A 57,671-nucleotide genomic window follows, 5' to 3' on the forward strand; every position below is an offset into this window, starting at 1 on the left:
TAACGCACGGCGGTTGGTTCCCGCTGGGAATCGGATGACCTTGTGCGCAGGTCGGAGCCGATCTTGTCAGCCCCTCGAGCGGGTGGTTCGGGCCCGTCAGGATTCGGCTTCGAGGTGATCCACCGCGCCACGGCGGTACCTCACCCAATAGAGAAGCGCCCCCAGGGAAACCCGGGGGCGCTTCTCGTGCGAAAGAACCGTCAGTTCGAGGTCGCCTTGACTTCGAGGCGGACGTCGACCTTCACGTCGGGGTGGAGGCGGGCGTTGACGGAGTGCTTGCCGACCGTCTTGATGTGGTCGCGCAGGTCCAGGACGCGCTTGTCGAGCAGCGGGCCACCCTGGGCCTTGATCGCGTCGACGATCTCGGCGGCCGTGATGGAGCCGAAGAGCTTCTTCGAGCCCTCCGCGGCCTTGCCGGCGAGCTGGATCGGGCCGAGACCCTCGAGCGTCGCCTTGATCTCCTTGGCGTGGTCGAGGTCGCGGATGCGGCGGGACTCCTGCGCGCGCTGGATGGTGCGCACGTTCTTCTCCGCACCCTTGCTGGCCACGATCGCGTAGCCGCGGGGCAGCAGGTAGTTGCGGGCGTAGCCGTCCTTGACCTCGACGATGTCGCCGGGGCCGCCGAGGTTCGCCACGTCGGTGGTGAGAATGATCTTCGCCATGACGAGCCTCCTCAGCGCGCAGTCGACGTGTAGGGCAGCAGCGCCATCTCGCGCGAGTTCTTCACCGCGATGGCGATGTCGCGCTGGTGCTGGCTGCAGTTGCCGGTGACCCGACGGGCACGGATCTTGCCGCGGTCGGAGATGTACTTCCGCAGCAGGTTCGTGTCCTTGTAGTCGATCAGCTCGGGACGGCCCTTCTTCTCGGCCTTGCAGAAAACGCAGACCTTCTTCTTGGGCTTACGAATGGGTGGCTTCGCCACTGTGTACTCCTGGAATCAAATCTTGAGGAAAAACGAAAGATCAGAACGGGGGCTCGTCGGAGAAGCCGCCGCCACCGCCGCCGGCCGGCGGGGCCGAGCCCCACGGGTCGTCGGCCGGCATGCCGCCACCGCCGCCGCGGTTGCCACCGCCACCGCCACCGCCGAAGTCACCGCCGCCGCCACCGCGGCTGACCTTGTTGACCTTCGCCGTCGCGTAGCGCAGCGAGGGCCCGATCTCGTCGACCTCGAGCTCGACGACGGTGCGCTTCTCGCCTTCCTTGGTCTCGAAGGACCGCTGCTTGAGCCGGCCCTGCACGACCACCCGGGCACCGCGCGTGAGCGATTCGGCGACGTTCTCCGCCGCCTGGCGCCAGATGTTGCAGCGAAGGAAGAGCGCCTCGCCGTCCTTCCACTCGCCGGTCTGCCGGTCGAGCGTGCGCGGGGTGGACGCGACGGTGAAGTTCGCGACCGCCGCACCCGACGGGGTGAAGCGCAGTTCGGGGTCGGAAGTCAGGTTTCCGACCACCGTGATGACGGTGTCTCCGGCCACGGGGACGTCCCTTCGGCTCAGGCCTTGGCGGCGACGGGCTTGGCCGCGGCGCGCTTGACCTCACGCCGCATGACCTTGGTGCGCAGCACGGTCTCCTGCAGAGACAGCTGCCGGTCGAGCTCCTTGACGGCGTCCGCGTCGGAGTTCAGGTCGAGCACCGCGTAGATGCCCTCGCCGTGCTTCTTGATCTCGTACGACAGGCGACGGCGGCCCCAGACGTCGACCTTCTCCACGCTTCCGCCGGAGTTGCGGATCACGTTGAGGAAGTTGTCCAGCGTGGGGGCGACCGTGCGCTCGTCGAGCGTGGGGTCCAGGATGACCATTACCTCGTAATGGCGTGACACAACCACTCACCTCCTATGGGCTCTGCGGCCACGGCGGATCCGTGGCAGGAGGGTTTGTCCAGGTAAGGATACCCGGCGGGGCCGACAGCCCCGGCAAGCGGGTCAGGACGCGCGGCGCAGCACCCACGTGCGGACCAGGCCGGCGGTCACACCGGCGAGCACGATCACCGCGAGCAGCATCGGCAGCTGCACGCTCGACGCGCTGTCCGCCGAAGCGAGCGACTCGGCGTCGCCGGCGTTGCGGATGTCCGGCCCCTGGCCCTGCGGGTTCTCGCCACCGGTCACCGGTGCGGCGGAGCCGGGCAGCGTGCCCGCGCCGTAGCGGGCGCCGGGCGCGACGGCGATGCCGGGCGTCGCGGCCGGGATGCCGTTGTAGCCGCGCCGCGGTGCGGTGCCGCCGGTGGAGCCCGGGACGAGGTTGGCGAGCGGACCTTCGCCGGAGCCGGACGACGACGGCGCGTGGGAGGACGCCGAGCTGGGCGCCGAGGACGACGTCGGAGCCGAGTAGTTCGTGGCGAGCGTGGTCAGCCCGCAGTTCGACGCGACGGAGGTGGTGATCGCGCCGAGGACCTGCTTCTTCGTGTCGGCGCTCCAGCCGAGTGCGGCGTTGCCCTGCAGCGCCTGCCCGACGGCGTCGCCGATGGCCTTGCCCTCGATCGTGCCGCCCGCGGAGCTGGGCACCTGGCCGACGGTGAGCGTCTTGGCGGCGAGCGCGTTCGCGAGCCCGTCGGGATCCACGCCGTTGAGCGGGATGAGCCCGAGCAACGACGCTCGTTTCGATTCCGCCGCCTGCTTCGCGATGGTGCTGACGGAAGAGCCCGGCAACGCGACCGTGTCGCCCATGCCGCCGCTCACCGAACCCGAGCACTGGTCGGCCAGAGTCGTCGCCGCCGACGCGCTGCCCGAGCCGAGGAACGCGCCGCCGGTCACGAGCGCGGCGAGCGCGGTGACGCTGAGTACGTGCCGGGTTCTCAGCCAGTGGGGGTTCTTCGGCACGAGCGCTGTCCTCCAAGGTCCGTGGGCTGGTCCAGGGCAGGGACCATCGCGACAGGTAAAACGAAAGGGACCTCGAAAAGATACTGGTGAGTCGGCCTAAGCCGCAGCGGCCATTCGGCGGAGCACCCACGTCCGGACCAGTCCGGCGCTGACTCCGGAGAGTGCGAGAACTGCCACCAGCACAGGCCAGTCCAACCCGTTCGAGTGGTCGTCGCCGCTCGACGGTAACGCCTGCGCCTCGCCCGCGTTCTGCACGCTCGGGTTGCCGGCCGACGCCTGACCCGGGTTCGAGATGCCGTACTGCGGCGCGTAACCCGGGATCTGGCTGCCGTAGCGCAGCGCGGGCGAGGGCGAGAACAGCCCGGCCATCGCCATCGGGATGTCGCCGTAGTCGCGCATCGGCGCGTACCCCGTGCTGAACGGCAGGTTCGAGAAGCCCGGGAAGAGCGATGCGAACGGACCGCCGCCGCCCGCGCCGGGCAGCAGCGGGCTGTTGGAGTCGGGGATCGGCGTCTGCCCGGATGGCGTGCCGCCCTGCGGCGCACCCGTCCCGTCCGACGGCGGCTGCTGTGGGCTGCCCGGGTTCTGCCGCGCGGGCGAGCCGCCGGCCAGCGCGCGCTGCGTGGTGTCCACACCCTGCTGCAGCGTGCCCGTGGCACCCGAGACGGTGTTGTTCAAAGCCCCCGCGGCGGGCGCGCCCACGACCGGCACCGGGGCGACGGCGGTGTTGACCACGTTCACGGTGACCTTGCAGACCGTGCCGAGCAGCGCGTTGACGGTCCCCGTCAGCACGCCGGACGCCTGGCCGACCACCCCGAGGTCGAGCGGGAGCCCGAGCAGCGGAGTCGTGCCCTTGACCCGGTCCCCGGGCTTCGCGGTGATCGTCGAGCCGCACGGGGCCGTGAGCGTGTCGGCCGACGCGGTACCCGGCGCGGCGAGCACGGCCGACCCGGCCAGCACGAAGGCCGCTGCGCCCACGGCGGTGGCCCTGCGTGTGCGGTGCTGCATGGCCGTCTGCTCCTTCGCGTGTCCCGGCGGACCCAGTCTCCCCTGGACAACGACGGTAACGGGAACGGGTGACGCCCGCTCAGCCACCGATGTCAGGCATTCGGGTGCAAGTGCGGGTCACGGCTCGTGAGCGTCAGGCGGGCTTGCGGCGCAGCCACGCCCGCACGAGCGCGGCCGCGACGATGGCCAGCGCCAGCACGGCGAGCAGCATCGGCAGCTTCGCCGGCGGCGTCACGGCGGGCAGCGCCTGGGCGGTGCCGGACTTCTTCGCGTCGACCGTCGGCACCTGGTCCGCGGGCAGCTGGCCGGGGATGACCTGCGTGATCACCGGCGGCGCCTGCACGAGGCCGGACGGCAGCATCGCCGCGTTGGTGAAGATGCCCGCGATGGAGTCGAGGTCGCCCAGCTGGTCGCCGGGGCCCGTGACGACTGGGTCGAGGCTGCTGCCTGGCGGCGTCTGGCCCGGCGGAGTCTGCCCGGGCGGGTTGCCGCCTGGCGGGTTGTCCCCGGGCGGGGTCTGGCCCGGAGGGTTCCCGGTCGCGCCGCCCACCAGGTTCTGCGTGGTGTCGCCGACGGCGTTCACGGTGTCCTGCGCGGCCGGGCAGACGCCGTCCGTCGCCAGCTCACCCACCGCCGGCGCGTCGCCGACGCCGAGTGTGCGCACGACGTCGCCCACCGGGAGCGTGAACAGCGGCTGCTGCCCGTCGGCTTGCTGGGCCTTCGAGTCGAGGCCGACAGTGAGCCGGTCGGGGGCGTTGAGCGGGGCGCCGGCGTCGACGGACAGGCCCTTTCCGGACTTGCCGTTCTGCAGCGTGGCCGCGCAGTCGCCGTCGATCGTCGGGCTCGGATTCGCGGAAGCCGTGGCGGGGAGCGTGAGCGCGGCCGAGAGAACCGGCACCGCGACGGCGAGCCCCAGGGTGGTGATCCGGCCGGCGTTCTTCCCCATGCAAACCCTCCGAGGTGGTTCACGGAACGCGCTCACGGTACTCGACGAGCGTGACCAACTGGGGCGTCAGGTGCGGATTCACCCGGGGTAGCGTGCTGTCATGCAGATTGGCGCCCATGTCCGCGACGACGATCCGCTGGCCGCCGTCGCCGAGCGAGAAGCCGACGTCGTCCAGTTCTTCCTGTCCGACCCGCAGGGGTGGAAGGCTCCGAAGCCGCACCCGCACGCCGACGCGATCAAGGAGTCGCCCGTCGAGGTGTTCATCCACGCGCCGTACCTGATCAACGTCGCGTCGCTCAACAACCGCATCCGGATCCCGTCGCGCAAGAACGTCACGCAGCACGCCGATGGCGCCGCCGCGATCGGCGCGAAGGGCCTGATCGTGCACGGCGGCCACGTGGGCGCCGGCGACGACGTGGCCCTGGGCCTGGCCAACTGGCGCAAGCTCTTCGAGCGCGAGGCCGAAAAGGGTGGCTTCGCCGTGCCGATCCTCATCGAGAACACCGCGGGCGGCGAGAACGCCATGACCCGCGAGCTCGACGTGATCGCGCGCCTGTGGGACGAGGTCGGCGAGTTCGGTGCCGGGTTCTGCCTCGACACCTGCCACGCCTACGCCGCGGGCTGGGAGCTGGCCGACGCCGTGGAGAAGGTCAAGGCCATCACGGGCCGCATCGACCTCGTCCACCTCAACAACTCGCGCGACGAGTTCGGCTCCAACCGCGACCGCCACGCCAACGTCGTCGGCGGCGACGGCACGATCGACGCCGAGCTGCTCGCCGAGGTCGCCCGCAAGGCCGGCGCCCCCATCGTCGTCGAAACGCCGAGCGAGGGCCAGGCCGCGGACATCGCCTACGTGCGCAAACGCCTCGGCTAAGACGTCCCGGGCACCGCCGGCGCGGACCGGCGGTGCCGGAACCCGGCGAACTTCACCCGGTCGCGGGAGCGCTGGAGCACACCGCCGGCGGGATCGTCGTCGCCGGCGAGGCGGACGAGGTCGGTGCGCGGGCGGTAGATCTCGCGGATCACCAGCACGCACAGGCCGACCACCGCGAGGTCACGCACCACGACCGTGCCCAGGAACCAGCCCTCCGGCAGTCCCTTGTGGTCGATGCCGAGGTAGTAGAACATTCGCGGCGCCCAGACCAGCGCGTCGATCACCATCCAGCCCAGCAGCAGGCGCCAGCGCGGGATGGCGAGCACCGCCAGCGGCACGAGCCACAGCGAGTACTGCGGGCTCCACACCTTGTTCGTCAGCAGGAACGCGGCCACCACGAGGAACGCGAGCTGGCCGAAGCGCGGGCGCCGCGGCGCGGTCAGGGCGACGTACGCGATGCCGGCGCAGCAGGCCAGGAACAGCACGGCGATCACGGTGTTGAGCACCGTCGGTGTCTGTCCTTTGTGGAGCGCGCCGTCGAAGCCGGTCCAGCCCGTGGCGTACGAGATCACGTTGTAGAGCGAGTCCGGGTCCATCGGGCGCAGCGTGTTGAGCCGGAAGAACTCCCACCAGCCGCGCGTGGCGACGAGGATGAACGGCACGTTCACCACGAGCCAGGCCAGCACGGCGAAGCCCGCCGTCCGGCCCCACGCGCGCAGCTTCCCGGCGCGCAGGCACAGCACGAACAGCACTCCGAGCAGCAGCAACGGGTACAGCTTGGCGGCGGCTCCCAGCCCGAGCAGCACGCCGGCGATCTCCGGTCGTCTGCGCGACCACGCGAGGATCCCGGCGGCGGTGCACGCGGTGGCGATCGCGTCGAAGTTCGTGAACGCCTGGACCAGCACCAGCGGCGAGATCGCGACCAGCACGGCGTCCCAGGGCCGGCGTTTCATCGTCCGCCCGGTCGCCCACACCGTGACGAGCCAGGCGAGTGCGAGCCAGAACGCGGAGATGTTGAAGTAGATCGCCACGGGCAGTGCGCCGGGTAGCCAGCCGGAGTCCGCGATGGCGAGCCAGCCGGCCGCGAGCTTCGCGTTGACCCACTGGAACAGCCCCGTGAGCACGGGGTACTCCATGTACCGGGTCTGGTCTTGCGCCGTCTGCGTGTCCTCATTCCAGGACGAGATGTACGGGAACGTGTGCGGATCGTTGAGCCGTTCCGAGCTGTAGAGCGGCACGATGTCCGAGTAGCACATCGCGACGAACGGGCGGCCCGCGCGCCAGTCGAGCTGGTTGACGCCCGCCGAGTCCGTGTACTGCTGGATGCAGGAGGCCTTGCCGAACCAGCACAGCACCAGTGCCAGCACCGCGAGGCCGAGGCCCACGCGCTGCGGCGACCAGAACCAGTGCCGCCCCACGGCGGCGTGTTCGCCCAGCGGGCCGCCGATCGGTCTCGTCGCCGCGGCGGCCAGCGGGTCGTTCCAGCTGGGCACGATCCGCTCCGCTGGGGTCAGCGTGCGGGGAGCCGCGTCCGGCTCTTCGGCGGTGGCTTGGTGGGGCACGTCGCGGATGCTATCTGCCCGCAGGTCAGGCGCCTGTCATTTCGGGTCTTCGTAGAACCGGGCAAGTACCTCGAACGCCCCACCGAGGGCCACGGCTTCCTCGCCGAGCGCGCTCAGCTCCACCTCGGTGCGCTGCCATTGCGGCACCGGCAGGAGGTCACGCAGCTGCGCCGCCACCGTGTCGCGGTAGACATCCGGCGCCGCGCGGATCGTGCGGCCGAACAGCACGACGCGCTCCAGGTCGAGGACCTGCACGAGGTCGGCGAGCCCGATCCCGAGCAGCCGTGCGGCCTCGGCCGGCGTGGCCGCCGAGCGGTGCATGATCTCGACGCAGCCGCGGCGGCCGCAGGCGCAGCGCGGACCGTCGTAGGCGATCGTGGTGTGGCCGAACTCACCCGCGTTGGTGTGCGGCCCGCGGTAGACGGTGCCGTCGACCAGCAGCCCGACGCCGATGCCCGTGCCCACGAGGACCACGGCCGTGGCCGTGTCCGGTGTGTCCGGCCACGTGTGGGCGACGGCGGCGGAGTTGGTGTTCTTGTCGAGCGTCACGGGCAGTCCGGTGCGCTCGGCGAGGAGGTCGCGAAGGGGCACGTCGTGCCAGCCCGGCATGTTCGTGGCGTCGCGGACGCGGCCCTCGCGGCGGTCGAGCGGGCCCACCGCGCCGACGCCGAGGCCCAGCACGCGCTCAGGGGCCACGCCGGCGAGCAGCTCGCGCGTTGCGCCGGCCACGGCGGTCACGGCTTGCTCGGGCGTGAAGCCGTCGGGCAGCGCGCCCTCGGCCGACGCCTCGACCGCACCGGACAAGCCGGTGCGCAGCACGAGGAAACCATCGCGGTCCAGCTGCGCGCCGAGGGCGCACCGGGCGTCCGGCCGGATGCGCAGCAGCGTGCGCGGCTTGCCGACGCCGGCCGAGGCTTGGCGCTCGACGTCGAGCAGCTGCGTCTCGAGCAGCTCGGCGACGATCTTGGACACGGCCTGCTGCGTCAGGCCCGTGCGCTCGGCCAGCTCGACGCGGCTGAGCCCGCCCGCGCGCAGGATGTGCCCGAGCAGCAGCGCCCGGTTGTGGCGGCGCAGCCCGCGCAGGTTGACCCCGGTCTCTGCCATCCGGTGATCCTCCCCAAGAACTGGCCAATTACGCAACACTGTTGTTTAATATGGCCCATGGCTGATGACTTGCGGGTGGGCATCCTCGGGTACGGCATCGGTGGCCGCGTCTTCCACGCGCCGCTGGTCGCGGCGACGCCGGGGCTCACCCCGGCGGTGATCGTGACGAAGAACCCGGAGCGATCTTCGCAGGCGCGCGCGGAGTACCCGGGCGCCGAGATCGTCCCGGACGCCGACGCGCTCTTCGCCCACGCGGGCGATCTCGACCTGGTCGTGGTGAGCACCCCGAACCGCACCCACGTGCCGCTCGCGCTGCAGGCGATCGAGCGGGGCCTGCCGGTGGTCGTCGACAAGCCGTTCGCACCGACCGCGGCCGAGGCCGAAAAGGTCGTCGCGGCCGCGAAGGCCAAGGGCGTCGGCCTCACCGTCTTCCAGAACCGCCGCTGGGACTCCGACTTCCTCACCGTCCGCAAGGTCATCGACTCCGGCCGGCTCGGCGACGTCTTCCGCTTCGAGTCCCGCTACGACCGCTGGGTGCCGCGGATCAAGGACAACTGGCGCGAATTCGGCGACCCGGCCGAAGCCGGCGGCCTGCTCTACGACCTCGGCGCGCACATCGTCGACCAGGCGCTGCAGCTGTTCGGCCCGGTCACCCAGGTCTACGCGGAGGTCGACCGACGCCGCCCCGGCGTGCAGGTCGACGACGACGTGTTCGTCGCGTTGCGGCACGCGAACGGTGTCCGCTCGCACCTGTGGAGCTCTGCTCTGGCCGCCACGCGCAACCCGCGCTTCCGGGTGCTCGGCGACCGCGCCGCGTTCACCAAGTACGGCCTCGACGTCCAGGAACCCCAGATCAAGGACGGCCTGCGGCCCGGCGACGAAGGCTGGGGTGTCGAACCCGAGGCCGACGCGGGCATCCTGGGTGTCGACGACGGCACCGACCACACCGAGGTCGTGCCGACCGAGGTCGGCCGCTACCAGGACTTTTACGCCCAGGTCCGCGACGCGCTGCGCGGCGAAGGGACGTTCCCCGTCGACCCGGCGGGGTCGGTCGCCGCGCTGCGCGTGATCGAAGCCGCGCACCGCTCCGGCGCGCAAGGCCGCGTCATCACGCTCGACTGACCTCGCCACCAGACCCGGCCGCCAACTCGGCGGCGACCCACAGCGTCGACCTTGCGGCCTCACGCTCCACTGGCGGGCGCGAAAAGAGGCGCCCCCACCCGGTTTCCCGGATGGGAGCGCTTCTTTCTGGTGCCACTCCCGGTCATGAGGTGGGTGTGCCGCCCGTATCCGTTGGCGTCGGGTCACCCGTGGGTGTGTGCTTCGGCGGCTTCGGGATGTGGGAGGGGAACGACGGGAAGTTGCCGCCGCTCGGCCCGTTCGGGTCACCCGGGTTCACAGGGTTGTTGCCGTCGCCGTTTCCCGCGTTGGGATCCGGCGTGTCGGTCGGGGTGATGCCCGTGGGCGGGACGTTGGTGTCGGTGGATTGGTCGGACGGCGGTGCCTCGTTGCCGATGAGCGCGACCTGGTCGAACTTCTCGGCCGGCTTGCCCGTGAGGTAGGTGTTCATGAACTTCTGCCACAGCGGGCCGGCGATCGTGGACCCGAAGATCGGGGAGCTGCCCTTGCCGTGCAGCGCCTGGTCGCCGTCGGCGCCGACCCACACCGCCACGGAAACCGACGGTGTGTAGCCGACCATCCACGTCTGCGCGTTGGCGTTGGCCGCCGAAGCCGGCTCGTCCGGGCGCCGGGTGTGCTGCTGCGTCCCCGTTTTGCCGGCGCACTCGTGACCGCTCGGGCACTTGAGCTTCGAGAACCCGATCACGGGCTCGAGCGTGTCGGTCACGTTGCCCGCGATCTGCTTGCTCAGCTCCGGATCACCGTCGGCGAACGCCGACTTGCCCGGCTGCGCCTCCGTTTCGTAGGCGACTTCGTTCTGCGAGTTCGTCACCTTCAGCACGAAGTGCCGGTCGCGCTGAAGGCCGCCCGAAGCGAAGGTGGCGTACGCCGAAGCCTGGTCGGCCGGCGTGATCTTGGTGTCGCCACCGCCGAGCGAGATGTTGTTGTTCGAGATGTCGATCTGCGAGTTGCCGCCGCCGTTGTCCTTGGTCTTCACGCCCGCTTCCTCGGCGGCCTGCTTGACCGGGCCCTGCTTGGTCTGGTTGAGGACCATGTCGTAGAACACCGTGTTCGCCGAGATCTTCATGGCCTCGGCGACGGTGCACTGCTCCGAGCAGCTGTCGCTGTCACCGGCGTTGCGGACGATGCGCCCGTCGAACTCGCGGTTGTTGCGGCCGTCGAAGGTCGAGTTGATGCCCTTGCCCATCTTGAGGAACGCCGTGAGGTCGTACGGCTTCATCGACGAACCGGGGTTCTGCGGTGTGTCGGCCCAGTCGCGCGCGGCCTGCTTCTGACCGTTCACATCGACGATCGTCGGGCCGCCGTAGTACGCGAGCACGCCGCCGGTCTTCGGGTCGACGGCCACCAGCGCGTCGAGCAGCCGGTTGTCCGACTGGTCCTTCAACGCGTCAGTGCTCAGCTTCTCGGCCGCTTGCTGCGCCTTCGGGTCGATCGTGGTCTGGATCGTGTAGCCGCCGGAGTAGTACTGGTCGTCCGAGATGCCGTGGGCCGCGAGCTCGGCCTTCACCTGGTCGGTGATGAAGGCGTACGGCGCACCCGAGTCGTCCTTGCTCTCCGACAGCGGGATCGGCGTGGGGAACTGCGCGGCCTTGCGGTCGGCCGCGGTGATGTAGTGGTTCTCCACCATGCGGTCGAGCGCGGTGTTCCACCGGTCGTGCGCGACCTTCGAGTTCTCCGACCGGCCCGGCTGCTGGATGAGGCCGGCGAGCAGCGCCGCTTCGGAGAAGGTGAGGTCCTTGACGTCCTTGTGGAAGTAGGCCTGCGACGCCGCGCCGACGCCGTATGCCCCGCGCCCGAAGTAGATGATGTTCAGGTACGCGGTGATGATGTCCTGCTTCGAGTACGTCTGGTTCATCTTGAAGGACTTGGCCAGCTCGGTCCACTTGCGGGTCAGCGTGGGAGCGTCGTTGTCCGTGGCCTTCTTGATGTACTGCTGCGAGATGGTCGAACCACCACCGGTGCCGCCGGTGACCTGGTTGTAGACCGCGCGCAGGATGCCCGTGACGTCGAAGCCCGAGTTGGTCTCGAACGACGAGTCCTCGGTCGCGATCGCGGCGTGCTTCATGACGTCGGGGATCTGGTCGGCGGTGAGGATCTGCCGGTTGCCGCCCGACGGCACGTCCTTGCCCATCGGGGTGCCGTCGGCGTAGAGGTACGTCACGGCCTGGCTCTGCCCCTGCGCGACGCTCTGCGGCGACGGCACGTCGACGCTGAAGTACGTGATCACGAACGCGATCGCGGGGATCACGATGAAGACGCCGACGAACGCATACGCGCACCGCCGGATGATCTTCCAGCGGCGCTTCTTGCGCTGCGCCGCCGTGAGGACGGGTCTGCCCTTCGCGTCGAGCGCCGGCTCGGCGGGGAAGACGTCGTCCGCGTCGAGGGGCCCGTCGTCGTAGCGGTCGTCGCCGTACTGGTTGTCCACGGTGCCGTTGTGCACGTGGTGCGTCATCAGTTCCGGCTCGCGGCGCGGCTGCTGAGGTCCCTGCCCGGGCCGGCGCGCGCCAGGCGGTTGCTGCCGGAACCCGGGCGGCGGTGTGCCGGGCCGGTTCGGCTGCACCCGCGGCCTCGGCGTGCCGGGCGGGGGCGTTCGCGGCGCACCGCCTTGCGGCTGGTTGCGGGCCCACGGCGGCGGGGCCTGGCCGCTCGGAGGGGGTGGTTGACGCCGCGGGTCGGGATCCCGGTCGGGCCAGGAGCGGGTGCGGTCGTCGTTCACGTGCGGATCCTCTTCTCGGACTCGGGCGTGCTGCGGGCGCAGAGCCCCTCTCCACAAGGGGACGCACCGAGGGTGGGGTGGGTTCACTCGACCGGTGGGATCTGTCTCTGCGTGACCACACCGGCACGGCGTGAACCGGACAAAAGTACGCCTACTGTACCGGCTGGGCGATGTCGTCTGCGTCACTCGCGGGCGGGCACCGACACGACGAGGGACTCCCCTCCGGCTGGAGAGGAGCCCCTCGCGTACGTCGGAACGGGCCGCTACCCGGTCGGTCTCGGCGGGTCGGCTCCCGCCTCGCCGCCTCCGCCGGTGATCGGACCACCGCCTTCGCCGGGACCGCCCGGACCGCCGCCGAAGATCCCGGTCGGGCGGGTACGCGAGGTGGTCGTCTCCGAGGTGGTCGTCTCGCTCGTCGTGGTGCTCGACGTGGTGGTCGGCGTCGACTGCGTCGTGGTCGGGGTGGACGTCGTGGTCACCTGGCTACTGGTGCGGCTCGTGGTGGTCACGGTGTCCGCGTCCTTGCCGATGGGCTGGACCTTCGGGAACTTCTCGGTGGGCTTGCCCTTGAGGTAGGTGGCCATGAAGTCCTGCCACGTCGGACCGGCGATCGTGGCACCGAAGATCGGCTGGTTGTTCTTGTCGTGCAACGGCTTGTTGCCGTCGCCGCCGATCCACACCGCTGCCGACACGGACGGCGTGTAGCCCACCATCCAGGTCTGGGCGTTGCGGTCGCCGTAGGACTTCGGGTCGCCCTTCTGCGGGTCGTACTGCTGCGTACCCGTCTTGCCCGCGCACTCGTGACCGGTGGGGCACTGCAGGTTCGAGTGCTTGATCACCGGCTCGAGGGCGTCGGTCACGTTGCCCGCGATCTGCTGGCTCTTCTGCTCGTCGGGGTCGAACGCGGGCTTGCCCTGCGCCTGGGTGTCGTCGAACTCCACTTCGTCCTGCGAGTTCGTGAGCTTCGAGACGAAGTGCTGCGCGCGGTAGATGCCGCCCGCCGCGAAGGTCGAGTAGCCCGCGGCCATGTCCTCCGGCGTCACGACGGTCGCACCACCACCGAGGGCGATGTTCGCGTCGGCGGTACCCAGCTTGGCCTTGCCCTGCGGCGCCGGCTGCACACCGGCTTCCTTCGCCGCTTCCGCGACGGGCGCGGGCTTCGTCACGTTCAGCACCATGTCGTAGAACACGGTGTTGGCCGAGACCTCCATGGCCTTCTTGACCGTGCACTCCTTGCCGCAGCTGGCGCTCTCACCCGCGTTGCGCACGATGCGGCCACCCAGCTCGCGGTTGTTGGTGCCGTCGAAGGTTTCGCCGAGACCCTTGCCCATCTTGAGGAACGCCGTGAGGTCGTAGGCCTTCATCGACGAACCGGGGTTTCTCGCCTGGTTCGCGCGGTCCTGCCCGAGCTGGGTCTTGCCGCTGTCGTCCTTGACCGTGTTCGGGCCACCGTAGTACGCGATGACCCCGCCGGTTCTCGGGTCGACGGCGACCAGCGCGCCCAGGATGTTCGGGTCGGTCTGGCCCTTCATGTTGTCCTGCACCGCCTGCACGGCGGCTTGCTGCGCGGCCGGGTCGATCGTGGTGTAGATCTTCGCGCCGGTGGAGTAGAGCTTGTCCTGGTCGTAGCCCTTGGCTTCGAGCTCGTCGAGGATCCGCTGCTGGATGAAGTAGTCCAGCGTGCCCGCGTCCTGCTTGCTCTGCGAACCCTTGGGCACCATCGTCGGGAACGTCGCCTTGGCGCGGTCGGCTGGGGAAAGCCAGCCGTTCGCGACCATCTGGTCCATGACGTAGCTCCACCGCTTCTGGGTGTACGACGGGTCCTCCGAGCGGCTCGGGCCCTGGATCAGACCGGCGAGCAGTGCGCTCTCCGACGCGGACAGCTGGTTCACGTCCTTGCCGAAGTAGGCCTTCGCCGCAGCCGCGACGCCGTTGGCGCCCCGGCCGAAGTAGACGATGTTCAGGTAGCCGGTGATGATGTCCGATTTGGACTCTTCGTTGTTGAGCTTGAACGACTTCGCGAGCTCGGTCCACTTGCGGGTCAGGGTCGGGGCGTCGTTTTCCGTCGCCTTCTTGATGTACTGCTGCGAGATGGTCGAACCACCACCGGTGCCACCGGTGACCTGGTTGTAGACCGCGCCCAGGATGCCCTTGATGTCGAAGCCCGAGTTGGTCTCGAACGTTTTGTCCTCCGCCGAGTACACGGCGTGCTTGACGACGTCGGGGATCTGGTTCGGCTGCAGCAGCTCGCGGTCGCCGCCGGGCGGGACGCTGCGGCCCATCACCTGGTTGTTGGCGTAGAAGAAGGTGATCGGCTGGCTCTGCAACGCTTTGACGTCCTGCGGGGAAGGAACCTTCACCAGGAAGTACGTGATGACGAAAGCGACGGCGGGCAGCACGATGAACAGACCCACGAACGCGTACGCGCAGCGCCGGATGATCTTCCAGCGGCGCTTCTTGCGCTGCTTCGGCGTGAGCGGCTGCTTCACCGGCTTGCCGTTCTCGTCGAGCTCGGGGCCCTCGTCCTCGAAGTCGTCCTCGTCCGAGTACTGCGCCGACGCGGTGTCGTCGCGGTCGTACTCGTCGTCGTAGCGGTCGTCGTACGGGTCGTGGCCGAAGCTGTCCATGCCGGTGTGCGCGGCGTGGGTGATCAGCTCCGGTTCGCGGTCCGGGTACGACGGTTGCGGGGGTGGCGGCGCTGGACGGCCCTGCGGCGGGCGGCGAACCGGTCCGGACCCGTTCGGGCGGCCTGGACCACCCGGGCCCGGCTGGCGGAACCCCTGCGCCGGGCTCGCGGGTCCGCCGTTCGGCCCCGGCGGGCGGTTGCCCGGGGGTGGCGGTGGTTGCCGGCGCGGCGGCATGCCGCCCTGGCCGGTGGGGCGTTGCGGACGCTGGGGTGCCTGCGGCCGCTGCGGCCGGCGGGGCGCGTCGTCGGACGAGGGCCACTGGGGGTTCTGCGCGTTCTGGGGTTTCGGCTCGTCGGAGCTCGGCCACGCCGGTCCGCCGGCGCCACCACCGCGGGCGGCGCGCTGCGGACGCGGTCCACCCCCGTTCGGGCCGCGGCGCGGCGGCGCTTGCCGTTGCGGGCGGCGCGGCGCGTCCTCACCCGGCCACGCGGGTCCCGGTTCTTCCTCCGGCCACTGGGCACGGCGAGGTGCATCGGGCTCCTGGCCGGGCCAGGAGCGGTTGCGGTCGTCGTTCACGAATGGGCCTCCCAGACCGGCGCCGGCGTTCGGGAAGAACCGGTGCGCGCCGCCCTGTGCTCTGCAGCGGTCGTGGTACTCGTCACTGGCCCGCTGTCCTCCGCGGCCGGGTGGGTTGCGGCTCGCCCGTGCCGAGGACGTAGGACAGGACCAGGTGGTTCCAGTGGCACGTCCGGCACACCTCTACGTCGTAGACGGTGAACTCGCCGAACAGCCCCGCCATGCGGGCCAGTTCGTCGGGTGTCCGCGCCGATCCCGAGACGTGCTTCAGCTCGTCCCCGTAGACCCACGACACCAGGGTCAGCGGGGACCGGCGGCACATCGGGCAGGCGCGGTCGTCCGGCCTCCCGTGGAACTTCGCCGCCCTGAGCAGGTAGGGGCTCGCGTCGCACACCTCATGGTCGCCGACGCGTCCGGAGCGGACGCCTGCCAGCAGCGCACGGCGCTGCAAGGCGTAGTCCACGACCTGCCGCTGGTTTAGCACGAGGAACAGAGTACGGGCTCTTTCTGTGCGCGCAGTGCCCCCCGCGAATCGGCACCCAGGGCGACCGGTCGGACACGCCGTTCCTTCGATAACTGTCTGGTGACATTTGCCCTGGTCTGATCACTGCCGGGGGTTACTTCCGCCACTTCGATGTATCGGCGCGATATGGTCGACGAGTAGGTTGACCGAGTCGTACGTCCTTCTGGCAACGGCGGCGGCCGCGGTTTGTTCCCGTGAGGAGGTGTCTTGTGCTCGAACTCGCGATCCTCGGGTTGCTCCACGAGGCGCCGATGCACGGGTACGTGCTGCGCAAGCGCTTGCACGAGACGCTCGGGATGTTCAGGGCGTTCTCGTACGGCTCGCTGTACCCGACGTTGCGCCGGTTGCTGCGGGCGGGCTACCTCGTCGAGGAGCTCGACGAGGCGGACGACCGGGCGTGGTCCCGGCGCGGCCGCCGCGTCTACAAGCTCACCGCCGAGGGCAAGGAGCGGTTCGCCGAACTGCTCGGTGACGCTGGTCCGCAGACCTGGGACGACGAGGGGTTCGGCGTCCACCTGGCGTTCTTCTCGCGGACACCGGCCGACGTCAGGATGCGGATTCTGGAGGGCCGGCGGCGTCGCGTGGAGGAGCGCCGCGAGGGCTTGCGCGAGGCGCTGGCCAGGGCCGAGGAGAAGATCGACCGCTACACCCGCGAGCTGCACCGGCTGGGGCTCGAGTCGAGCGAGCGGGAGGTGCGCTGGCTCAACGAGCTGATCGCGCACGAACAAGCCGAGCAGCGCGACCCGCAGGACTAGGGGTGCGCCGTTCGGGCCGCAACGTCGCGGCAGACCTGCAGATGAAGAAAACGGATTAAGGAGAAACCGGCATGGGCGAGAACCGCCGCGTTCGGGTGGCCATCGTGGGCGTCGGCAACTGCGCCTCCTCGCTGGTCCAGGGTGTGCAGTACTACCGCGACGCGGATCCCGGCACGCGCGTCCCCGGTTTGATGCACGTCCAGTTCGGGGACTACCACGTGCGCGACATCGAGTTCGTCGCCGCGTTCGACGTCGACGCCAAGAAGGTCGGCCGCGACCTCTCGGAGGCGATCTTCGCCAGCGAGAACAACACGATCAAGATCGCCGACGTGCCGCCGCTGGGCGTCACGGTGCAGCGCGGGCACACCTACGACGGCCTGGGGCGCTTCTACCGCGAGACCATCGCCGAGTCCGACGAGGCGCCGGTCGACATCGTCGGCGCGCTGCGCGACGCGAAGGTCGACGTGCTGGTCTCCTACCTCCCCGTCGGCTCCGACGAGGCCGACAAGTTCTACGCGCAGGCTGCGATCGACGCCGGCGTGGCGTTCGTGAACGCGCTGCCCGTGTTCATCGCGTCGGACCCGGAGTGGGCGAAGAAGTTCACCGACGCCGGCGTGCCGATCGTCGGTGACGACATCAAGTCGCAGGTCGGCGCCACGATCACGCACCGCGTGCTGGCGAAGCTCTTCGAGGACCGCGGCGTGCAGCTCGACCGCACGATGCAGCTCAACGTGGGCGGGAACATGGACTTCCTGAACATGAAGGAGCTCGAGCGCCTCGAGTCGAAGAAGATCTCGAAGACCCAGTCGGTGACCTCTCAGGTCGACCGCGAGCTCGGCAAGGGCAACGTCCACATCGGACCGTCGGACTACGTGCAGTGGCTCGACGACCGCAAGTGGGCCTACGTGCGCCTCGAGGGCCGCGCGTTCGGCGACGTGCCGCTGAACCTCGAGTACAAGCTCGAGGTGTGGGACTCCCCCAACTCCGCGGGCATCATCATCGACGCCGTGCGCGCCGCGAAGATCGCGAAGGACCGCGGTATCGGCGGTCCGATCCTGTCGGCGTCGTCCTACTTCATGAAGTCGCCGCCGGAGCAGTACGACGACTCCACCGCGCGCGACGCGGTCGACAAGTTCATCCGGGGCGAGCTCGAGCGCTGAGCGCCCGAAGGGGAAAGGCCCGCCGATCCGTCGGCGGGCCTTTCCCTTGTCAGCGGTTCAGTGCTTGGCCGAGAACAGTGCTTGGCCGAGAACCGTGCTTCTCAGAGACCCAGGGCGGCGGGGAGTTCGTTGATGTCGCGCACCACCGCGGTGGTCTGGGCCAGCACGTCCGGGTCCGGCGGGAAGTGCGGGTTCGGCACCGCGTATACGGCCATCTCCGCCGCGAGCGCCGCGCGCAGGCCGTTGGTCGAGTCCTCCACGGCGGCGCTGCGGCCGGCCGGGACGTTGAGCAGCGTCGCCGCGCGCAGGTAGACGTCGGGTGCGGGTTTGCCGGCGCCGACCTCCTCGCTCGACACCGCGACGGGCACCAGCGACGTGAGGTCGCAGGCGTGCAGGAACGCCTGGATCAGCGCCGGTGGCGACGAACTCGCGATCGCCACCGGGTACCGGCGGGAGACGGTCCGGACCACGTCCGGGGCGCCGTCGATCACGGGCGGGCCGGCTTCGTAGCGCTCGGCCATCCGGCTGACCACGACCTGGGCGATCTCGTCGGGCGTCAGCTGCGCGCCGAGCGTGTTCACCAGGTACGAAGCCCACTCCGGGGTGCTCATCCCTTGCTGTTTTCTGGTCGATTCGGGTAGCCAGGTACCGCCGTGTTCTGCGACGACGTCGCGGCGCACCTCATCCCACATCTTTTCCGAGTCCACCAGTACACCGTCGAGGTCGAAGATCACCGCGTCCACGCCTACAGCGTAGCGTGTGAGCCGAATTACTTCGCCACCCTAACTAAACTTGTTAGCATGGCTAAGTGACTTCCCCGATCGTCGACCTCGCGCACCGGCTCTGGCCGGTCGTCTTCCGGCTCTACTACCTGGTGCGCCGCGAGACCTCGCAGGCGTTGACGCCCACCCAGGGCTCGGTGCTGTCCGAGCTCGTGCGCGTCGGGCCCAGCCGCATGAGCCGCCTCGCTCAGCTCGAAGGCGTGCGCATGCCGTCGATGACCGACGTCGTCGGGCGCCTGGAGCGGCTCGGTCTTGTGACCCGCCGCCCCGACCCGGACGACGGGCGGGCCGTGCTCGTGGAAGCCACGGAAGAGGGTGAGCGCTTCTACGCCGAGCTGGTCGCGGCTCGGGAAGCGCAGATGCGCGAACGGCTGCTGGAGCTGGAGGACGAAGAGCGCGCTGCGATCGACGCCGCGTTGCCCGCGCTCGGCAAGCTGATCCGCGATTTCCACCTCGAACCCTCGAACCCGAAAGACACTGGAAAGTTGGAGGAGGAACTGATCAGCGATGAGCGCTGAGCACCACTCGAGCCTGCTGGACGCGGTCAAGGGCCAGCCCAAGCAGGTGTGGATCACGGCGTTCGCCGCGGTCATCGCGTTCATGGGCATCGGTTTGGTCGACCCGATCCTGCTGTCGATCGCCAAGGGCCTGAACGCGTCCCCGTCGCAGGTCACGCTGCTGTTCACGTCGTACCTCGGCGTGCAGGTGATCGCGATGCTGTTCACCGGCTCGATGTCCGCGCGCTTCGGCGCCAAGCGCACCGTGCTGGTCGGGCTGACGTTGATCGTCGCCGCGACCGCGCTGTGCGCGGCGGCCGGTTCGATCGAGCAACTCGTGGGCCTGCGGGCGCTGTGGGGGCTGGGCAACGCGTTTTTCATCGCCACCGCGCTGTCGGTGATCGTCGGCGCCGCCACGGGCGGGCAGTCCGGGGCGATCCTGTTGTACGAAGCCGCGCTGGGTGTCGGCCTGTCCGTGGGCCCGCTGCTGGGTGCGCTGCTCGGCACGATCTCGTGGCGCGGCCCGTTCCTGGGCACGGCCGTGCTGATGGCCGGCGCGCTGGTCCTGTGCACGGTGTTCCTGAAGAGCGATTCCCACGAGAAACGCACGCCGATCAAGCTGCTCGACCCGATCCGCGCGCTCAAGCACCCGGGCCTGCTGCGCACTTCGGTCGCTTCGGCGCTGTACACGGCCGCGTTCTTCGCGGTGCTGGCGTGGTCGCCGTTCGTGCTGGGCTGGAACGCGATCGCGGTCGGCCTGATCTTCTGCGGCTGGGGTCTGTGCGTCGCGGTCGCCGGGGTGGTGTTCGCGCCGAAGCTCGCCGCGCGGTTCGGCGAACGGCACGCGGCGGCGCTCGCCGTGGTCGGCTACACCGTGCTGATGTTGGTGCTGGCCGTGCCCAGCAAGACTGTCGTGGTCATCGGGATCGTGCTCTCCGGGCTCGTGTCGGGTCTGCTGAACACGCTGTTCACCGGCACCGCGATGTCGATCAGCGGTGCGCCGCGGCCGGTGGCGAGCGCGGGCTACAACTTCTGCCGGTGGCTGGGCGGTGCGGTGGCCGCGACGCTCGTCGGCCACGTCGCCGACTGGCTCGGCTGGGAGCAGGGCCCGTTCGTGATCGCGGCCGTGCTGTGCCTCGTCGCCGCGGTGCTGCTGTCGCTGCGCGAGAAGAAGGCCGACGCGCGTGAGCTGCCGAAGGAAGCCGCACTGGTGGGTGAGGAAGAGCTCTGACCCACGCTCCGCCGAAGCCCCCGGACGACCCGTCCGGGGGCTTCACGTAGTTGATGCCCAACGGTCTTAATACACCCGCTCTTCACCTTTTGGTCCGATGTGATCACGTTTGGCCGCATACGGTCGCGTTTGTTCCCCAACCGAAGCGACCTGGAGGCCCTGTGTCCCTGGAGCGCGGGCGACTGCTGCCCCTGTTCACCACCCACCCCGGCGGCCGATCTCGCCTCACGTGCGAGTACCGCTGCGGCAACGCGTGTTCACAGGAAGCCCCGAACCCCTCGGGCAACGAGTACTTCGGCGACGTCGCCAAGAGCGTCTCGCGCCGCGGTGTGTTCAAGGCCGGCGCGGTGATGGCCGCGGCCGCGGGCGGGTTCGCCGCGCTGTCGGGCACCGCCACCGCGGCGCCCGCGAAGGACGACGGCCACGGCGGCGGGCACCAGCGGCCGGTTCCCGGCACGGACTTCGACGCGGTGCCGCCGAACAAGCACGACCGCGTCAGCATCCCCGAAGGCTACGACCAGCACGTGGTGATCCGCTGGGGCGAGGCCGTGGTGCCGGGCGCGCCGAAGTTCGACTTCCACAAGCAGACGACGGCCGCGCAGGCCAAGCAGTTCGGCTACAACAACGACTTCGTCGGCCTGATCCCGCAGGACTCCCTCGGGCTGCGCAACTTGCTCGTCGTCAACCACGAGTACACGACCGAGGTCCACCTGTTCCCGGCCGAGCAGTACGACCCCGCGAACCCGACCGAGGAGCAGGTGAAGATCGCGTGGGCGGCCCACGGTCTGTCCGTGGTCCAGACCGCGCGCGACCCGATCGGCGGCGCACTGCGCACGGTGGCGAGTCCGCTCAACCGCCGCATCACGCTCGACACGATCTTGGAGGTGTGCGGGCCGGCGGCCGGCTCGAAGTACCTCAAGACGTCGGCCGACCCTTCGGGCACACGCGTGCGTGGCACGCAGAACAACTGCTCCGGCGGGGTCACGCCGTGGGGCACCGTGCTCTCGGGTGAGGAGAACTTCCACCAGTACTTCGCCAACGCCGACAAGTTGACGGACCCGGAGCAGGCCGCGCGGCTCAGGCGCTACGTGATCGGCACCGGCGAGAGCACGCGCAAGTGGGAGCGCTTCGACAAGCGCTGGGACGTCGCCGAGGAGCCCAACGAGCCCAACCGGTTCGGCTGGGTCGTGGAGATCGACCCGGACGACCCGCACTCCACGCCGATCAAGCACACCGCACTCGGCCGCTTCAAGCACGAGGCCGCGAACGTGAAGATCACCGCCGACGGCCGCGTCGCCGTGTACTCCGGCGACGACGAGCGGTTCGAGTACATCTACAAGTTCGTGTCGAAGGGCAAGTACAAGAAGGGCAACTCCGCCCAGGCTCGGCGCCACAACTCGGCGCTGCTCGACGACGGCACGCTGTACGTCGCGAAGTTCACCGGCGACAGCCCGGCCGCGGAGATCGGCGGCACCGGCAAGCTCCCGGCCGACGGCGAGTTCGACGGCGCCGGCGAGTGGCTCCCGTTGGCGAGCGGGAACAAGTCCTTTGTGGAGGGTTTCACCGCTGAGGAGGTGTACGTCTTCACGCGCCAGGCGGCCGACAAGGCGGGCGCCACCAAGATGGACCGGCCCGAGGACATCGAGCCCAACCCCGTCAACGGCCGGATCTACGCCGCGCTCAACAACAAAACCGACCGCGGCGCGGCGGGCAAGGCGGGCGTCGACGAAGCGAACCCGCGCGTGGGCAACAAAAACGGCCACGTGCTCGAGTGGGAAGAGGCTCGTGGCGACGCGGCGTCGACCCGGTTTTCCTGGCGGCTGCTGCTCGTCTGCGGTGACCCGGCCACGGCCGACACCTACTTCGGCGGTTTCCCGAAGAACCAGGTCAGCCCGATCTCGTGCCCGGACAACGTCGCGTTCGACCCGCACGGCAACCTGTGGCTCTCCACCGACGGCAACACGCTCGGCGCGAACGACGGCCTGTTCTCCGTGCCCGTCTCGGGCCCGGAACGCGGGCACGTGAAGCAGTTCCTGTCCGCGCCGGTGGGCGCGGAGACGTGCGGGCCGGTCGTCACCGACCACCGCGTGCTCGTCGCCGTGCAGCACCCGGGTGAGAACGCCGCGAGTTCCGCCAGTCCGTCGTCGCACTGGCCCGACGGTGGCACCACGCAGCCGCGGCCGTCGATCGTTTCGGTGTGGCGCAAGGGCCGCTTCGGTCTCGCCGGCCGCATCGGCGTGCGGTAACTCTTTGGGGTGTTTCCCGCTGCGCGGGCCCGGGGCGGGGCAATAGCGTCGGGCCCGTGAGGCGGGTTGGGAAAGTCGCGATCGGACGTTCGGCGGGCGCGTCGGCCTGTACCTTCGTGCTGGCGGGCGCGCTCGTCGTCGTCCTCCCCGGGGTCTTCTCCGGCAGCGCGGCACCGGTCGCTTCCGCGAACAGAGTCGCGCCCGCGTGCGGAGGCGTGGCCCCGAACCCGAGCGTCGAGCAGACGACCGAGGCCGGCGGCGCGCCGCAGGGGTACCTGTTCACCCCCGCCGCGCCCGTGCCGCGCAGCACGCCGCCGGACAAGGTGCCGAAGCTCGTCACCGACAGCGCGCACGCGACGGACGGCAAGCTGAACGCGCAGATCCAGACGCCCGACGGCCGCGTCAGCTCCGCGAGCCAGACGCTGCCCGCCGCGCCTGGCTCCGTCTTCACGCTCTCGGCGTACACGGGTTCCGTCGGCTCGGCCCTGTCCGAGCGCGGGAACGCGCAGTCGGCCGGCCTGCGCTTCACGGATGCCACGGGCCGGACGCTGCTGGAGAAGGCGCAGGACGTCACGCACGACGTGACCTCGGACGGCAAGCTGGCGCGCCAGGACTTCCCGGCGCAGACGGCGCCCGAGAAGACGGCGAACGTCACCTTCTTCGCCAGCACCAACCACAACTGGGTGCTGTGGGACTGCGTCGACCTGCAGGAAGCGGCGTACACGGTGAAGGAAGAGGTGCAGAACCCCATCACCGGCGAATGGGGTGCGTCCGCGACCATCCCGGCCGGCGAAACCGCGCACTACCGCACGACTGTGACGAACTCGGGCACGGCACCACTGACCGGCGTGCTCGTGAAGGACTCGTGGTGCACGGGCCTGCCGGGGGCGTTCGACCTGGCGCCCGGTGCGTCGCGACAGCTGCCGTGCGACCACCCGAACCTGGCCGAGAACGACACGGGCCACGTCAACAAGGTCACCGTCACCGGCGTCAAGGCGCCGAGCGGTCCGCTCACCGACCAGACGGCGACCGCGTCGATCACCGTGACTCCCCTGCCGCTGATCGACAAGGTCGGCGACCGCGCGTGGCGCGACGACAACCGCAACGGCTTGCAGGACGACGGCGAGCCGGGCGTGCCCGACATCCCCGTGACGCTGAAAGACGGCGCCGGCAGCACGCTCGCGGCCACGAAAACCGGCGCCGACGGCACGTACGCCTTCGACAAGCGCAAGGACGGCACGTACCAGGTGTGCTTCGACGTTTCGCACCTGCCGGACGGGCTGACCGTCACGAAGGCCGCGGCCGGTGACCCGGCCAAGGACTCGGACGCCGACACCACAACCGGCTGCACAGCGGCGTTCACGCTGGGCGGCGACCACCGCGAGAACCTCGACGAGGACCTCGGCCTGGCGCCGCCACCCCCGCCGCCTCCGGCGCCGGCCCCGAGTTCGACGACACCCCCGCCCCCGCCGACCCCCTGAACGGCTCTGCCCGTTCCACCGGCTGCCCGAGTGGGAGACTGGCGAGGCGAGGAGTCGGGGAGAGGGGCCATGACCACTGCTGCACCTGCCACCACTACCGGCGTGGCGCCTGCGAAGCCGTGGTTCAGACACCCCACCAGCTGGCTCATCGCCGCCACGCTGATCGTCTACGCGTACCTCGCGTGGCGGCGGCGCTGGATGTCGGACGACGGGCTGCTGGTGCTGCGCACCGTCCGGCAGATTCTGGCCGGGCACGGGCCGGTGTTCAACATCGGCGAGCGCGTCGAAGCCAGCACGAGCCCGCTGTGGACGTGGCTGCTGGCCGGGATCGGCACGATCCCGGGGCCGGCGCTGGAGTGGCTGTCGGTGGTCACCGGCTTGGTGTGCGCGGTCGCGGGACTCTTCTTCGCGATGGACGGCGCGCGCCGGCTCTACGGCGGCCCGGTCGTGCCGGCGGGCGCGCTGATCGTGTGCGCGCTGCCGCCGTTCCGCGACTTCGCGACGTCCGGCCTCGAAACGGGGCTGGCGATGCTGTGGCTCGGGCTCACGTGGTGGCTGCTCGTGCGCGGCAAGGCGGCGAAGACGACGGCGTTCGTGATCGGGCTGGGTGTGCTCGTGCGTCCGGACCTGGCGTTGTTCAGCATCGTCGCGTTCGCCGCGCTGGTGCTGCTGCGGCGGCCGTCGCTGCGGGCGGGGTTCGGCTGGCTCGGGGTCGGGCTCGCGTTGCCGGTCGCGTACCAGGTGTTCCGGATGGGCTACTACGGCCTGCTGGTGCCGAACACGGCGCTGGCCAAGGAAGCCGGCGAAGCCAACTGGCCGCGCGGCTTCGCGTATTTGCTGGACCTCATCGACCCGTACTACCTGTGGCTGTCGCTGCCGTTGCTGGCGGTCGCCGCGTACCTGAGCCGGAAGTCGCGGATCCTCACGCTCGCGCCGGTGGCCGGCGCGGTGCTATTGGCCGCGTACGTCGTGCGGGTCGGCGGGGATTTCATGCACGGCCGGATGCTGCTGCCCGCGTTGTTCACGCTGCTGCTGCCGGTGATGGCGCTGCCGTGGACGCGGCGGACTTTCGCGCTGCTGGCGGGGGTGGCCGTGTGGTCGGTGGCCGCGGCGGGGTGGTTGCGCGTGCCGTACGAGAACCTCCATTCGGCCGTCGGGGTCACGGACGAACGGGCGTACTGGTCGTGGGCGACGGGCAACGCGCACCCGGTACTGGCGGCGGACTTCATGGGTGAGCCGGTGATGCGCGCGGCCGTGGCGGCCACCGATGCGACGCACTCGCCGGCCGTGCTCGTGTACAGCTACGGGGAGAAGCGCTGGTACACGTTCCCGACGGACCGGCCGTACGTGACGCTCGCGGCCGACAGCATGGGCGCGATCAGCAACCTGGTGCCGCTCGACGTCCGCATCCACGACGGCTACGGCCTGGCCGGCGACCTCGGCTCGCACTCCACGTCGATCCCCGGCGGGCGGCCGGGCCACTCGAAGTGGCTCACGGCGGCGTGGGAGATCGCCGACGCGGGCCGCGGCGACGTCGCGGTCGACGGGCAGGTCCACGTGTACCCACCGTCGGAAATCGAAGCGGCGCGGCAGGCGTTGCGCTGCCAGGGCGAGCAGGACGTGCTGACGTCGACGCGCTCGCCGCTCACGTTCGGTCGCTTCGTCGACAACTTCGCCGGTTCGGTGAGCCGCACGGGCATCCGTTTCGACCGCGACCCCCGAGCGGCCGCCGCCTGCTGACGCCTACGGTGGATCGCATGACCGATCTTCCCCTCGCCCTGGTCACCGGTGCCTCCCGTGGCATCGGCGCCGCCGTCGCCCACCAGCTCGCCCCGACCCACCGGCTCCTGCTGGGCGGGCGCGATGAGGCCGCGCTCGGGAAGGTGGCCGCCGAACTGCCGGGCGCCGAGCCGTGGCGGGTCGACCTGACGGACACCGCGTCACTGGCGGAAGCCGCGGCGCGGATCGATCGCCTCGACGTGCTCGTCCACTCCGCGGGCGCCGCCGCGCTGAACCGCATCGCCGACGCGACCGCCGAAGACTGGCGCGTGAACTACGAGGTCAACGTGGTCGCCGTCGCCGAGCTGACGCGCCTGCTGCTGCCCGCCCTGCGCGCCGCCCGGGGCCACGTCGTCGTCATCAACTCCGGTTCCGGCCGCACCGCCCGCGCGGGCTGGGGTCCGTACGCCGCATCGAAGTTCGCCGTCCGCGCCTTCGCCGACGCCCTCCGCGAAGAGGAGGCGGATCTGCGCGTCACCACCGTCTACCCGGGCCGCACCGACACGGACATGCAGCGCTCCGTCATCGAGCACGAGGGCGGCGAGTACGACCCGAGCCGCTTCCTGCGCACGGATTCCGTCGCCACCGCTGTGCTGACGGCCGTGTCGGCCAGCCCGGAGGCCCACGTCACGGAGCTGATCCTCCGTCCGCGGTGACTCAGGCCCGCAGCCGCGCCGCGGTGTCGGCGGCCGAGGCCTGCACTTTCGCCCGGTCCACCCGCGTCGGCTCGGCGTCCACGACGACCTGCTCGCCGGCGACCCACACGTCGCGGACGCGACGGGAACCGGCGGCCCACACGAGGTTCGACAGCAGCTGCTCGTCGGGCACGTCCAAGCCCGCCGCGAAGGCCGGGTCGTCGAGGTCGACGTGGACGAGGTCGGCCCAGCGACCCGGTTCGAGGGCGCCCAGGTCGGGGCGGCCGAGGGCCTCGGCGCCGCCGCGGGTCGCCATCAGCAGCACGTCCGCGGCGGTGAGGACCGTGGAATCGTTGGTGGCCAGGCGGGCCAGCATGGCCGTGAGCTGCAGCTCTTCCCACAGGTCGAGGTCGTCGTTGGACGCGGGGCCGTCGGTGCCGAGGCCGATGGCCACCCCGGCGTCGCGGAGGTCCTTGATGCGCGCGATGCCGGACGCCAGCTTGGCGTTGGACCCCGGGCAGTGGGCCACGCCGACGCCACGCGCGGCGAACAGCGCGATGTCCTCGTCGGACAGGTGGATGGAATGCGCGGCGAGCGTCCGCCCGGCGAACACGCCCAGCGAGTCCAGCAGCCGGGGCACCGAGCCGTACTCCGCGCGCTGGGCGACGTCCTCGTTCGCGGCTTCGGCGACGTGGATCTGCACCAGCGCGCCGCGCGCGGCGGCCGACTCCGCGGTGGCGCGCAACCCGTCCGGCTTCAGCATGTACGCCGAGTGCGGGCCGTAACCCAGCTCAACGCGGTCACCCGGGCCGAAGCGCAAGCCGTCGGCGTCGATCCAGCGGTCGATCGCTGCCAGGGACGTCTTCCAGTCCATCCCCGGCAGCTCGAGCACCGGCGGCGCCACGAGCACGCGCCCGCCCGTCGTCAGCACGGCGTCCACGAGCTGCTCGCCCTCGAAGTACATCTCGGCGCTGGTCGTGACGCCGTGGCGCAGCATCTCGACGGAACCCAGCAGCATCCCCGCCCGGATGTCCTCCGGCCGCAACTTCGCCTCGGTCGGCCAGATGATCTCGCGCAGCCACCGCAACAGCGGCAGGTCGCCACCCATGCCGCGCAGCAGCGTCATCGGGCTGTGCGCGTGGGTGTTCACCAGTCCGGGCAGCAGGATCCCGCTGAGCCGCGTCTGCTCACCCGTGAACTCGGGCGCCTCCGCGGCCCGCCCCACGAACGCGATCCGCCCGGCATCGTCGACGTCCACGACGGCGTCGCGCAGCAGCGAGCAGGCGGGATCGGCGGGCAGGACCACAGGTGCGTGGAAGCGGTGTGACATGCCGAGATATTACGGGCGTCCCGGACACCCGCGCTCACGGCGTCTTCTTGATCAGCTTCCCGTCCGCGCCGACGACGAACCACAAGTTGTCCACGCCCTGGCCGTCGATGTCGCCCGGACCCTGGTCGCCGACGAAGTAGTACAGCGGCCACTTCCCGTACTTCGCCTGCTCGACACCCGGCGTTCGCTCGGTCGCCGCGAGCAGTTTCTGATCCGCGCCGTCGCCGGCCTTGAAATCCTTGCCGCCGGTGAGCGCGGGCCACGTTTCCAGGCACCCTTCCTTGCACGTGCTGATGCCCGAACTGTCATCCGCGAAGGCATAAAGGGTCCTTCCCGCGGAATCCGTGAGAATGGGCCCGACGCTGGACTGCCCGATGACCACATCCCCCGCCGGAGCGGGCGCCGAGCCCGCGGGTGCGGAAGCGGAACCGCTGGTCGTGGCCGTGCTGCACGCGGCGAGGGTGCCGAGCAGGGCAGCACCGGCCAGGACGATCGAGACACGCATGATGAACTCCTCCACCGATCACGTCGAATTCGCGACGACACACGGCAGTGGCGGCGAAACGGTTCAGCCGGATTTTCCGCTGAACCGCTGCGCGCCCGGGTGCGTGTCCGACTGCGAATCCGTCGTGAAAGGACGAACCCATGCGAGCACGAATCGCGATCGCGGCAGCGCTGACCGCCGGCCTCGGCCTCCTCGGTGCCGCCACGGCCACCGCCAGCCCGATGAGCACCGACCCGACTGCGCCGACCATGCCCGGCATGAGCATGGACATGCCGGGCATGAACATGCCGAGCCCGGGCACGCAGGCGAAAGCCAAACCCCCGGCCAGTCTCTCGGCCGCGATGCAGCGGTCGCAGCAGAAGCCGATCTTCTTGCAGGCCAAGCTGACCGGCGCCAACGAGGTGCCGGTGGCGGGTAAACCCGCCGTCGGCGACCCGAAGGGCAGCGCCACGGGCATCGTCGAGGTGCAGGGGAACAAGGTCACCTACGCGTTCTCGTGGAAGGGCATCAGCGCCCCCACGCTCGGCCACATCCACGAGGGCGTCGCCGGCGTGAACGGGGACGTGAAGGTGCCGCTGTTCGGCACCCCGATGCCCGACACCGTCAACGCCGCGGCCGGCACCGCGACGATCACCGACCAGGCCACCGCCGACGGCCTGCGCAAGAACCCGGCCGGCTTCTACCTCAACCTGCACACCAAGGAGTTCCCCGGCGGCGCCGTCCGTGGCCAGCTCAGCCCGCTGCGCTCCACGCCGGACATGCTGAAGCTGCTGCAGATCGGCGGCCTGCACGCGCTGATGTCGGGCTTCCAGGAGGTCAAGGCTGCCCCGGGCGAGCCGAAGGCCGGTGACCCGAAGGCCAACGCCGTCGCGTTCGTCCGCCCGAGCGGCACGCAGGTGTCGTTCTCCTTCGCGTGGTTCGGCTTCCAGCCCACCCTCGCGCACATCCACAAGGGCACCTTCGGCAAGAACGGCCCGGTCGTGGTGCCGCTGATCGGCACCACCGTGCCCGAGGGCGTCTTCGCCGTGTCCGGTACCGCGACCGGCCTCGACCGGGCGCTGGTGAGCGACATCGCCCGCCACCCGCTGTCGTACTACGCGAACCTGCACGACGCCGCCTTCCCCGGTGGCGCTGCGCGCGGCCAGCTCTTCTGACCCCGCGTAACGGCAAGGGGCCGGCACACCACGTGCCGGCCCCGTGTCGTTGTGAAGAGTGTCGTTGTGAAGTGTGTCGTTGTGGAGAAAGTGGTTGGGAAGAGTGCCGTCCGGAGACTCAGTCCACGACCCCGCTGCGCCACGCCCACGCGGCGATCTCCACGCGGTTGCGCGCGCCGACCTTGCCCTGCACCGAAGCCAGGTGCGTTTTCACCGTCGAGAGCGACAGGTACAGCTCCTGCCCGATCTCCGTGTTCGTCAGGCCGCGAGCGGCGGCCTTGACCACGTCGAGCTCACGCGCGGTGAGCGGTTCGGCCGGGGGCGGCACGTCCCGCCTGTGCCCGTTCGAGCCGTCGAAGTGCTTCAGCAGCCGCACGGTGATCTGCGGCGAGACGAGCGCGTCGCCGCGGTCGGCGGCGCGGATGGCCTCGATCAGCAGCGCCGGGCCCGCGTCCTTGAGCAGGAAGCCGCTCGCGCCGTTGCGCAGCGCGGTGTGCACGTATTCGTCGAGGTCGAACGTCGTGACCACCACGACCTTCAGCGGGTCGGTGACCTCCGGGCCCGCCAGCTGCCGCGTCACCTCCAGCCCGTCGAGACCGGGCATGCGGATGTCGAGCAGGCAGACGTCCGGGCGCAGCTCACGCGCCTTGGTGACGGCCGAGACGCCGTCGGCGACGTCGGCCACCACCTCGATGTCGTCCTGCGCGTCCAGGATCATGCGGAACCCCATCCGCACCATCTCCTGGTCGTCCGCGATCAGTACCCGGATCACTCGTCATCCCCGTTCGCCTCGAGTGGCAGCCACGCTTCCACGCGCCAGCCGCCGTCGGGCCCGCGCCCGGCCGTGAGCCGTCCGTGCAGCAGGGCGACGCGCTCGCGCATGCCGACCAGACCGTAGCCGCCCGACCCACCGGCCGGTCGGTGAGCCCGCTCGCGGCCGTTGTCGCGCACTTCGAGGTGCAGTTCGTTGCGGACGACTTCCGCGTGGACCAGCGCTTCCGTCGCGTCGGCGGCGTGCTTGCCCACGTTGGTGAGCGACTCCTGCACGAGCCGAAGGGCCGAGCGGCCGACCTCGTGGGGCAGGTGCGGCGGCAGGTTGAGCACCAGCGTCGTTTCGATGTTGTGGTTGGCGCCCTCGACGAGCTTGCGCAGGTCCGCGTCGAGGTCGGTGGTCGCCTGCTCGCTCAGCTCGCTGGCCCCCGCGGGCGCGTCTCCGCGCATGCTGCGCACGAGCCGGCGCATCGCCGCGAGCGCCTCCGTGCCCGCGTCCTCGATGCGGCCCATCGCCTCGAGCGCGAGCTGCGGGTTCTTCTCGCCCATCATCCGCGCGGCCTGCGCCTGCACGACGATGCCCGTGACGTGGTGCGCGACGACGTCGTGCAGCTCCCGGGCGAGCGCCATCCGCTCGGTGGTCTGCGCGTCGGTGACCGCCGCCTTCATCACCTGCGTGCGCTCGGAGTCGCGCGAGCGCAGGAAGAGCCCGACGGCCACGGAGATGCCGAGCACCAGACCGGCGGCCACCACGAGCGAGCCGAGTTCCTGCGGGTCGGTCATCAACCGGTAGGGCCCGGGGTGCGTGTTCAGGAAGGCGCCGATGGCCACCGGGATCGCCAGCACCGTGATGCGGGGCCACGCCTTCGCGAGCGGCACCGCGCGCACGAGGTTCACCACCACACCGATCCCGGCGACAATCTGCGTCGGCGAGGTCCCGGCCACGAGCGGGTAGTCGTAGCCGAGGTGCAGGAAGGGCGTCACCAGCGACGACAGCAGAAGCAACCCGGCCACGCCGAGGATCGCGTCGCCCGGCCGCCGCGGCGAGAGCACGGCGATCACGGCTGCGCCGATGGAGCAGAAGAGCACCGGGAATCCGCGCGTGCCGCTGTCGTAGCTGTAGCCGAACTCGAATAGCAGCGCTATCGCGAGCGCGGCGATGAGCGGCCACTGTCCCATCACCAGCGCGTTGACCCGCCGCAGGCGCCGCATCCGCTTCTCGCTCGGGCCGGTCCGCGTGCGGCCCGACACCCCGATCACCACGGCCGCTCCGAGCAGGAAGCTGCCGAACAGCAACGCCGACAGGATCGTCGAGTCCGAGATGTCCCCGTAGGTGTAGCGGCCGAACACCGCGATCAGCGCACCGACCACGAGCGAGGAGATCACCGCGAACGCCACGCCCGGGCGCACCCGGCGGGCGACGTAGTAGACCATTTCGGTCCCCGCCACGACGTCGGTGATCGACAGGTTCGCGAGCACGCTCGAATACGCCGGCGTGTGCAGGTAGCGCTGGAAGATCGTGAAGAACGCGAGCGCGAACGCCCCGACCATCGCCGCCACCGCGGCTCGCCGGCGTGCCCAGATCGCGCACCCGACCATGGCGACGATGCCGGGGAGCAACGCGAAGTCGACGAACCCGGGGCCGTGGTTGTCGAGCGCCGCGTCGGTGATGAAGACGAGGTCGAACAGCAGCGAAGCGAGCAGCACCACCACGGGCATGCCGAGGCGGCGCACGAGTTCGGCCACGCGCGCGGAAAAGGACTGGACAGGTGGGGCTTCGGGCACAACCGAACGGTAGAGGATCCGGGCCCGCGCGCACCTTGGCCAGGTGGTTCGAGCCGCATCGGCCGATCGGCCGATGCCGGTGATCGGCGGACTGGCCGTCTGCCCGAAGTGGACCCCGGGCCCGCTGGGCGAAGGTGGGTGCCAACGCAGACAAACGATCTACGACCAGGGGAGAGACTCCCGGATGAGCAATCCACAGTGGACTTCCGGCCCGGTGCTGTCGGGGCGGGGGCTGGTGAAGCGGTACGGCGGGCAGTACGCGCTGGCCGGCATCGACATCGACATCCAGCCGCGGGACGCGGTGGCCATCGTGGGCCCGTCCGGGTCGGGCAAGACGTCGCTGCTGCACGTGCTGGCCGGCATCCTGCGTGCCGACGGCGGCGAGATCCACCTCATGGGCCGGCGCATCGACAACCTGAACGAGAAGCGGCGCAGCGAACTGCGGCGCACGGAGTTCGGTTTCGTCTTCCAGTCCGGGATGCTCGTGTCGGAGCTGACGGCCGAGGAGAACGTGGCGCTGCCGTCGCTGCTCGCGGGCAAGACCCGGCGTGAGTCGGTGGCCGCGGGCCGCGAGTGGCTCGCGCGGCTCGGTCTCGGCGGCAAGGAAGGCCGGCGTCCGGGCGAGCTCTCCGGCGGTGAGGCGCAGCGCGTGGCGATCGCGCGGGCCCTCACCCACCGGCCGAAGGTGATCTTCGCCGACGAGCCCACCGGCGCCCTCGACAGTCGCACCGGCCGCGAGACCATGCAGGCGTTGCTCGGCGCGGCCCACGAGTCCGGCGCCGCCGTGCTCGTCGTGACCCACGACCGCGAGCTCGCCGAATCCATGCCCAAGACCGTGGCCATTCGCGACGGCCTCATCGCCACGAGGCTCGCCGCATGAACTCGCTCCAGCTCGCCTTGCGCGTGCTCCGCGTCGACCGGCGGACGCGCACCTCGGCGATCCTCACCGCGGTCGGCGTCGCGGTCGCGACCGGGCTCGTGCTGCTGCTCGCGTCGCTACCCTTCGCGACGCAGGTGCGCGAGCAGCGCGCCCTCTGGCAGGACGCCTACAACTACGACAGCCAGGGCACGCCCGCGCTGGCCGTGACCAACTCCAAGGACTACTTCGACGGCAAGGAGATCATCCGCGTCGACGTGGCGACCACGGGGAACTCGGCCGGCCTCGCGCTGCCGGCGGGCATCCCGAAGCTGCCCGGGCCGGGCGAGGCGATCGTGTCGCCCGCGCTGGGCCGCCTGCTGAACAACGCACCGGCCAACCAGCTCGGCGACCGCTTCGGCAAGCCCGTCGCCGCCCTCGGCGAGCAGGCGCTGCGGTACCCGGAGCAGCTCGTCGCGTTGGTCGGCCACAGCCGGCAGGAGCTCACCGGCACCACGGCTCAGCGCTCGACGGGCCACGAGGCGATGCCCGCGATCGGCTTCCCAACACAGCAGGCGAAGGCCGATCCGCTGCTCACCGTGCTCGCCTGGGTCGGCATCATCGTGCTGCTCGTGCCGAGCCTGGTGCTCGTCGCGTCGTCGGCGCGGCTGACCGCGGCCAGGCGCGAACGCCGGCTCGCCGCGATCCGCCTGGCCGGTGCGACACCGGGCCAGGTGACGTCGATGGTGGCCGGGGAGACGATCCTCTCGGCCGGCGTCGGGGCCCTGCTCGGCCTGGCGATCAGCCCGGCGCTGCACGGCCTGGCGACCTTCGTCCCGTGGGCCGGCGGCACGTGGCTGGCGCCGGACTTCACGCTGCCGGTCGGGCTGACGGTCTTCATCGTCATCGCGATCCCGGCCCTGGTCGTCCTCGCCGGCGTGCTCGGCCTGCGCCGCGTGCTGCGCAACCCGCTGTTCGCCACCGGCGGCCACACCAGGAAACCGCTGAGCTGGTGGCGCCTGCTGGCCCTGCCGGTCGCGGGCCTGTTCTTCTTCTACGCCGTGGCGACCTCGGGGGACGCCGGTGGTCCGGAGTCGGTGCTCGTCGGCCTGTTCCTGGTGATCGCGTCGGCGATCCTGGTCGGGCCGTGGGTGACCTCGGCGGTCGGCGGCACGTTCGTGCGGTCCTGGCGGCGGCCGTCCGCGCTGCTGGCCGGGCGCCGGCTGCGCGACGACCCGAAGGGCGCCTACCGCGCCACGGCGGGCATCGTGCTCGCGGTGTTCACCGGTTCGATGGCGCTCACGCTGCTGCCCTCGTTCGCCTCGCTCGCCGGCGGCGGGCGGACGTACTCCGACTCGGTGCTCTACGCGGACACCAGCCCGGACAAGGCCCCGGCGGTGGTGGACCGGGCGAACGCCGCGCTTGCCCGCTACGGCCAGCAGGAGCGCGCGATCTCCGTCGGCGAGGTCTACCTCGTGCAGGGCTCCGGCGACCAGCGGTCCTACCAGCGCGCGCTGGTCATGTCGTGCACCGACGCGGCCCGGCTCACGCGCCTCGGGATCACCGCGGCCGACTGCAAGCCTGGCGCCGGCCTGTACGCGCCGATTGAGCTGAACCCGGCCGAGTACCGCGTGGTCGGCGACCCGGAGCCGAACGACCCGGGCAAGCCGCTCGGCGCCGTGCCGGTGGGGACGTTCTCGATGGGGCACGACGTCAGCAGTTCGTACCTGCTCGACCCGTCGGCGCTGCCGCCCGGGGTGCAGGTGGGCGCGGCGACGGTGATCGCGCCGACGACGCCGCAGAACCGCGAGATCGTCCGCACCGCACTGGCCTCAGCCGCGGCGGGCGCGGAAATCGGCAGCCGCGAGCAGTACCTCTACAACCAGCAGACGCAGCTGGCGGACCTGCGCCGGGTGACCGTGATCGGCCTCGTCGCCGCGGGGATCCTCGCCGGCTGCAGCGCGGCCGTCGCCACGGCGGGCTCGATCATGGACCGGCGCAAGACCTTCGGTGCCCTGATCGCGGCCGGTACGCCGGTGAAGGTGCTGGCCAGGGCGTTGCGCATGGAGACGGCGCTGCCCGCGCTGGTCGCGACGATCGGGGCGGGCGTGGTCGGCGTCCTCGTCGGGATCGGGCTGTTCAGCACGGCCGATGAAGGCAGCGTCGCGTTCAGCCCGTGGATCTTCGCCCCGGTGGTGCTCGGCATCGGGGTGGCGCTGCTCGGCGCCTCGGTCTGCACGCCCGCCCTGCGGCGCGTGCAGTCGGAACCGCTGGCCGACGAGTAGCGGGGCGCAGTCCGCCCCTTTCGTCGGGGGAGGGGCGGGCTCACACGGGGGTGTGAATGAAAGGAAAAGGGCCGTTGCCGGGTGTGGGAACCCGGCAACGGCCCTCTCGCCAATCCGGCCAAAAGTTACGACAATTTATCGGCGTTTCTCGAAAATGAGGTCGTGTGAGACGCGCCCTTCCACGTCGGCCCGCTGTTCGAACTTCGTCCGCGGCCGCCATTCGGGCCTGGGTGCCCAGCCACCCGGTTCCTCCGCGTAGCGGTTGCGCAATGCGGGTTCGGCCGAACACACCTCGAGCATCTGCTCGGCGTAGTTCTCCCAGTCGGTCGCCAGGTGGAACGTGCCGCCGGGCTCGAGCCGGGAAGCGACGAGCGCCACGAAGTCCGGCTGCACGATCCGCCGCTTGTGGTGGCGTTTCTTGGGCCACGGGTCCGGGAAGAACAGCCGCACACCCGCGAGCGCTCCGGGCGCGACGTGCTCGGTCAGCAGGATCACCGCGTCACCGTGCAGCAGCCGCAGGTTCTCGACGCCGAGCTTTTCCGCACGCAGCATCAGCTGCCCGAGTCCCGGGTCGTAGACCTCGGCGGCCACGTAGTTGAGCTCCGGGGCGGCCGCCGCGAGCTGCGACGTCGTCTCGCCCATGCCGGAACCGATCTCCAGCAGCACCGGTGCTTCGCGGCCGAACCACTCGGCGAAGTCGACGGGGCCCGGTGGCAGGTCGGTGACCGTGCGGCCCAGCCGCGGCCAGTGCTCGTCCCAAGCCCGCTGCTGGCCGACGGTCATCCGCCCGCCGCGTTTGACATAGCTGACCACGCTGCGCAGCCGTGGCTGGTCCTCGTTCTCCACCCGGACAAGATACGGGCAGGTCAGCGGACGGCTTCGAACTCCCCGAGGCGGGAGCGCAGACCGGCGAGCCCGGACACCGCGATCGGCTGCGGCATGGTGCTCGTGTGGGCGGGCAGCACGTCGATCCAGCCGGGGTGGCGGTCGGTGTTCAGCACGGTGGTCGGGATCGAATGGCGCGACTTGCCGCGTTCGGAGGGCATGAACTCCCAGTACCCGGATTCGCCGTCGGCAGCCCAGGGCACGAACTCCCAGCCGGGCCGGCGCGCCAGCAGTTGCTGGATGCGGTCTTCGATGCGGAAACCGAGCTCACGCGATTCGAGCCGGCCGTTTGCCACGGCCCGCAGCCACCACGGCGCGGGCAAGGGACCCTCGATCCCACTGGCCCGGCGGTACAGCGACAGCACGAGGTCCTCCGCGGCGCGGTGGATCCAAGCCTGGCGCAGATCACCCGGCCGCAGCGCGGGCAGTGCGAACCGCGGCAACTCGATCGCCTGCGACCACTCCAGGTCCAGCATCGGTTCCAGCCGCGGCTGTGGCGCCGCACTTCTTGATGCCACTTCGCTGAAGTTTCCCGGTTCCGCTTCGCTGAGTTGTCTTGGCGCAGCTTCGCTGAGTTTTCCGGCTTCCGCTTCGCTGTGCTTTCTCGGTGCCGCTTCGTTGCGGGCGGTAGGAATCGGGCTCAACAGCCCGTGACCAGCGTCCACCGTCAAGGTTCACCTCCGGGGAGCTGAGGCGGTGAAGCACGCTCTTGATCTCGAATATCCTGGTGACTTTGCCAGTATGTCCGCTCGCTGTGAGCGAAGCCACAAGGTCTTAACGAGTACTTAATCCGTTTGCCTCGTGTACACCCGATCTGCACGTGCAGATTAACGGGAATGTGCTTCGGCTCACGCGTCGCGGCGGTCCGCGGAGATCACGCCGGCGACGAACAACGCGACGCAAATACCGCCGAAATATCCGAGATAGCCCCAGGGGCCGAAAGCCGGCGCCACGTGTAGCGCGGTTCGCGTGAAATCCCCACCGGCGAACTGCCCGGCCGCGAAGAACGGCAGCCACGGGTACACGGCCGGGCCGAAGTTCGGGATCAGCAGCACCAGCCCTTCGACGAGCTGCGTCCACACGAGCACGAGCGCCAGCGCGAGCGCCGTGCTCCGCAGCAGCAGCCCGACTCCGACGCCGAGCAGGCCGGTGAGCGCGAACGTCACCGTCTGCCCCAGCACCACCCGCCAGTCGGCGCCCGAGTGCAAGGACAGGTCCGCGTCCGGGCTCACGAGCGTCGCGACGCCCCACGAGCCGACGCCGGCGAGCAGCCCGAGCACAGCGCACACCACGAACACCACCGCGCCCTTGGCGAGCAGCGCGGGCACCCGCGCCGGCACGGCCTGGAACGTCAGCCGCAGCGTGCCCCAGCTCGCGTCGGACGTCGCGGCGAGCACGGCCAGCACCAGCGCGACCGTGCGCCCGTTGCCGGTGGCGAGCTGCGTGTTGCCGACGTTCGCCGTGATCTCGGGTCCGGCCAGCAGGAAGAACAGCGCCGTGAACCCGATCGGCGCGACCACCGACAGGGCGCCGCACCACCACGGTGCGCGCGTGCTGAAGAGCTTGATCCGCTCAGCCCGCAGAACGTTCACCGGGCACCTCCGCTCGTGAACTCGGCCGTCCCGCCCGTCAGCTCCAGGTACGCCTGCTCCAGCGAGCAGGCGAGCGGGCTCAGCTCGTGCAGGGTCGCGCCGGCGGTTAAGGCGAGCTCACCGAGGGTGTCGGTGTCCACATCGGACACAATCAGGGCGTCGTCGCCGTCGTCGGTGAAGGCGAGGCCGCGCTCGGTCAGCGCGGCGCGCAGGGCAGCGGCCTGGGGCGTGCGCACCCGCACCCCGCGGGAGCCGGCGCGCTGCAGGAAGTCGGCCATGGTCCCGGAGTAGCTGAGTCTCCCCCGGCCGATCACCACGAGGTCCTGCGCCGTCTGTTCCATCTCCGGCAGCAGGTGGCTCGACACGAACACCGTGCGGCCTTCGGCGGCGAGCGCGTGCATCAGCTGCCGGATCCACAACACGCCCTCGGGGTCGAGGCCGTTGACCGGTTCGTCGAACAGCAGCACCTTCGGGTCACCCAGCAGGGCCGTCGCGATGCCGAGGCGCTGCAGCATGCCGAGGGAGAACTGGCCCGCGCGCTTCTTCGCCACCGAGCTCAGCCCCACGTAGTCGAGGACCTCGTCCGCGCGCCGGTCGGGCAGGCCGTTGGTGGCCGCGAGGAAGCGCAGGTGCGAACGCGCGCTGCGGCCCGGGTGGCGCCACGTGGCGTCGAGCAGCGCCCCGACCGTCCGGAGTGGATCAGTCAGCTGCCGGTGAGGCCGTCCGTCGATGTGCGCGGTGCCCGCCGTGGGCGCGTCGAGACCCAGCAGCAACCGCATGGTCGTGGATTTGCCGGCGCCGTTCGGGCCGAGGAACCCGGTGACGCGACCGGCTTGGGCGGTGAACGTCAGATCGTCGACCGCGACGGTGTCGCCGTAGGACTTCGTGAGCCCCTTCGTCTCCAGCACGCCGGAACTCTACCGAGCCGAAAAGATCCGGGCCGCCCCCCGAAGTGGCGACCCGGATCTTCCTCTATTCCCCTTTTTCCCTGTTCAGCCGGTTCGCATCCCCCGACGGAACCGCCCGAACTCCCGTGGTGGGTCTTTCTCAGGCGTCGCGCTTCTTCGCGACCCCGATGGCGATGGCCAGCAGCACGATCGCGATGCCGGCGAAGTACACGATCGACCAGCCCTGCGAGAGCACCGCGTCGGACGGCGGCGGGCCGGCCTGCGCCGCGCCGGAACCGTGCAGGAACTTGTCGGCCACGTTGAACGGCATCCACTTGTGGATCTTCGGGCCGACGGTCGGGATCAGCTGCACCAGGTTCTCCACGGCCAGCGAGTAGATCAGCAGCAGCGCGATCGCACCGGCGCTGTGCCGGATCAGGATCCCGATGGCCACGGCGATCACCGCGGCGAAGGCGAAGATCACGCCGACGCCGGCGACGTTGAGCCACTCGGCCGACGTGTCGAGCGCCATGGCGTCCGACGGGCGGATGGCGTAGCCGAGCGCCCAGGCCGCGAACGCGCCGATCTCGCCGATCACCAGGGCCATCAGCCCGACGACGACGGCTTTGGCGACGAGCACCGAACCGCGGTTCGGCACGGCCTGGAACGTGGTGCGGATGGTGCCGAAGCGGTACTCGGTGGTCACCGACAACGCCGCGAGCACCATGATCACGGCGACGCCGAACTGGTAGCCGAACTGAGTGGTGGCGACGTCGATCTGCGCCTCGCTCGGCGCCGCGCCCGCCACGAGCGCGGCGAAGCCGGCCGTGAGGACGATGGCGATGAGGGCGCACCACCACGGTGAGCGGGTGGTGAAGAGCTTGATGCGTTCTACCGCGAGCAGAGTCATGATTTTCTTTCCCCGGAATCCTGGTGGCGCTCGTGTGGTCAGCGGGCGGTGGGCTGGAGGGCTTGCTGCGCCTCGGCCTCGAGCCCGGTGTGGTACTCGACGGAGTCGCCGGTGATCTGCATGAACGCCTGCTCGAGCGAGCCGGTCTGCGGGCTCAGCTCGTGGAGCACGATGCTCGCGGAAGCCGCGATCTCACCGATCTTGGCACTGTCCATCCCGGACACGACGAGCGCTTCGCCGGAGTCCGTCACGTGGGCGCTGGCACGCACCAGCTGTTCGCGCAGTGCCGGCAGCTGCGGCGAGCGCACCTTCACGGTGTTCTCCGACGCGCGGGCCACGAACTCCTCCGTGGACGACTGCGCGATCAGCTGGCCCTTGCCGATCACCACGAGCTCGCTCGCGGTCAGCGCCATCTCCGAGAGCAGGTGACTCGACACGAAAACCGTGCGGCCGTCGTCGGCGAGGCGGTGCATGAACTTGCGGATCCAGAGGATGCCCTCCGGGTCCAGGCCGTTCACCGGCTCGTCGAACAGCAGCACCTCCGGGTCGCCCAGCAGCGCGCCCGCGATCCCCAGCCGCTGCGACATGCCGAGCGAAAAGCCACCCGCGCGCTTGTTCGCCACCGTGGTGAGGCCCACGACGTCGAGCACTTCGTCCACACGGGACGCCGGGATCCGGTTGGACTTCGCCATCCACGTCAGGTGCGCGCGGGCCGAGCGGTTGGGGTGCACCCACTTCGCGTCGAGCAGCGCGCCGACGGTGCGCAGCGGGTCCTTCAGCTCGTGGTAGAGCTTGCCCCCGATGCGGACCTGGCCGGCCGTGGGGTTGTCGAGCCCCAGGATCATGCGCATGGTCGTGGACTTGCCGGCGCCGTTCGGGCCCAGGAAGCCGGTGACCTTCCCCGCGGCCACGCTGAACGACAGGTTGTTCACCGCCAGCGTGTTCCCGTAACGCTTGGTGAGACCTGATGCCTCGATCATCCCCTGCTCCCTCTCCTTACCAATCCGACCAAAAGGAGGCGGACCCCACCGGACATCACCGCGTCCGGCGACCGTCTGTGGTCGGATTGGTAACGACCAGCACAGTCGGCTCTGCCGCTTACCGAGTACATCGTGACTGAGCTACGCCGGTCTCCGCGTCATCCTGAGGGTCGAACTCGTCACCCGACCTGAGTAGTACCCAACCGCTTCCGCGGTGGATGCGCGATCGGTGAAACCCCTGAGCCGACCCTGAGATCCGGCCCGGAGTCCGAAGTGGATCACTCGGGGGAGGGAGCGGGGAACCTCAGCCGAGGCCGGGGCGAGCCAGCCCGGTCTCATACGCGAGGACGACCGCCTGCACGCGATCGCGCAGGTCGAGCTTCGAGAGGATGCGCCCGACGTGGGTCTTCACCGTCGCTTCGGAGAGGAACAGCGTCTCGGCGATCTCGAGGTTCGACATGCCCTTCGCGATGAGTACGAGGACCTCGCGCTCGCGGTCGGTGAGCACGTCGAGCTCACTCGCGTCGCGGACCGGCGAACCACCGGCGCCGACGAAGCGGTCGAGCAGGCGGCGCGTGACCGAGGGCGACACCACGGCGTCGCCGGACGCGACCGAACGCAGCGCGGAGACCAGGTGGTCGGGCGGGGTGTCCTTAAGCAGGAAACCCGACGCGCCGCCTTGCAGCGCGGAGTAGACGTACTCGTCGAGGTCGAAGGTCGTCATCACCAGCACGCGCGCGGTGCCGGCCGCCACGATCTGCTTCGTCGCCTCGACCCCGTCGAGCACCGGCATCCGCACGTCCATCAGCACCACGTCGGGGCGCAGCTGTTCCGCCAGCTTCACGGCCTGCGCGCCGTCGCCGGCCTCGCCCACCACGTCGAGGTCGGGCTGGGCGCCCAGCACCATCCGGAAGCCGACGCGCATCAGTTCCTGGTCGTCCACGACCACCACTCGGATCACGGGGCCAACCTAACGGGCAGCACCGCCCGCACCTGCCACCCACCGGCCGGGGCAGGGCCGACCTCCAGCGTCCCGCCGTACACGTTCGCGCGCTCCCGCATGCCGATCAGCCCGTTCCCGCCTGCGACCTGCAGCCGCGGGACCCGCTTCGGCGGCCCACCGGCCCCGACCGTCACCTGCTCCAGCTGCCGCGCCCGGCCGGCGCCGTCGTCGCGGACGAGCACCTCCACCGCGTCGCCCTTCTTGCTGTCGCCCGTGCGGTGCACGCGCACCTCGGCGCGCGCGCCCGTGCCGGCGTGCTTGAGCGTGTTGGTGAGCGATTCCTGCACGATGCGGTAGATCCCGAGCGAGACGCCCGCGGGCAGGTCGGTGAGGCTGTCGTCGACCTCCAGCTCCACGGGCACGCCCGCGCCGCGCATGCGTTCGGCGAGCTCGGCCAGGGCATTGGCGTCGGGCTGCGGCACGCGGGGTTCGGTGCTGTCGTGATCGCCGCGCAGCACCTCGAGCAGCCGGCGCAGCTCGCCGAGCGCGCCGCGACCGGTCTCGGAGATGGTCTGGAGCGCGCGGCCGGCCAGCTCGGGGTTGGTGGGCAGGGCGAGCGCGGCGCCGTCGGCCTGGACCACCATGACGCTCACCGAATGGGCGACGACGTCGTGCAGCTCGCGCGCGATGCGGCCGCGTTCCTCGGCCACGGCGATGCGCGTGGCCTGGTCGCGTTCGGTCTCCAGCAGGTGCAGTCGGGCCTCGACCTCCAGCTGGTACGCGCGCCGCGCGCCGACGAACTCGCCGAGCGTCCAGCACAGTGCGATGCCGAACGCACTGAAGATGATGTTGCCCAGCCACGGCGTCGAGTGGTCGGTGAGCACCTGGACGGCGGTGATCACGGCGAGCGCGCCGACGTAGACGAGGCCCTGCTTGCGTCCGCTGTAGACCAGGACCGAGTACAGGCTCATGGCGAGTGCGGCGACCGACGAGAACCCGAGCGACAGCGCCGCGTGCGGGATGGCGATGAGCAGCACGAGGTAGGCCGCCACGAGCGGTTTCTTCCGCCGGATCACCAGCGGCGCGACCATGGCGACGTCGAGCGGGACGCTCACGAACCAGGGTGGCGGGTGCGAGCCCTCGGCACCGACCGTGCCGCCGACGAACAGCAGCAGGTCGATGAGCAGCAGGAGCACGGCGAGCAACGTGTCTCCCGCCATGGGGTGGGCACGCATCCAGAGACTCAGCCGTCGCACCCGTTCAGGTTAAGTCGCCGGTCGGGGGCGTCGCGTCATCCTCGGGTAGCACTGTCGGTCGCACTTCCGGCGAAGCGGCGTGGCACGATTTCCCGGCGGGCACGTGCGGACGAGAGGGGGCCGGGGCCGTGACGGCAGCGGCGGAGCAGGGGCGGCTCGCGGGCCCGCTGTCGAGGTCGGTGGTCAACCTGTGCCACCGGCTGGCCTCGCAGGTCTCCCCGCGCACCGCCGCCGGGTTCGGCGAGGTCGTGCGCCGGCTGGGCGCGCCGCTGCAGGTGGCCGTGGCCGGGCGGATTAAGTCGGGCAAGTCCACGCTGGTCAACGCGCTGATCGGGCGCCGGGTCGCGCCCACCGACGTGGGCGAGTGCACGCGGCTCGTCACGCGCTTCCAGTACGGCACGGTCGACCGAGTCGAGGTGGTGTTCCGCGACGGCACGAAGCAGGTGCTGCCGTTCGCGGCCGACGGGTCGATCCCGGCCGAGCTGGGTGTGGACACCGCGAAGGTTTCGCACCTCGAGGCGTACTTGACCAACGCCGTGCTCGAGGGCATGACGGTGATCGACACCCCGGGGCTGGGCTCGCTCGACGCCGCGTCGGTGTCACGGACCGAGGAGCTGCTGGGGGCGGCGAGGCAGACCGGCCCGGATGGTTCGGACGAACTCGACGACACCTCGCGCAACGCCGTCGCCGGCGCGGAGGCGGTGCTGTACGTCGTGACGCAGGGTGTGCGCGCCGACGACCAGCAGGTGCTCGCCGCGTTCACCGCCGCCACGGCGAGCCGCGAGGCCGGACCGGTCAACGCGATCGCCGTGCTGAACAAGGCGGACACGATCGTCGCCGAGACGGTCGAGGGGTCGGACGGGGACATCTGGCAGGCCGCGAAGCTGCTCGCGGAGAAGCAGGCGAGCACGCTCAAACCGCGCGTCGCCGACGTGCTGCCGGTGATCGGCCTGATCGCCGAGTCGGCCGAGTCGGGCGGCTTCACCGCGGCCGACGCCGAGGTGCTGCACCAGCTCGCCGGTCTCGACGACGACGTGCTCGAGACCATGCTCATCGCGGCCGACATCTTCACCAGCTGGGACTGCGACGTGCCCGCCGGCGTGCGGTTGCGGCTGCTGGAGAAGCTCGACCTGTACGGCGTCCGCCGCGCCGTCGAAGCGATCCGCGCCGAACCCGCGATCACGGCGGGCGCGCTGCGGCGGGTGCTGCTCGACGCGTCGGGTCTCGACGCGGTGCGCCGGCGGCTCGCGGTCGTCTTCGCCGCGCGGGCCGACGGGATCAAGGCCGCGGCGGCGCTCGCTTCGGTGACCGCGCTCGCCCACGCGTCGGGTGATCCGGCCGAGCGCCGACGCGTCCACGACGCCATCGAGGTGCTGCTCGCCAAACCGGAAGCGCACCAGCTGCGGCTGCTGGAGGCGTTGACGCTCGTGGCGTCCGGCGCCGTCGACCTGCCCGAGGACCTCGCCGAAGAGGTGCTGCGGGTCGGCAGCAACGCGGATCTCGGCGCGCAGCTCGGGCTGTCCGGCGCCGCGCGGCCCGACCTCGCGGCCCACGCGCTGGAGCGCGCCGGCTGGTGGCGTTCGTTCGCGTCGTTCGGCGCGACGCCGGCGCAGAGCCGGGTGGCCCACGTCGTGCACCGCGCCTATTTCCTGATCTGGCAACAGATCCGCGAGCCCTGAGAAACTCCGCGGAGCGCCGCCGCGCACGCGTAGGGTGGATTTCGTGCGGCTGGAGAACACCACCTCGTGGCGGGCGTCCTGGGGGAGCGAGCAGCAGATCGACTTCGCGCTCTACCTCCGGGACGTACTGGCGCTGTCCGTCGCCGACGGCCAGGTGCTGCCGCCCGTCGAGCCCGCCGTGCCCGTGCGCGTGCCGCCCGCGATCGACCGCGCGGCCGTGCAGGCGCAGTGGGCCGATTGGTGGACCGACCTCCTCGCATTCCTCCGCATCCGCGGCGAATCGGGCGTCCGGGCGCCACGCAGCCGCTTCGGCCGGCCCGCACCCGGCGACGGCTCGGCGATCGACCTCGCCATCCAGCACTTCACCCCGGCAGCCGCCCGCCACTTCGCCGAAGCCCGGCGCCCGGTTGTAGGCGCCGTGGTCGGCGCCGCCCCGGGCTTCTACCGCCGCCAGATCGTCGCCGGCGACCGCCTGGGCCAGCTCGTGCGCGAGACCGAAGTGCACCTCGGCCGCCGCGCCCGCCCCTTCCGGCTCTCGGTCATCGAGATCTCCGTGGCCGGCCGCGTCTGGCTGCCCACGGCCGAGGACCAGATCCTCGTGTCGTCCCGCTTCGCCGAGGACGTCCCGGCCCTGGAACGGGCGATGCGGTCGGTGATCCGCGAGCTCGCCTGAGCCTGCGCAAGCGTTTGCCCCTGGGCGTGCACCTTCGGCGTGGCCACCCGCCCGGGTCCGGTTCGGGGTGTTCCGCCTCCGGCGGGCGAGGCCGTGCTCCAGACTGGTCGTAGAACGGGCAGGGGGTGAGGCGCGTGGCGTGGTTCCGCCACCGGACCGCGGACGACGACGCGACCGGGCAGATCGCGCGGGTCATCGACGAGGCGGACAACTCGGGAACCGGCGATGATCACCCGGCGTCGAACGGCGGTGTGGACGTCGTAGCTGCCCCTGGCGATCTCGAGCGCGCGCTGGCCGACCGCGAGGCGCTCATCCAGCTCTGTCTCTACGCGCTGGACCGCGCCCGCAGCGGCGGCGTGGTCCAGCGGCTCGAGCACGGGCTCGCCGGCATCGGGGTCACCGCCCTGCGCCCCGACGGTCAGCGCTTCGACCCGGCGCTCCACGAGGCCGGAGCAGCCGTGGCGACCGACGACCCGGCGCTCGACGGCGTGGTCTGCGAGACCGAGGTGACCGGGTTCGCCGATCACGACCGGCTGCTGCGCGCGCCCGTCGTCACCGTCTACGCGAAACGAGTGCTGTGACCTCCCCGAGCCTCCCCGCCCAGGTCCAGGCCGCGCGCGAGCAGCTGCTCACCGTCGTGCGGGACAACGACCCGCAGGCCGCCAAGTGGGTCGAGGACCTCCGCCGCACGCGGCCGGCCAAACCGTCGGTCGTGGTGGTCGGCGAGACCAACCGCGGCAAGAGCTCGCTGGTCAACGCGCTGCTCGCGACGCCGGGACTATCCCCTGTGGACGCCGACGTCGCCACAGCCACCTACCTCGTCTTCGAGCACGCCGAACAGTGGGGCGCGCAGGCCTGTTACCCGACTCGGCTCGCGCCCGTGCCGATCGAGCTTGCCCGGCTGGCCGACTGGGTGTCGGCCGCGCGCGAGCTGCCGCCGGGCCAGCTGCCGCCGCGCTACGTCGAGGTCGCCGGCCCGGTGCCGCTGCTGGAGCGGGTGACGCTCGTCGACACCCCCGGCGTCGGCGGCCTCGACTCCCTCCACGGCGAGCTGGCTCGCGAAGCCGCGGCGAGTGCGACGGCATTGCTGTTCGTGCTCGACGCGTCGGCGCCGTTCACCTCCACCGAGCTGCAGTTCCTGCGCGACGTCGCCGACCGCGTCGAGACGGTGCTGTTCGTGCTGGCCAAGACCGACGTGTTCCGCGGCTGGCGCGAGATCCTCGAAGCCGACCGGCAGCTGCTGGCCCAGCACGCGCCGCGCTTCGCCGGCGCCGTGTTCCACCCCGTGTCGGCACGGGTCTTCGAGACGGCCGCGAAAGCGCCGAACGAGCAGGTCGCGGCGATGCTCCGGGAGAAGTCGGGGATCGCGGCGGTGCAGGTCGCGCTGCAGGAGATGCTGGTCGGCCGCTCGCTGATGCTGGCCGAGGCCAACACGTTGCGCGCGCTGTCGAGCGCGCTCGGCGCGATCAAAGCGAAGCTGCAGGCCGAGAGCCGGGCGCTGTCGGCGGGTGAAGCCGAGGCCGAGCGGCTGCGCGACCGCCGCGATCACCTGCAGGCCGAGCGCCGCACGTCCACCCGTGGCTGGCAGCTCAAGTTGCGCGGCGAGATCCAGCGCACGCGCGTGGAGGTGGGCCACGAGAGCAGCCGCGAAATGCGCGACGCGCAGACGCACTTCCGCCAGCTCATCGACGCGGCGAAGCGCGACCAGCTGACGGCGCTGCCGCAGCAGGTGGACATCGCGTTGCAGACGACGTCGCAGCGGATTTCGATGCTGCTGTCGCAGCGGCTGAACCACGTGACGAACGTGGCGCTGGCCGAGCTGTTCTCGCGTGCGGAGCTCGACGTGATCCGCGCCCAGTTCGCGCGGGCCGGCGGGCCGCCCGTCGTGCTGCGCCCACCGGACAAGAAACCGCCGACGGCCGAGGACAAGCTACTCGTGTTCATGGGCATCTCGGGTGGCGTCGGTGCGGGCAAGATCGCCGCGCTCCCCCTGGCCGGCGTCGCGATCCTGAACCCGGTCGTGCTGCCCGCGACGATCGTCATCGGCCTCGGCGCCGGCTGGTGGATGGCGCGCACCCGCAAGCACGCGGCCGACAAGCAGCACATGAAGCAGTGGCTGGTCGAGGCCATCGCCGACGCGCGCTCCACCCTCGACCAGCTCGTGGCCGAGCAGCTCATCGAGGCCGAGCAACAGCTCTCGATGGCGCTCGACGACGCCCTGAGCCGCCGCATCGAGGCGATCGAGGCCGAGCTGAAGGACGTCGACCGCACGATCAAGATGGGGGCGCAGGAGCGCGCGAAGACCATCGCGATTGTCTCGAAGCGCCTGAAGGACGTCACCGACGGCCACGCGCGCGCGGAATCGCTGCTCGCGCGCATCCGGACGCTGCGTGACCGGTGACGAGTGCGGTCGGTGATCAGCTTGTGGACGGGAACCGAACCGGCCTAACGTGAGTCATACCGATCGACAGCACGACGCAGCCGGTGGTACCGGTCCTAAAAGGGGGCTTTTCCCATGTGGGTCGACGAGAGTGGCGGCGCCGAGACGGACGCCGGCGGACCCGAGGCCATGACGGTCCACGTCGAGGGCCAGGACTACCAGGCTGAAGTCAACTACGACACCGACCAGGACGGGGTCGGCGACACGGCGATCGTTGAGCACGACGACGGCACCGGCCAGAGTTTCATGGACACCGACGGTGACGGCGTCGCCGATCACTACGTCGTGCTGGACGCTTCCGGCCACGTCGTCGACCAGGCTGTTTACGACGAGTCGACCGGCGCGTGGGTCGAGTCCGGCGCGGGCCACCCGGGCGGCACCGACTCCCCCTCCCAGGACGACTCCACGACCGGCCACATCCACGCCGACCTCCCCGACGGTGAGGTCGACGCCGGCGTCGCGACGATCGACACCGACCACGACGGCCACAACGACACCGCTGTTGTGGAGACCAAGGACGGCGGCACCCTCGCGCTGACCGACGCCGACGGCGACGGCGAGGCCGATGTCGCGGTGGAGATCGGCGCCGACGGCAGCACCACCACCTACGAGCACACCGGTCACGGCGAGTGGACCGAAACCGCGGGCGCCGGCAGCGGCGTCCGCGCTCCCGACCCGGCGAGCGACGTGGCCTGGGGCGGAGACGGTACGCAACTGCTGTCCGGCGTCGCGAAGATCGACACCGGAACCGGACAATGGATCAGTCCCAACTGACTCATTTGTAACTCACGTCACAACGGGCTCGGCACGCGCCGGGCCCGTTGCCGTTTCCGCGGGGCGGTGATCAATGCCCGAAATGCGCACCCGGCCTCGAAAGGATTTCCGGCAATGGACCGATCCGGTGACAACTGAATCGATTCCCTTATCGTTCTTGTGAGAGAACCGACAGGTCAGCTCTCGGTTACCTGCCGGTCATCCGGCTACAGTCAGGGAATCCCAAAATCCGCACACCGGTCCGCCGCCGGTGTGCGAAGCCATTCGGTCGCCGGCAACGAGGCCCGCACCCGAACACCGACGTTCGGAGTGTGGGCTTATTTGTCGTCGGAAGTCAGGAGTAGAGATGACCGCAGTCGCCATCCCCGGACTGGACAAAGCGCCGACGACGCACAGTGGCGTGCTGTCCTGGGTCCGGGAGGTCGCCGAGCTGACCACCCCGGACCGCGTGGTGTGGGTCGACGGGTCCGACGAAGAGGCCGCCAGGATCAACGACGAACTGGTCGAGGCCGGCACCTTCGTGAAGCTGAAGGCGAAGCCGAACTCCTACTGGGCCACTTCCGACCCGGGCGACGTCGCTCGCGTAGAGGACCGCACCTTCATCTGTTCCGAGCGGGAGCAGGACGCCGGCCCGACGAACAACTGGGTCGCGCCCGCCGAGATGAAGGCCACGATGACCGAGCTGTACCGCGGGTGCATGCGTGGCCGCACGATGTACGTGATCCCGTTCTGCATGGGTCCCCTCGGTGACGAGAACCCGAAGCTGGGCCTGGAGATCACCGACTTCGCGTACGTCGTCGCGTCGATGCGCGTGATGACCCGCGCGGGCAAGGCGGCGATGGACAAGTTCATCGCTCCCGACGGCACCGAGCGCGAGTTCGTACCGGCGCTGCACTCCGTGGGTGCGCCGCTCGAGCCGGGCCAGCAGGACGTCGCCTGGCCCTGCAACGAAACCAAGTACATCTCGCACTTCCCCGAAGAGCGCGCGATCTGGAGCTACGGCTCGGGCTACGGCGGCAACTCCTTGCTGGGCAAGAAGTGCTACTCGCTGCGCATCGCGTCGGTCATGGCGCGCGACGAAGGCTGGCTCGCCGAGCACATGCTGATCCTCAAGCTGATCTCGCCCGAGGACAAGGTCCACTACGTAGCGGCGGCGTTCCCGAGCGCCTGCGGCAAGACCAACCTCGCGATGCTGCAGCCGACCATCCCGGGCTGGCGCGCCGAGACCCTCGGCGACGACATCGCGTGGATGCGCTTCGGTGAGGACGGCCGCCTCTACGCCGTGAACCCGGAGTTCGGCTTCTTCGGCGTCGCGCCCGGCACCGACTGGCACACCAACCCGAACGCGATGCGCACCATCGAAAAGGGCAATACCGTGTTCACCAACGTCGCCCTGACCGACGACGGTGACATCTGGTGGGAGGGCATGGAGAACACGCCCGAGCACGCCACGTCGTGGAAGCACCAGGACTGGACGCCCGCCTCCGAGGAGAAGGCCGCCCACCCGAACTCGCGCTACTGCACGCCGATGTCGCAGTGCCCGATCCTCGCGCCGGAGTGGGACGACCCGAAGGGCGTGCCGATCTCGGCGATCCTGTTCGGCGGTCGCCGCAAGACGACGGTGCCGCTGGTCAACGAGGCCCGCGACTGGCAGCACGGCGTGTTCATGGGCGCCACGATGTCGTCGGAGACGACGGCGGCCGCGGCCGGCGCGGTGGGCAACGTGCGCCGCGACCCGATGGCGATGCTGCCGTTCCTCGGCTACCACGCCGGTGACTACTTCAAGCACTGGCTGACGCTGGGCAAGAACGCCGACGCGAACAAGCTGCCGAAGATCTTCTACGTCAACTGGTTCCGCCGCGGCGACGACGGCCGTTTCCTGTGGCCGGGCTTCGGCGAGAACTCGCGCGTGCTGAAGTGGGTCGTCGAGCGGGTCGAGGGTCGCGGCAACGCGGTCGAGACGCCGATCGGCTTCGTACCGCGCGCCGAGGACCTCGACACCGAGGGCCTGACCGAGCCGGCTTCCGACATCCAGGCCGCACTGCGGGTCGACGCCGAGGAGTGGCGCGAAGAGCTGCCGCTGATCCAGGAGTGGTTCGACAAGATCGGTGACCACGTCCCGTCGTCGTTGCGCGACGAGCTGGACGCGCTGGCGCAGCGCCTGAGCTGAGCCTGCCACTGAGTCTGTCCGAAGGGGACGTTCGTACCGCTGTGGTGCGAACGTCCCCTTTGTACTGCGGCGGCCCGGAGATCGTCTGACCCGGCCGGTAGCGTGAAGCCATGTCGTCCCCGGGGGAGAAGCCGTTCCGCTTCGGCGTGAACCTGGTGCTGCCGGGCACGCGCGAGGAGTGGGTGGCGAAGTGCCGTCGCGTGGAAGAACTGGGCTACGACGTGCTGAGCGTGGCCGACCACCTCGGCATGGCGCCGCCGTTCCCGGCGCTCGTGCTCGCCGGCGCGGTCACGGAGCGGGTGCGGCTGAACACTTTCGTCCTCAACGCGCCGTTCTACACCCCGGCGCTGCTCGCCCGTGACGTCGCGGGCACCGACCAGTTCGTGTCCGGGCGCCTCGAGCTGGGGCTCGGCGCGGGATACGTGAAGGCGGAATTCGAGGAGGCGGGCCTGGGGTTCCCGACCGGAGGCGAGCGGGTCGACCACCTGGCACGCACCGTGAAGGAGCTGCGGCGGCTCTACGCGGACCCGGCGTACGAACCCCGCCCGTTCTCGGGCGTGCCGCCGCTGCTGATCGGCGGTCGCGGCGACCGGATGCTGACGCTGGCGGCGGAGCACGCCGACGTCATCGCGTTCACCGGCACCGCGCGCGTGCCCGACGGTGCACCGCTCGCGCCCGCTTCGCCGGACGAGATCTTCGAGCGCACTCGCTTCGCCGCGAGCCTGGTCGGTGACCGGCCCGTGGAGTTCAACCTGCTGTGCCACTTCGTGCACGTGACCGACGACCGCTCGCGCGGGCTGGCCGAGCTGCACGAGCTGGTGCGGGGCGCCCTTTCCCGCGACGAACTGGCCGCCGCCCCGACGGCGTTGATCGGCACCCCGGCGGAGATCGCCGAGCAGCTCGTGGCCCACCGAGCCCGGTTCGGCATTTCGTACTACACGATTCTGGAGCCCACCATGGCAGCGCTGGCCCCCGTCGTCGACCTCCTCCGCGGCCGATGATCGACGCGCGCGGCCTCGGCGTCAAAGCCGGCGACCTGTGGTTGCTGGACGACCTCGACTTCTCCGTGGACCCGGGCGAGTGCGCCGTGCTGGTCGGCCCGAACGGCGTCGGCAAGTCCACCCTGCTGCGCTGCCTGTACGGCATGCAGGAACCCCAGCGCGGCCGCGTGCGCATCGACGGCGACAAGCCCGACGAGCGCAGCGTCGCGTTCCGCCGCAAGGTCTCCGTGCTCTTCGACGACTCCGACTTCTTCGCCGAACTCACGCCGTTGCAGCACCTGGAGTTGCTGGCCGGCTCCTTCGACGAGGACCTCGGCGACTTCGAGCAGCTGCTCGCCGACGCCGGGCTCGCCGACCGCGCGCGCGTCACCGCCGGCCACTTCTCCGCCGGCCAGCGCCGGCGGTTGCTGCTGCTCGGCGTCACGGCTCGCCCGCACAAGGTCCTGCTCCTCGACGAACCCGAACGCGCCCTCGACACCGCGGGCAAGGACTGGCTCGTCGACCTCATCGCCCGCTCCACGTCGGCCGGTGCCGCCGTCGTGGTCGCCACGCACCACCCCCCGCTCCTCGACGCGGCCGACAGCGTCCTCGAACTGTGGTGACCCACCACTCGGCCGGGGGCCGCCTTTCCCGCCGCCGCACCGGTTTCCCGTCGGTGGGCGCTGCCGTCCGTGAGGTCGCGCCGTGGTGACCCTCGCAGTCCGCCAGCGGGTGCCCGGGCGCAAGCGCTTCGGCGGCATCTTCAGCGGCGACAGCGCCACCTTCGTGCTCGTCTTCGGCGTCGGGTTCCTCTTCACGGCGTTCTTCCGCACCGACGCGTGGCACCGAGTCCTCTTCGGACCGTCCCCTGTGGACTACCCGGCGGTACTGGGCCTCACCACGTTGTGCTGCGCGGTCGGTTGGCGCAGCCTGCTCCGGCGCGGCTTCGTGTGGGCCGAACCCGCGGAACTCACGTGGATGGACTACGCCCGCGTCGACCGGCGGCGGGTGGTGGCGGCGCGGCTGGCGGGTGGCCTGACCGGGTTCGTGGTGGTCGTCGCGTACCTGGCGGGGCTGATGCTCGCCGTCGGCGGCAGTTCGCTGGACCTGTGGCGCGCGGCGCTCGCCCTGGTCGCGAGCAGCGCCGTTCTCGTGTTCACCACGGCGCGGCGAACGACCTTGCGCGTCGACGCCGCCGGGCCCCTGCTGCTGGCCGTCCTCGGGGTCGCGATCGCGGCCGCGCGCCTCGACCCGCAGGCCGTGCAGTACGCGGGCGGCGCCATCCTGCTGTGCGCCGTCGCCCTGTCGTTCGGTGGTGAGCCCGTGACGCGCGCCGGCCGCGCGGTGCTGCTCGACGGCTGGAACGCGCGGGTCCTGCGGTCGGTCGCCGTCACGTTCCTCGACCCGATGATGATGCTGCCGGAGGCCGCGCCGTCGGGTTCGTGGTCGCTGCGCCGGCCGACGCCGCTGCGGCTGGCCCTCGCGGGCGTCGCCGGGCGGTCGCGGTACGCGGGCATGCTGCTGCTCGTCGCGCTCGCCGTGGCGGTGGGGCACGTCGCGGTGCCGACGTTGCCGGGCTCGGTGCTCGTCGGCCTGGGCGGTTACGTCGCGCTCACCCCGTTCGGCGCGGGACTCGGTGTGCTGTGGCGCAATCCCGGCCGCCGCAGGTGGCTCGGCTCGGCGGATTCCGAGCTCGTGATCGCCCACGGCGCGGTGCTTGCGGGCGTCGCTCTCGTCTGGTCCGTGCTGCTCGCGGCCGCGCTCGCCGCCCTCGGCACGGCGGTTTCCGCGCTGTCGTGGGTGACTGTCGCGCTCGCCGTGCTGGCGGTGTTGCGCACGGTCACCCGCAAACCCGTGGACTACAGCAGCGCCGGTTTTGTCGACACCCCGGCCGGTCCGCTGCCGGCGAACCTCGCCCGCCAGCTCTTCCGCGGTCCGGACCTCCTCGTGCTCGGCATCCTGGCCCTCTCGTTGCTGAGCTGACCAGCTACTTTCAGGTTAGGCTCCCACCGACTCGACGAGAGGAGCTGACGTGGGCGGTGGGCACGCTCCAGGCACCGGCCGCCGGGCAACCAGCGAATTCCCGCCCGGGTGGAGCGACGACAAGATCATCTCGGTCATCAAGGACGTCGCCAACGACCCGAGCGAACCCCGCCGCCGGCAGTACAACGGCCGCTGGCGCTGCGTCGGCGAACGCTACGGGGTCCAAGTGGTCGTCCTCGTCGACGCTGACGGCTTCGTCCACACGGGATACCCGGTCGCCGGTCCCGGCGTGGTCCGCAACCCGGACACCGCGCGCGATCCCGCGAACCCGACCGTGGCCGACCGGTCGGGCAACCGCATCAGCTACTTCTCCGACAGCCTGCTCACCCTGCTGTCCGACCGCCTGCCGCCGGACGACCTCGCCCACTACCGCACCCTGCAGTGGTCCGGCGAGTGGGAAGAACTCGCCGACAGCCTCGCGGCTCACCTCACCGTCGGCGAGGTCGCGTTGAACCACGACGAACTGTCGGACTTCGGAAAGCTCCTGAACTCGTTCGACGTCCCGGTGCGGGCCTGCGCGTTCCTCAACGACCGCGAGCACATCCTCAGCGGACTGCGCGGCTGATCAGCTGGCCTGCGACAGCTCCCCTGGAAGCTCTTCACGATTCTCCGGCTCGCACGCGGTCCGCAAAACGTTCAGCGGAACCCCTACCGCGTCCGCGATCGCGGCGACGGTGAAGAACGCCGGCGTCGGGATCCGGCCGGTCTCGATCTTTCGCAGCGTTTCCACGGAAATGCCGGCCTCGGCGGCGACGTCGACCATGCTGCGGCCCGCGCGAGCGGCGCGCAGGGCCAAGCCGAGCCGCTCGCCGCGCGAGCGCTCTTCGTCGGTCAACGGGACGCGAACCATGCCCAGCAGTCTAGTCGAAAGTTGTCCACGGCCTGTGGACAAGTCTGTGCACAAGGTGTGGACGCGCCGCCGCCCGGCCCGGACCACAACACTTGGGCGCTCGCGGATCGCCTGCCACAGCCCGTAGATCAACACCCAGGAGCCCCAGAAGTCCCGCACAGCACGCCGTCCACTGGGTTGTCCACAACCTTGGCCCACTCCCAGTGACGGGAGGAGCACGTCACGTCCACAGTGGCGTGAAGTGCCCGGAAACCCGTTACCGGGCCGGTTGGCAAGCCGCTGACCTGCGCTGACCAAATCGATACCGGGTTTGCGTGTCGGTCCGGTTGGGGAAGTTCTAGGGTCATGCGGTCGCGTGTTACGTGAGTGTTAGGTGAGGTCCCGATGTCCGCAAGCAAACAGGACGGGAGGGTGCGCGGGTTCCAGTTCAGTGCTTGGAACCTGTTGCTCATCCTCCCGCTGTTGATCCTGGTCACGCCGTTGTTCAATTCCGACGGTCCCCGACTCTTCGGAATGCCGTTCTTCTATTGGTTCCAGCTCGTGTTCGTCGTCGCCGGCGTGTTGTGCACAGGCATCGTCTACTGGGCGACGCGGAAGAAGCCGACCACCGAAGAGCCCGACCGGCTCGGCGTGGACGACCTCGACGAAGGTGAGGCCCGATGACGATCCAGTGGGTCCAGCTGACGATCTTCATCGTCCTCTTCGCCCTGGTCACGGTTCTCGGTTTCGTCGCTTCGCGGTGGAAGGCCGGCACGACGCTCGACCACCTCGACGAATGGGGCCTCGGCGGCCGCAAGTTCGGCGCGTGGATCACGTGGTTCCTGCTCGGCGGTGACCTGTACACGGCGTACACGTTCGTCGCGGTGCCCGCACTGGTGTTCAGCGCCGGCGCGCTCGGCATGTATGCGCTGCCCTACACGATCGTCGTCTACCCGATCGTCCTGCTGCCGGCGCTGCGCATGTGGTCCGTCAGCCGTTCGCGCGGCTACGTGACGCCGGCCGACTTCGTCCGTGGCCGCTTCGGTTCGCCGACGCTCGCGTTCCTGATCGCGATCACCGGCATCGTCGCCACCATGCCGTACATCGCGCTGCAGCTCGTCGGCCTCGAGGCCGTGCTGCGCACGATGGGCATCAACGGCTCCGGGATCGTCGGGCACCTGCCGCTGCTGGTCGCGTTCCTGATCCTGGCGCTGTACACGTACCAGTCGGGCCTGCGTGCACCCGCGCTGATCGCGTTCGTCAAGGACATCCTGATCTACATCGTGATCATCGTGGCGATCGTCTACCTGCCCACGAAGCTCGGCGGCTGGGACCACATCTTCAACCAGGCAGCGACGAAGCTGAGCACGCCGAGCCCGACCACCGGCAAGCCCGCGGGGTCGATCCTGCTGACGTCGAGCAACCAGCTGCAGTACGCCACCCTCGCCCTCGGTTCGGCGCTGGCGCTGTTCCTGTACCCGCACTCGCTCACGAGCGTGCTCGCCTCGCGCGGCCGCAACGTGATCAAGCGCAACATGGTCGCGCTGCCGGCGTACTCGCTGGTGCTCGGCCTGCTCGCGCTGCTCGGGTACGTCGCGATCAGCGCGGGCGTGAAGCCGCTGACGAACGCCGCCACCGGCAAGGCCGACGGGAACACGATCGTCCCGCTGCTGTTCGACTCGCAGTTCGCGCACTGGTTCGCCGGCATCGCGTTCGCCGCGATCGGTATCGGCGCCCTGGTGCCCGCCGCGATCATGTCGATCGCCGCGGCGAACCTGTGGACGCGCAACATCTACAAGGAGTACATCCGCAAGAACGCCACCCCGCAGCAGGAAGCGAAGCAGGCCAAGCTCGCGTCGCTGATCGTGAAGCTGGGCGCGGTGCTGGTGATCATCCTGATCGACCCGCAGTTCTCCATCGACCTGCAGCTCATCGGCGGTGTGCTGATCCTGCAGACGCTGCCGGCGGTCGCGCTCGCGCTGTACACGCGGTGGCTGCACAAGGCCGGCCTCATCGCCGGCTGGGTCGTGGGCATGGGCTGGGGCCTGATCATGCTGTACGGGATCCCCAACCCTGCCAACGGGAAGCTGCACTTCGGCGGCTCGGCGCTGGCGATGGGCAACCTGTCGATCTTCGGCTGGCACCCGTTCGCCGGCACCGGTCTCGCGACTGTGCAGATCTACCCCGGTTTCGTCGCGCTGATCGCGAACATCGTGGTCGCCGTGGTCGTCTCGGCGATCGCGCACGCCGCGAAGTGGAACTCCGGCACGGACGAGACGGAGCCGGAGGACTACCACGCCGACGAGCACGACAAGGACCTGCGGCCCATCGGGGTGCACTGAGTCCTGAGGCAGTTTCAGTCCGCAGCTGCTCGGTCCACAGTGGAAGGCCCCTTCGCCGGCGTCGGCGAGGGGGCCTTTTCCTTGCTGATCATCGCGTTCGACACCACGTAGAGGACGAGCGCGTTGAGCAGGTGCCACAGGAAGTGCGTGCCGCTGGGGAAAACACCGCACACGACTCCGTCGATGCTGCGGAACGCCAGCGACAACGCGAACACCGCGCCCGCCACGGCGAAGTGCGGCCAGTACGGGTCGCGCGCGTACGCAAGCACGGCCGTGAACACCGCGAGCCCCACGAGTGCGGGCAGGTACAGGCTGTCGCCGAGCGCGGCCATCGCGACCGTCAGCACGACGAACGCGGGCGCGGCGAGCCACGACCACTTCATCCGCACGCCGAGGAACACGCGCGGGAACTTCGCCGCGAAGTAGAGGACGAACACGAGGATGAAGCCGGAGTCCGCGGCCCCGCCCCAGCGCGTCGCGGTCAGGTGGAACACCGTGCTGGCCAGGAACACCAGCCCGACGAGCACCGCCAGGGCCCGTCCGGTGCGCCGGCCGTCCGCCCGCCACCACACGGCCGCGGCGGAGACGAGGAAAGCCAGGTTGGTGACGTCGTTCAGCGGCTCGCCCCACAGCCCGGGCGCGAGGCGTTCGCAATAACCGTCCACGTACGCCGTCCAGTTCACGTCGTCAGCAAACTCCACCCGGGTGAACGGGCGGTGCCGCGGGTGGCCTGGTTCGCGTTAGCGTGGGCCCATGAGCGACGCGGTGAGCCGGTTCCCGGTGACGGAAGTGGAAGACCTGCCCGAAGACCTGCGCGAGCGCGTCGGCGTGATCGCGGAGAAATCCGGTTTCACGCCGAACATCTTCCGGGCGCTCGGCCACCGGCCGGCGGAGCTGCGGGCGTTCCTCGACTACCACGACGCGGTGATGGAGCGCGAGGGCGGACTGACGAAGGCCGAGCGTGAATTGGTCGTGGTCGCGACGTCGGGCGCGAACCACTGCACGTACTGCATCGTCGCGCACGGCGCGATCCTGCGGATCCGGTCGAAGGACCCCGAGCTGTCCGACCAGGTCGCGGCGAACCCGTGGCAGGTGGAGCTCGACGAGCGCGGCCGGGCGATCGTCGACCTCGCTCTGGCGCTGGC

Annotated in this window: 53 protein-coding genes (1 of these 53 only partly in view); 26 read left to right on the top strand and 27 right to left on the bottom strand. The window is 70.5% G+C overall.

Going from position 1 to position 57,671, the window contains the following annotated elements; translation table 11 throughout:
* Positions 1-200: 200 nt before the first annotated feature.
* The 7 genes from rplI to I6J71_RS44965 all read right to left on the bottom strand — a co-directional run bounded on the left by rplI (position 201) and on the right by I6J71_RS44965 (position 4,766).
* Positions 201-662: a 50S ribosomal protein L9 gene (gene rplI / locus I6J71_RS44935; protein ID WP_204092416.1), complete on the bottom strand. Its 462-nt coding sequence runs from the start codon at positions 660-662 to the stop codon at positions 201-203.
* An 11-nt stretch (positions 663-673) separates the two neighbouring features.
* A complete protein-coding gene (gene rpsR / locus I6J71_RS44940) occupies positions 674-922 on the bottom strand; it encodes a 30S ribosomal protein S18 (protein ID WP_003098744.1) in 249 nt (82 codons plus the stop codon).
* Between the two features lie 40 nt (positions 923-962).
* On the bottom strand, positions 963-1,472 hold the full coding sequence (locus I6J71_RS44945; RefSeq protein WP_204092417.1) for a single-stranded DNA-binding protein: 510 nt from the start codon (positions 1,470-1,472) through the stop codon (positions 963-965).
* A 17-nt stretch (positions 1,473-1,489) separates the two neighbouring features.
* Positions 1,490-1,816: a 30S ribosomal protein S6 gene (gene rpsF, locus I6J71_RS44950; RefSeq protein ID WP_204092418.1), complete on the bottom strand. Its 327-nt coding sequence runs from the start codon at positions 1,814-1,816 to the stop codon at positions 1,490-1,492.
* 102 nt (positions 1,817-1,918) lie between these two features.
* Entirely contained in the window at positions 1,919-2,812 is an 894-nt protein-coding gene (locus I6J71_RS44955; protein WP_239154274.1) for a hypothetical protein, read from the bottom strand.
* Between the two features lie 96 nt (positions 2,813-2,908).
* The gene (locus I6J71_RS44960; protein ID WP_204092419.1) at positions 2,909-3,820 is read right to left on the bottom strand and encodes a hypothetical protein; all 912 of its coding nucleotides are present in this window, start codon (positions 3,818-3,820) and stop codon (positions 2,909-2,911) included.
* Positions 3,821-3,953: 133 nt separating this feature from the next.
* Complete coding sequence (locus I6J71_RS44965; protein WP_204092420.1) at positions 3,954-4,766, bottom strand: hypothetical protein; 813 nt, start codon at positions 4,764-4,766, stop codon at positions 3,954-3,956.
* 100 nt (positions 4,767-4,866) lie between these two features.
* Between I6J71_RS44965 and I6J71_RS44970 the strand changes: the two genes are divergently transcribed.
* The gene (locus tag I6J71_RS44970; protein WP_204092421.1) at positions 4,867-5,640 is read left to right on the top strand and encodes a deoxyribonuclease IV; all 774 of its coding nucleotides are present in this window, start codon (positions 4,867-4,869) and stop codon (positions 5,638-5,640) included.
* Here I6J71_RS44970 and I6J71_RS44975 read toward each other — a convergent pair.
* Positions 5,637-7,202, bottom strand: coding sequence for a glycosyltransferase family 87 protein (locus tag I6J71_RS44975; RefSeq protein ID WP_204092422.1), 1,566 nt, complete (start codon positions 7,200-7,202; stop codon positions 5,637-5,639). The two genes, I6J71_RS44970 and I6J71_RS44975, sit on opposite strands and share 4 nt — an antisense overlap.
* 36 nt (positions 7,203-7,238) lie before the next feature.
* Positions 7,239-8,306: an ROK family transcriptional regulator gene (locus I6J71_RS44980; protein ID WP_204092423.1), complete on the bottom strand. Its 1,068-nt coding sequence runs from the start codon at positions 8,304-8,306 to the stop codon at positions 7,239-7,241.
* Between the two features lie 57 nt (positions 8,307-8,363).
* Between I6J71_RS44980 and I6J71_RS44985 the strand changes: the two genes are divergently transcribed.
* Positions 8,364-9,428, top strand: coding sequence for a Gfo/Idh/MocA family oxidoreductase (locus I6J71_RS44985; protein WP_204092424.1), 1,065 nt, complete (start codon positions 8,364-8,366; stop codon positions 9,426-9,428).
* Positions 9,429-9,570: 142 nt separating this feature from the next.
* Here the strand turns inward: I6J71_RS44985 and I6J71_RS44990 are convergent, their stop codons facing one another.
* The 3 genes from I6J71_RS44990 to I6J71_RS45000 all read right to left on the bottom strand — a co-directional run bounded on the left by I6J71_RS44990 (position 9,571) and on the right by I6J71_RS45000 (position 15,852).
* Positions 9,571-11,901 carry a transglycosylase domain-containing protein gene (locus I6J71_RS44990; protein WP_370542058.1) on the bottom strand — a complete coding sequence of 777 codons (2,331 nt, stop codon included), beginning with the start codon at positions 11,899-11,901 and terminating at the stop codon, positions 9,571-9,573.
* 527 nt (positions 11,902-12,428) lie between these two features.
* Positions 12,429-14,792 (bottom strand): transglycosylase domain-containing protein, encoded by a 2,364-nt coding sequence (locus I6J71_RS44995; RefSeq protein WP_370542059.1) that lies wholly within the window; start codon positions 14,790-14,792, stop codon positions 12,429-12,431.
* A 658-nt stretch (positions 14,793-15,450) separates the two neighbouring features.
* On the bottom strand, positions 15,451-15,852 hold the full coding sequence (locus I6J71_RS45000; RefSeq protein ID WP_204092426.1) for a DUF5318 domain-containing protein: 402 nt from the start codon (positions 15,850-15,852) through the stop codon (positions 15,451-15,453).
* A 248-nt stretch (positions 15,853-16,100) separates the two neighbouring features.
* Here I6J71_RS45000 and I6J71_RS45005 point away from each other — a divergent pair, with 248 nt between their 5' ends.
* Positions 16,101-16,646: a PadR family transcriptional regulator gene (locus tag I6J71_RS45005; protein ID WP_204092427.1), complete on the top strand. Its 546-nt coding sequence runs from the start codon at positions 16,101-16,103 to the stop codon at positions 16,644-16,646.
* A 71-nt stretch (positions 16,647-16,717) separates the two neighbouring features.
* A complete protein-coding gene (locus tag I6J71_RS45010) occupies positions 16,718-17,806 on the top strand; it encodes an inositol-3-phosphate synthase (protein ID WP_204092428.1) in 1,089 nt (362 codons plus the stop codon).
* Positions 17,807-17,907: 101 nt separating this feature from the next.
* On the opposite strand, the gene I6J71_RS45015 is transcribed toward I6J71_RS45010, so the two are convergent.
* Positions 17,908-18,549, bottom strand: coding sequence for an HAD family phosphatase (locus I6J71_RS45015; RefSeq protein ID WP_204092429.1), 642 nt, complete (start codon positions 18,547-18,549; stop codon positions 17,908-17,910).
* Between the two features lie 65 nt (positions 18,550-18,614).
* Here I6J71_RS45015 and I6J71_RS45020 point away from each other — a divergent pair, with 65 nt between their 5' ends.
* The 6 genes from I6J71_RS45020 (at position 18,615) to I6J71_RS45045 (ending at position 26,478) form a co-directional block, all read left to right on the top strand.
* The gene (locus tag I6J71_RS45020) at positions 18,615-19,106 is read left to right on the top strand and encodes a MarR family winged helix-turn-helix transcriptional regulator (RefSeq protein WP_204092430.1); all 492 of its coding nucleotides are present in this window, start codon (positions 18,615-18,617) and stop codon (positions 19,104-19,106) included.
* Positions 19,096-20,316, top strand: coding sequence for an MFS transporter (locus I6J71_RS45025; protein ID WP_204092431.1), 1,221 nt, complete (start codon positions 19,096-19,098; stop codon positions 20,314-20,316). Before I6J71_RS45020 ends, I6J71_RS45025 begins: the two co-directional genes overlap by 11 nt.
* A 161-nt stretch (positions 20,317-20,477) precedes the next feature.
* Positions 20,478-22,562: a PhoX family phosphatase gene (locus I6J71_RS45030; protein ID WP_204092432.1), complete on the top strand. Its 2,085-nt coding sequence runs from the start codon at positions 20,478-20,480 to the stop codon at positions 22,560-22,562.
* Between the two features lie 56 nt (positions 22,563-22,618).
* On the top strand, positions 22,619-24,043 hold the full coding sequence (locus I6J71_RS45035; protein ID WP_204092433.1) for an SdrD B-like domain-containing protein: 1,425 nt from the start codon (positions 22,619-22,621) through the stop codon (positions 24,041-24,043).
* A gap of 69 nt (positions 24,044-24,112) precedes the next feature.
* Positions 24,113-25,783, top strand: a complete 1,671-nt coding sequence (locus I6J71_RS45040; RefSeq protein WP_204092434.1) for a hypothetical protein — start codon at positions 24,113-24,115, stop codon at positions 25,781-25,783.
* 17 nt (positions 25,784-25,800) lie between these two features.
* Positions 25,801-26,478, top strand: a complete 678-nt coding sequence (locus tag I6J71_RS45045; protein WP_204092435.1) for an SDR family oxidoreductase — start codon at positions 25,801-25,803, stop codon at positions 26,476-26,478.
* Between the two features lies 1 nt (position 26,479).
* Here the strand turns inward: I6J71_RS45045 and I6J71_RS45050 are convergent, their stop codons facing one another.
* Both I6J71_RS45050 and I6J71_RS45055 read right to left on the bottom strand, forming a co-directional pair.
* Positions 26,480-27,787: an amidohydrolase family protein gene (locus tag I6J71_RS45050; RefSeq protein WP_204092436.1), complete on the bottom strand. Its 1,308-nt coding sequence runs from the start codon at positions 27,785-27,787 to the stop codon at positions 26,480-26,482.
* Between the two features lie 34 nt (positions 27,788-27,821).
* Positions 27,822-28,292 (bottom strand): hypothetical protein, encoded by a 471-nt coding sequence (locus tag I6J71_RS45055; RefSeq protein ID WP_204092437.1) that lies wholly within the window; start codon positions 28,290-28,292, stop codon positions 27,822-27,824.
* 140 nt (positions 28,293-28,432) lie between these two features.
* Between I6J71_RS45055 and I6J71_RS45060 the strand changes: the two genes are divergently transcribed.
* Positions 28,433-29,446: a CHRD domain-containing protein gene (locus I6J71_RS45060; RefSeq protein WP_204092438.1), complete on the top strand. Its 1,014-nt coding sequence runs from the start codon at positions 28,433-28,435 to the stop codon at positions 29,444-29,446.
* A 118-nt stretch (positions 29,447-29,564) separates the two neighbouring features.
* On the opposite strand, the gene I6J71_RS45065 is transcribed toward I6J71_RS45060, so the two are convergent.
* Together I6J71_RS45065 and I6J71_RS45070 are read right to left on the bottom strand one after the other, a co-directional pair.
* Entirely contained in the window at positions 29,565-30,218 is a 654-nt protein-coding gene (locus I6J71_RS45065) for a response regulator transcription factor (RefSeq protein ID WP_204092439.1), read from the bottom strand.
* Positions 30,215-32,002: a sensor histidine kinase gene (locus I6J71_RS45070; protein WP_204092440.1), complete on the bottom strand. Its 1,788-nt coding sequence runs from the start codon at positions 32,000-32,002 to the stop codon at positions 30,215-30,217. Before I6J71_RS45070 ends, I6J71_RS45065 begins: the two co-directional genes overlap by 4 nt.
* A 184-nt stretch (positions 32,003-32,186) precedes the next feature.
* Between I6J71_RS45070 and I6J71_RS45075 the strand changes: the two genes are divergently transcribed.
* Together I6J71_RS45075 and I6J71_RS45080 are read left to right on the top strand one after the other, a co-directional pair.
* Positions 32,187-32,882 carry an ABC transporter ATP-binding protein gene (locus I6J71_RS45075; RefSeq protein ID WP_204092441.1) on the top strand — a complete coding sequence of 232 codons (696 nt, stop codon included), beginning with the start codon at positions 32,187-32,189 and terminating at the stop codon, positions 32,880-32,882.
* Entirely contained in the window at positions 32,879-35,143 is a 2,265-nt protein-coding gene (locus tag I6J71_RS45080; protein WP_204092442.1) for an FtsX-like permease family protein, read from the top strand. The genes I6J71_RS45075 and I6J71_RS45080 overlap by 4 nt, the downstream gene beginning before the upstream one ends.
* Positions 35,144-35,278: 135 nt before the next feature.
* On the opposite strand, the gene trmB is transcribed toward I6J71_RS45080, so the two are convergent.
* The 8 genes from trmB to I6J71_RS45120 all read right to left on the bottom strand — a co-directional run bounded on the left by trmB (position 35,279) and on the right by I6J71_RS45120 (position 42,560).
* A complete protein-coding gene (trmB, locus tag I6J71_RS45085) occupies positions 35,279-35,989 on the bottom strand; it encodes a tRNA (guanosine(46)-N7)-methyltransferase TrmB (RefSeq protein ID WP_204092443.1) in 711 nt (236 codons plus the stop codon).
* A 20-nt stretch (positions 35,990-36,009) separates the two neighbouring features.
* A complete protein-coding gene (locus I6J71_RS45090; RefSeq protein WP_204092444.1) occupies positions 36,010-36,504 on the bottom strand; it encodes a hypothetical protein in 495 nt (164 codons plus the stop codon).
* Positions 36,505-36,876: 372 nt separating this feature from the next.
* Positions 36,877-37,620, bottom strand: coding sequence for a hypothetical protein (locus tag I6J71_RS45095; RefSeq protein WP_204092445.1), 744 nt, complete (start codon positions 37,618-37,620; stop codon positions 36,877-36,879).
* A complete protein-coding gene (locus tag I6J71_RS45100; protein ID WP_204092446.1) occupies positions 37,617-38,528 on the bottom strand; it encodes an ABC transporter ATP-binding protein in 912 nt (303 codons plus the stop codon). The genes I6J71_RS45095 and I6J71_RS45100 overlap by 4 nt, the downstream gene beginning before the upstream one ends.
* A gap of 139 nt (positions 38,529-38,667) precedes the next feature.
* Positions 38,668-39,417 carry an ABC transporter permease gene (locus I6J71_RS45105; RefSeq protein ID WP_204092447.1) on the bottom strand — a complete coding sequence of 250 codons (750 nt, stop codon included), beginning with the start codon at positions 39,415-39,417 and terminating at the stop codon, positions 38,668-38,670.
* A gap of 38 nt (positions 39,418-39,455) precedes the next feature.
* Positions 39,456-40,397 carry an ABC transporter ATP-binding protein gene (locus tag I6J71_RS45110; protein ID WP_204092448.1) on the bottom strand — a complete coding sequence of 314 codons (942 nt, stop codon included), beginning with the start codon at positions 40,395-40,397 and terminating at the stop codon, positions 39,456-39,458.
* Positions 40,398-40,701: 304 nt separating this feature from the next.
* Positions 40,702-41,358 carry a response regulator transcription factor gene (locus tag I6J71_RS45115; RefSeq protein ID WP_204092449.1) on the bottom strand — a complete coding sequence of 219 codons (657 nt, stop codon included), beginning with the start codon at positions 41,356-41,358 and terminating at the stop codon, positions 40,702-40,704.
* Positions 41,355-42,560: a sensor histidine kinase gene (locus I6J71_RS45120; protein WP_204097577.1), complete on the bottom strand. Its 1,206-nt coding sequence runs from the start codon at positions 42,558-42,560 to the stop codon at positions 41,355-41,357. Before I6J71_RS45120 ends, I6J71_RS45115 begins: the two co-directional genes overlap by 4 nt.
* 164 nt (positions 42,561-42,724) lie before the next feature.
* On the opposite strand from I6J71_RS45120, the gene I6J71_RS45125 reads away from it, so the two are divergent.
* From I6J71_RS45125 to I6J71_RS45170, 10 genes are all read left to right on the top strand, one after another.
* Positions 42,725-44,275: a dynamin family protein gene (locus I6J71_RS45125; protein ID WP_204092450.1), complete on the top strand. Its 1,551-nt coding sequence runs from the start codon at positions 42,725-42,727 to the stop codon at positions 44,273-44,275.
* 43 nt (positions 44,276-44,318) lie between these two features.
* Positions 44,319-44,948 carry a hypothetical protein gene (locus tag I6J71_RS45130; protein ID WP_204092451.1) on the top strand — a complete coding sequence of 210 codons (630 nt, stop codon included), beginning with the start codon at positions 44,319-44,321 and terminating at the stop codon, positions 44,946-44,948.
* Between the two features lie 134 nt (positions 44,949-45,082).
* Positions 45,083-45,529 carry a nucleotide exchange factor GrpE gene (locus I6J71_RS45135; RefSeq protein WP_204092452.1) on the top strand — a complete coding sequence of 149 codons (447 nt, stop codon included), beginning with the start codon at positions 45,083-45,085 and terminating at the stop codon, positions 45,527-45,529.
* Positions 45,526-47,349 carry a dynamin family protein gene (locus tag I6J71_RS45140; RefSeq protein ID WP_204092453.1) on the top strand — a complete coding sequence of 608 codons (1,824 nt, stop codon included), beginning with the start codon at positions 45,526-45,528 and terminating at the stop codon, positions 47,347-47,349. The genes I6J71_RS45135 and I6J71_RS45140 overlap by 4 nt, the downstream gene beginning before the upstream one ends.
* A 114-nt stretch (positions 47,350-47,463) precedes the next feature.
* Positions 47,464-48,162, top strand: coding sequence for a hypothetical protein (locus I6J71_RS45145; protein WP_204092454.1), 699 nt, complete (start codon positions 47,464-47,466; stop codon positions 48,160-48,162).
* A 346-nt stretch (positions 48,163-48,508) separates the two neighbouring features.
* Entirely contained in the window at positions 48,509-50,332 is a 1,824-nt protein-coding gene (locus I6J71_RS45150) for a phosphoenolpyruvate carboxykinase (GTP) (RefSeq protein WP_204092455.1), read from the top strand.
* Positions 50,333-50,442: 110 nt separating this feature from the next.
* Entirely contained in the window at positions 50,443-51,333 is an 891-nt protein-coding gene (locus I6J71_RS45155; protein ID WP_204092456.1) for a TIGR03621 family F420-dependent LLM class oxidoreductase, read from the top strand.
* Positions 51,330-51,935, top strand: coding sequence for an ABC transporter ATP-binding protein (locus I6J71_RS45160; protein WP_204092457.1), 606 nt, complete (start codon positions 51,330-51,332; stop codon positions 51,933-51,935). Before I6J71_RS45155 ends, I6J71_RS45160 begins: the two co-directional genes overlap by 4 nt.
* Before the next feature lie 82 nt (positions 51,936-52,017).
* Positions 52,018-53,295: a DUF6297 family protein gene (locus I6J71_RS45165; protein ID WP_204092458.1), complete on the top strand. Its 1,278-nt coding sequence runs from the start codon at positions 52,018-52,020 to the stop codon at positions 53,293-53,295.
* A 49-nt stretch (positions 53,296-53,344) separates the two neighbouring features.
* Entirely contained in the window at positions 53,345-53,920 is a 576-nt protein-coding gene (locus I6J71_RS45170; RefSeq protein WP_204092459.1) for an EndoU domain-containing protein, read from the top strand.
* On the opposite strand, the gene I6J71_RS45175 is transcribed toward I6J71_RS45170, so the two are convergent.
* Positions 53,921-54,205, bottom strand: a complete 285-nt coding sequence (locus I6J71_RS45175; protein ID WP_204097578.1) for a helix-turn-helix domain-containing protein — start codon at positions 54,203-54,205, stop codon at positions 53,921-53,923. It abuts the gene before it with no gap.
* Between the two features lie 384 nt (positions 54,206-54,589).
* On the opposite strand from I6J71_RS45175, the gene I6J71_RS45180 reads away from it, so the two are divergent.
* Positions 54,590-54,868 carry a DUF3311 domain-containing protein gene (locus I6J71_RS45180; protein WP_204092460.1) on the top strand — a complete coding sequence of 93 codons (279 nt, stop codon included), beginning with the start codon at positions 54,590-54,592 and terminating at the stop codon, positions 54,866-54,868.
* Positions 54,865-56,526 (top strand): monocarboxylate uptake permease MctP, encoded by a 1,662-nt coding sequence (gene mctP / locus I6J71_RS45185; protein WP_204092461.1) that lies wholly within the window; start codon positions 54,865-54,867, stop codon positions 56,524-56,526. Before I6J71_RS45180 ends, mctP begins: the two co-directional genes overlap by 4 nt.
* A 14-nt stretch (positions 56,527-56,540) precedes the next feature.
* Here the strand turns inward: mctP and I6J71_RS45190 are convergent, their stop codons facing one another.
* Positions 56,541-57,209 (bottom strand): hypothetical protein, encoded by a 669-nt coding sequence (locus I6J71_RS45190; RefSeq protein ID WP_204097579.1) that lies wholly within the window; start codon positions 57,207-57,209, stop codon positions 56,541-56,543.
* Positions 57,210-57,279: 70 nt separating this feature from the next.
* Between I6J71_RS45190 and I6J71_RS45195 the strand changes: the two genes are divergently transcribed.
* A protein-coding gene (locus tag I6J71_RS45195; protein ID WP_204092462.1) for a peroxidase-related enzyme crosses the window boundary here: on the top strand, positions 57,280-57,671 show its 5' portion. Its footprint extends 184 nt past the window's final position; 392 of the gene's 576 nt are visible here — the first part of the coding sequence; the start codon lies at positions 57,280-57,282; the stop codon falls past the right edge of the window.

Origin of the sequence: Amycolatopsis sp. FDAARGOS 1241, assembly GCF_016889705.1 — a bacterium.
Taxonomy (GTDB): Bacteria; Actinomycetota; Actinomycetes; order Mycobacteriales; family Pseudonocardiaceae; genus Amycolatopsis.

Coding starts and splice junctions, on each gene's coding strand:
- rplI (WP_204092416.1), bottom strand. CDS start 662: ATGGCGAAGATCATTCTCACCACCGACGTGGCGAACCTCGGCGGCCCC.
- I6J71_RS44960 (WP_204092419.1), bottom strand. CDS start 3,820: ATGCAGCACCGCACACGCAGGGCCACCGCCGTGGGCGCAGCGGCCTTC.
- I6J71_RS44965 (WP_204092420.1), bottom strand. CDS start 4,766: ATGGGGAAGAACGCCGGCCGGATCACCACCCTGGGGCTCGCCGTCGCG.
- I6J71_RS44970 (WP_204092421.1), top strand. CDS start 4,867: ATGCAGATTGGCGCCCATGTCCGCGACGACGATCCGCTGGCCGCCGTC.
- I6J71_RS44980 (WP_204092423.1), bottom strand. CDS start 8,306: ATGGCAGAGACCGGGGTCAACCTGCGCGGGCTGCGCCGCCACAACCGG.
- I6J71_RS44985 (WP_204092424.1), top strand. CDS start 8,364: ATGGCTGATGACTTGCGGGTGGGCATCCTCGGGTACGGCATCGGTGGC.
- I6J71_RS44990 (WP_370542058.1), bottom strand. CDS start 11,901: ATGACGCACCACGTGCACAACGGCACCGTGGACAACCAGTACGGCGAC.
- I6J71_RS44995 (WP_370542059.1), bottom strand. CDS start 14,792: ATGGACAGCTTCGGCCACGACCCGTACGACGACCGCTACGACGACGAG.
- I6J71_RS45010 (WP_204092428.1), top strand. CDS start 16,718: ATGGGCGAGAACCGCCGCGTTCGGGTGGCCATCGTGGGCGTCGGCAAC.
- I6J71_RS45025 (WP_204092431.1), top strand. CDS start 19,096: ATGAGCGCTGAGCACCACTCGAGCCTGCTGGACGCGGTCAAGGGCCAG.
- I6J71_RS45040 (WP_204092434.1), top strand. CDS start 24,113: ATGACCACTGCTGCACCTGCCACCACTACCGGCGTGGCGCCTGCGAAG.
- I6J71_RS45045 (WP_204092435.1), top strand. CDS start 25,801: ATGACCGATCTTCCCCTCGCCCTGGTCACCGGTGCCTCCCGTGGCATC.
- I6J71_RS45050 (WP_204092436.1), bottom strand. CDS start 27,787: ATGTCACACCGCTTCCACGCACCTGTGGTCCTGCCCGCCGATCCCGCC.
- I6J71_RS45055 (WP_204092437.1), bottom strand. CDS start 28,292: ATGCGTGTCTCGATCGTCCTGGCCGGTGCTGCCCTGCTCGGCACCCTC.
- I6J71_RS45060 (WP_204092438.1), top strand. CDS start 28,433: ATGCGAGCACGAATCGCGATCGCGGCAGCGCTGACCGCCGGCCTCGGC.
- I6J71_RS45075 (WP_204092441.1), top strand. CDS start 32,187: ATGAGCAATCCACAGTGGACTTCCGGCCCGGTGCTGTCGGGGCGGGGG.
- I6J71_RS45080 (WP_204092442.1), top strand. CDS start 32,879: ATGAACTCGCTCCAGCTCGCCTTGCGCGTGCTCCGCGTCGACCGGCGG.
- I6J71_RS45090 (WP_204092444.1), bottom strand. CDS start 36,504: ATGCTGGACCTGGAGTGGTCGCAGGCGATCGAGTTGCCGCGGTTCGCA.
- I6J71_RS45105 (WP_204092447.1), bottom strand. CDS start 39,417: ATGACTCTGCTCGCGGTAGAACGCATCAAGCTCTTCACCACCCGCTCA.
- I6J71_RS45110 (WP_204092448.1), bottom strand. CDS start 40,397: ATGATCGAGGCATCAGGTCTCACCAAGCGTTACGGGAACACGCTGGCG.
- I6J71_RS45120 (WP_204097577.1), bottom strand. CDS start 42,560: ATGGCGGGAGACACGTTGCTCGCCGTGCTCCTGCTGCTCATCGACCTG.
- I6J71_RS45145 (WP_204092454.1), top strand. CDS start 47,464: ATGTGGGTCGACGAGAGTGGCGGCGCCGAGACGGACGCCGGCGGACCC.
- I6J71_RS45150 (WP_204092455.1), top strand. CDS start 48,509: ATGACCGCAGTCGCCATCCCCGGACTGGACAAAGCGCCGACGACGCAC.
- I6J71_RS45155 (WP_204092456.1), top strand. CDS start 50,443: ATGTCGTCCCCGGGGGAGAAGCCGTTCCGCTTCGGCGTGAACCTGGTG.
- I6J71_RS45160 (WP_204092457.1), top strand. CDS start 51,330: ATGATCGACGCGCGCGGCCTCGGCGTCAAAGCCGGCGACCTGTGGTTG.
- I6J71_RS45175 (WP_204097578.1), bottom strand. CDS start 54,205: ATGGTTCGCGTCCCGTTGACCGACGAAGAGCGCTCGCGCGGCGAGCGG.
- I6J71_RS45180 (WP_204092460.1), top strand. CDS start 54,590: ATGTCCGCAAGCAAACAGGACGGGAGGGTGCGCGGGTTCCAGTTCAGT.
- mctP (WP_204092461.1), top strand. CDS start 54,865: ATGACGATCCAGTGGGTCCAGCTGACGATCTTCATCGTCCTCTTCGCC.